General features: G+C 69.5%; 53 protein-coding genes (1 of these 53 only partly in view). 20 read left to right on the top strand and 33 right to left on the bottom strand.

Annotated features, from left to right (window positions below; all coding sequences use genetic code 11):
- Positions 1–1,240 precede the first annotated feature (1,240 nt).
- Positions 1,241–2,509: a J domain-containing protein gene (locus LZ199_RS46580; protein ID WP_253991647.1), complete on the top strand. Its 1,269-nt coding sequence runs from the start codon at positions 1,241–1,243 to the stop codon at positions 2,507–2,509.
- Between the two features lie 27 nt (positions 2,510–2,536).
- On the top strand, positions 2,537–3,304 hold the full coding sequence (locus LZ199_RS00505) for a CvpA family protein (RefSeq protein WP_253991646.1): 768 nt from the start codon (positions 2,537–2,539) through the stop codon (positions 3,302–3,304).
- Here the strand turns inward: LZ199_RS00505 and clpX are convergent.
- A complete protein-coding gene (clpX, locus tag LZ199_RS00500) occupies positions 3,294–4,367 on the bottom strand; it encodes an ATP-dependent Clp protease ATP-binding subunit ClpX (protein WP_253991645.1) in 1,074 nt (357 codons plus the stop codon). The genes LZ199_RS00505 and clpX overlap by 11 nt on opposite strands.
- 226 nt (positions 4,368–4,593) lie before the next feature.
- Between clpX and speA the strand changes: the two genes are divergently transcribed.
- Entirely contained in the window at positions 4,594–6,600 is a 2,007-nt protein-coding gene (gene speA, locus LZ199_RS00495) for a biosynthetic arginine decarboxylase (RefSeq protein WP_253991644.1), read from the top strand.
- Between the two features lie 75 nt (positions 6,601–6,675).
- Here the strand turns inward: speA and LZ199_RS00490 are convergent, their stop codons facing one another.
- From LZ199_RS00490 to LZ199_RS00470, 5 genes are all read right to left on the bottom strand, one after another.
- Complete coding sequence (locus tag LZ199_RS00490) at positions 6,676–7,203, bottom strand: hypothetical protein (protein WP_253991643.1); 528 nt, start codon at positions 7,201–7,203, stop codon at positions 6,676–6,678.
- A 122-nt stretch (positions 7,204–7,325) separates the two neighbouring features.
- Positions 7,326–7,760 carry an OsmC family protein gene (locus LZ199_RS00485; protein WP_253991642.1) on the bottom strand — a complete coding sequence of 145 codons (435 nt, stop codon included), beginning with the start codon at positions 7,758–7,760 and terminating at the stop codon, positions 7,326–7,328.
- A 37-nt stretch (positions 7,761–7,797) separates the two neighbouring features.
- Entirely contained in the window at positions 7,798–9,021 is a 1,224-nt protein-coding gene (locus LZ199_RS00480) for a deoxyhypusine synthase family protein (protein WP_253991641.1), read from the bottom strand.
- A 58-nt stretch (positions 9,022–9,079) separates the two neighbouring features.
- Positions 9,080–9,358: a hypothetical protein gene (locus LZ199_RS00475; protein ID WP_253991640.1), complete on the bottom strand. Its 279-nt coding sequence runs from the start codon at positions 9,356–9,358 to the stop codon at positions 9,080–9,082.
- Positions 9,359–9,370: 12 nt separating this feature from the next.
- Positions 9,371–9,841, bottom strand: coding sequence for an RrF2 family transcriptional regulator (locus tag LZ199_RS00470; protein ID WP_253991639.1), 471 nt, complete (start codon positions 9,839–9,841; stop codon positions 9,371–9,373).
- A gap of 81 nt (positions 9,842–9,922) precedes the next feature.
- Here LZ199_RS00470 and LZ199_RS00465 point away from each other — a divergent pair, with 81 nt between their 5' ends.
- Positions 9,923–10,741: a PHP domain-containing protein gene (locus LZ199_RS00465; protein ID WP_253991638.1), complete on the top strand. Its 819-nt coding sequence runs from the start codon at positions 9,923–9,925 to the stop codon at positions 10,739–10,741.
- 21 nt (positions 10,742–10,762) lie between these two features.
- On the opposite strand, the gene LZ199_RS00460 is transcribed toward LZ199_RS00465, so the two are convergent.
- Positions 10,763–12,238, bottom strand: coding sequence for a D-arabinono-1,4-lactone oxidase (locus LZ199_RS00460; RefSeq protein ID WP_253991637.1), 1,476 nt, complete (start codon positions 12,236–12,238; stop codon positions 10,763–10,765).
- A gap of 211 nt (positions 12,239–12,449) precedes the next feature.
- Here LZ199_RS00460 and LZ199_RS00455 point away from each other — a divergent pair, with 211 nt between their 5' ends.
- Positions 12,450–14,117, top strand: a complete 1,668-nt coding sequence (locus LZ199_RS00455) for an arylsulfatase (protein ID WP_253991636.1) — start codon at positions 12,450–12,452, stop codon at positions 14,115–14,117.
- 31 nt (positions 14,118–14,148) lie between these two features.
- Here the strand turns inward: LZ199_RS00455 and LZ199_RS00450 are convergent, their stop codons facing one another.
- Positions 14,149–15,555, bottom strand: a complete 1,407-nt coding sequence (locus tag LZ199_RS00450; RefSeq protein WP_253991635.1) for a pyridoxal phosphate-dependent decarboxylase family protein — start codon at positions 15,553–15,555, stop codon at positions 14,149–14,151.
- Between the two features lie 56 nt (positions 15,556–15,611).
- Here LZ199_RS00450 and LZ199_RS00445 point away from each other — a divergent pair, with 56 nt between their 5' ends.
- Positions 15,612–15,836, top strand: coding sequence for an amphi-Trp domain-containing protein (locus LZ199_RS00445; RefSeq protein WP_253991634.1), 225 nt, complete (start codon positions 15,612–15,614; stop codon positions 15,834–15,836).
- A gap of 96 nt (positions 15,837–15,932) precedes the next feature.
- Here the strand turns inward: LZ199_RS00445 and LZ199_RS00440 are convergent, their stop codons facing one another.
- Positions 15,933–17,501: a methyl-accepting chemotaxis protein gene (locus tag LZ199_RS00440; protein ID WP_253991633.1), complete on the bottom strand. Its 1,569-nt coding sequence runs from the start codon at positions 17,499–17,501 to the stop codon at positions 15,933–15,935.
- A gap of 248 nt (positions 17,502–17,749) precedes the next feature.
- Here LZ199_RS00440 and LZ199_RS00435 point away from each other — a divergent pair, with 248 nt between their 5' ends.
- On the top strand, positions 17,750–18,121 hold the full coding sequence (locus tag LZ199_RS00435) for an NADH-quinone oxidoreductase subunit A (RefSeq protein WP_253991632.1): 372 nt from the start codon (positions 17,750–17,752) through the stop codon (positions 18,119–18,121).
- A gap of 6 nt (positions 18,122–18,127) precedes the next feature.
- A complete protein-coding gene (locus LZ199_RS00430; RefSeq protein ID WP_253991631.1) occupies positions 18,128–18,691 on the top strand; it encodes an NADH-quinone oxidoreductase subunit B in 564 nt (187 codons plus the stop codon).
- Between the two features lie 83 nt (positions 18,692–18,774).
- Here LZ199_RS00430 and LZ199_RS00425 read toward each other — a convergent pair whose 3' ends face one another.
- Positions 18,775–19,251: a PaaI family thioesterase gene (locus LZ199_RS00425; protein ID WP_253991630.1), complete on the bottom strand. Its 477-nt coding sequence runs from the start codon at positions 19,249–19,251 to the stop codon at positions 18,775–18,777.
- Complete coding sequence (locus LZ199_RS00420; RefSeq protein ID WP_253991629.1) at positions 19,133–21,274, bottom strand: sulfatase-like hydrolase/transferase; 2,142 nt, start codon at positions 21,272–21,274, stop codon at positions 19,133–19,135. The genes LZ199_RS00425 and LZ199_RS00420 overlap by 119 nt, the downstream gene beginning before the upstream one ends.
- Positions 21,275–21,364: 90 nt before the next feature.
- On the opposite strand from LZ199_RS00420, the gene LZ199_RS00415 reads away from it, so the two are divergent.
- The 7 genes from LZ199_RS00415 (at position 21,365) to LZ199_RS00385 (ending at position 29,380) form a co-directional block, all read left to right on the top strand.
- The gene (locus tag LZ199_RS00415) at positions 21,365–22,672 is read left to right on the top strand and encodes an adenylate/guanylate cyclase domain-containing protein (RefSeq protein WP_253991628.1); all 1,308 of its coding nucleotides are present in this window, start codon (positions 21,365–21,367) and stop codon (positions 22,670–22,672) included.
- A 179-nt stretch (positions 22,673–22,851) separates the two neighbouring features.
- The gene (locus LZ199_RS00410; protein WP_253992052.1) at positions 22,852–23,370 is read left to right on the top strand and encodes an NADH-quinone oxidoreductase subunit C; all 519 of its coding nucleotides are present in this window, start codon (positions 22,852–22,854) and stop codon (positions 23,368–23,370) included.
- Between the two features lie 14 nt (positions 23,371–23,384).
- The gene (nuoD, locus tag LZ199_RS00405) at positions 23,385–24,644 is read left to right on the top strand and encodes an NADH dehydrogenase (quinone) subunit D (protein WP_253991627.1); all 1,260 of its coding nucleotides are present in this window, start codon (positions 23,385–23,387) and stop codon (positions 24,642–24,644) included.
- Entirely contained in the window at positions 24,641–26,527 is a 1,887-nt protein-coding gene (locus tag LZ199_RS00400; RefSeq protein ID WP_253991626.1) for a 2Fe-2S iron-sulfur cluster-binding protein, read from the top strand. Before nuoD ends, LZ199_RS00400 begins: the two co-directional genes overlap by 4 nt.
- Before the next feature lie 2 nt (positions 26,528–26,529).
- The gene (locus LZ199_RS00395) at positions 26,530–27,954 is read left to right on the top strand and encodes a complex I subunit 1/NuoH family protein (RefSeq protein WP_253991625.1); all 1,425 of its coding nucleotides are present in this window, start codon (positions 26,530–26,532) and stop codon (positions 27,952–27,954) included.
- A 31-nt stretch (positions 27,955–27,985) separates the two neighbouring features.
- Positions 27,986–28,762, top strand: coding sequence for a NuoI/complex I 23 kDa subunit family protein (locus tag LZ199_RS00390; RefSeq protein WP_253991624.1), 777 nt, complete (start codon positions 27,986–27,988; stop codon positions 28,760–28,762).
- Between the two features lie 249 nt (positions 28,763–29,011).
- On the top strand, positions 29,012–29,380 hold the full coding sequence (locus LZ199_RS00385) for a (2Fe-2S) ferredoxin domain-containing protein (protein WP_253991623.1): 369 nt from the start codon (positions 29,012–29,014) through the stop codon (positions 29,378–29,380).
- An 18-nt stretch (positions 29,381–29,398) separates the two neighbouring features.
- Here LZ199_RS00385 and LZ199_RS00380 read toward each other — a convergent pair whose 3' ends face one another.
- Positions 29,399–31,936: an adenylate/guanylate cyclase domain-containing protein gene (locus LZ199_RS00380; RefSeq protein ID WP_253992051.1), complete on the bottom strand. Its 2,538-nt coding sequence runs from the start codon at positions 31,934–31,936 to the stop codon at positions 29,399–29,401.
- A gap of 163 nt (positions 31,937–32,099) precedes the next feature.
- Here LZ199_RS00380 and LZ199_RS00375 point away from each other — a divergent pair, with 163 nt between their 5' ends.
- Positions 32,100–32,969, top strand: coding sequence for a hypothetical protein (locus LZ199_RS00375; protein ID WP_253991622.1), 870 nt, complete (start codon positions 32,100–32,102; stop codon positions 32,967–32,969).
- 18 nt (positions 32,970–32,987) lie between these two features.
- On the opposite strand, the gene LZ199_RS00370 is transcribed toward LZ199_RS00375, so the two are convergent.
- The 9 genes from LZ199_RS00370 to LZ199_RS00330 all read right to left on the bottom strand — a co-directional run bounded on the left by LZ199_RS00370 (position 32,988) and on the right by LZ199_RS00330 (position 38,890).
- Complete coding sequence (locus tag LZ199_RS00370) at positions 32,988–34,490, bottom strand: glycosyltransferase family 39 protein (protein ID WP_253991621.1); 1,503 nt, start codon at positions 34,488–34,490, stop codon at positions 32,988–32,990.
- Between the two features lie 67 nt (positions 34,491–34,557).
- Positions 34,558–35,475 carry a hypothetical protein gene (locus tag LZ199_RS00365; RefSeq protein WP_253991620.1) on the bottom strand — a complete coding sequence of 306 codons (918 nt, stop codon included), beginning with the start codon at positions 35,473–35,475 and terminating at the stop codon, positions 34,558–34,560.
- 233 nt (positions 35,476–35,708) lie between these two features.
- Positions 35,709–36,002, bottom strand: coding sequence for a YtxH domain-containing protein (locus LZ199_RS00360; protein ID WP_253991619.1), 294 nt, complete (start codon positions 36,000–36,002; stop codon positions 35,709–35,711).
- Between the two features lie 49 nt (positions 36,003–36,051).
- Entirely contained in the window at positions 36,052–36,498 is a 447-nt protein-coding gene (locus LZ199_RS00355) for a hypothetical protein (RefSeq protein ID WP_253991618.1), read from the bottom strand.
- Between the two features lie 13 nt (positions 36,499–36,511).
- Positions 36,512–36,712, bottom strand: coding sequence for a hypothetical protein (locus LZ199_RS00350; RefSeq protein WP_253991617.1), 201 nt, complete (start codon positions 36,710–36,712; stop codon positions 36,512–36,514).
- A 57-nt stretch (positions 36,713–36,769) separates the two neighbouring features.
- On the bottom strand, positions 36,770–36,991 hold the full coding sequence (locus LZ199_RS00345) for a DUF3618 domain-containing protein (protein ID WP_163868463.1): 222 nt from the start codon (positions 36,989–36,991) through the stop codon (positions 36,770–36,772).
- Positions 36,981–37,400, bottom strand: coding sequence for a phage holin family protein (locus LZ199_RS00340; protein WP_253991616.1), 420 nt, complete (start codon positions 37,398–37,400; stop codon positions 36,981–36,983). Before LZ199_RS00340 ends, LZ199_RS00345 begins: the two co-directional genes overlap by 11 nt.
- A 140-nt stretch (positions 37,401–37,540) precedes the next feature.
- Positions 37,541–38,308: an endonuclease/exonuclease/phosphatase family protein gene (locus LZ199_RS00335; protein ID WP_253991615.1), complete on the bottom strand. Its 768-nt coding sequence runs from the start codon at positions 38,306–38,308 to the stop codon at positions 37,541–37,543.
- A 9-nt stretch (positions 38,309–38,317) separates the two neighbouring features.
- Positions 38,318–38,890: a hypothetical protein gene (locus tag LZ199_RS00330; protein ID WP_253991614.1), complete on the bottom strand. Its 573-nt coding sequence runs from the start codon at positions 38,888–38,890 to the stop codon at positions 38,318–38,320.
- Between the two features lie 306 nt (positions 38,891–39,196).
- Between LZ199_RS00330 and LZ199_RS00325 the strand changes: the two genes are divergently transcribed.
- Positions 39,197–40,195 (top strand): M23 family metallopeptidase, encoded by a 999-nt coding sequence (locus LZ199_RS00325; RefSeq protein ID WP_253991613.1) that lies wholly within the window; start codon positions 39,197–39,199, stop codon positions 40,193–40,195.
- A gap of 42 nt (positions 40,196–40,237) precedes the next feature.
- On the opposite strand, the gene LZ199_RS00320 is transcribed toward LZ199_RS00325, so the two are convergent.
- The 11 genes from LZ199_RS00320 to LZ199_RS00270 all read right to left on the bottom strand — a co-directional run bounded on the left by LZ199_RS00320 (position 40,238) and on the right by LZ199_RS00270 (position 53,184).
- Positions 40,238–41,035, bottom strand: coding sequence for an enoyl-CoA hydratase/isomerase family protein (locus tag LZ199_RS00320; protein ID WP_253991612.1), 798 nt, complete (start codon positions 41,033–41,035; stop codon positions 40,238–40,240).
- Positions 40,969–41,685, bottom strand: coding sequence for a TetR/AcrR family transcriptional regulator (locus tag LZ199_RS00315; protein WP_253991611.1), 717 nt, complete (start codon positions 41,683–41,685; stop codon positions 40,969–40,971). The genes LZ199_RS00320 and LZ199_RS00315 overlap by 67 nt, the downstream gene beginning before the upstream one ends.
- A 110-nt stretch (positions 41,686–41,795) precedes the next feature.
- Complete coding sequence (locus LZ199_RS00310) at positions 41,796–43,334, bottom strand: hypothetical protein (RefSeq protein WP_253991610.1); 1,539 nt, start codon at positions 43,332–43,334, stop codon at positions 41,796–41,798.
- 154 nt (positions 43,335–43,488) lie between these two features.
- Complete coding sequence (locus LZ199_RS00305) at positions 43,489–43,887, bottom strand: helix-turn-helix domain-containing protein (RefSeq protein WP_253991609.1); 399 nt, start codon at positions 43,885–43,887, stop codon at positions 43,489–43,491.
- A 10-nt stretch (positions 43,888–43,897) separates the two neighbouring features.
- A complete protein-coding gene (locus LZ199_RS00300; RefSeq protein WP_253991608.1) occupies positions 43,898–46,561 on the bottom strand; it encodes an LPS-assembly protein LptD in 2,664 nt (887 codons plus the stop codon).
- Positions 46,562–46,607: 46 nt separating this feature from the next.
- Complete coding sequence (locus LZ199_RS00295; protein ID WP_253991607.1) at positions 46,608–47,996, bottom strand: AMIN domain-containing protein; 1,389 nt, start codon at positions 47,994–47,996, stop codon at positions 46,608–46,610.
- An 82-nt stretch (positions 47,997–48,078) separates the two neighbouring features.
- A complete protein-coding gene (locus LZ199_RS00290; protein ID WP_253991606.1) occupies positions 48,079–49,353 on the bottom strand; it encodes an alpha/beta fold hydrolase in 1,275 nt (424 codons plus the stop codon).
- 174 nt (positions 49,354–49,527) lie between these two features.
- Positions 49,528–50,820 (bottom strand): bifunctional folylpolyglutamate synthase/dihydrofolate synthase, encoded by a 1,293-nt coding sequence (locus LZ199_RS00285; protein WP_253991605.1) that lies wholly within the window; start codon positions 50,818–50,820, stop codon positions 49,528–49,530.
- Between the two features lie 24 nt (positions 50,821–50,844).
- Positions 50,845–51,696, bottom strand: a complete 852-nt coding sequence (gene accD, locus LZ199_RS00280) for an acetyl-CoA carboxylase, carboxyltransferase subunit beta (protein ID WP_253991604.1) — start codon at positions 51,694–51,696, stop codon at positions 50,845–50,847.
- 81 nt (positions 51,697–51,777) lie between these two features.
- Complete coding sequence (locus LZ199_RS00275; protein ID WP_176437455.1) at positions 51,778–52,533, bottom strand: MBL fold metallo-hydrolase; 756 nt, start codon at positions 52,531–52,533, stop codon at positions 51,778–51,780.
- Positions 52,534–53,184, bottom strand: coding sequence for a Crp/Fnr family transcriptional regulator (locus LZ199_RS00270; protein WP_253991603.1), 651 nt, complete (start codon positions 53,182–53,184; stop codon positions 52,534–52,536). It lies immediately after the preceding gene.
- Positions 53,185–53,340: 156 nt separating this feature from the next.
- Between LZ199_RS00270 and purM the strand changes: the two genes are divergently transcribed.
- Genes purM through LZ199_RS00255 form a run of 3 tightly spaced genes read left to right on the top strand, consistent with a single transcriptional unit; the run spans position 53,341 to position 55,693 of the window.
- Positions 53,341–54,378, top strand: a complete 1,038-nt coding sequence (purM, locus tag LZ199_RS00265; RefSeq protein WP_253991602.1) for a phosphoribosylformylglycinamidine cyclo-ligase — start codon at positions 53,341–53,343, stop codon at positions 54,376–54,378.
- On the top strand, positions 54,375–55,040 hold the full coding sequence (purN, locus tag LZ199_RS00260; RefSeq protein ID WP_253991601.1) for a phosphoribosylglycinamide formyltransferase: 666 nt from the start codon (positions 54,375–54,377) through the stop codon (positions 55,038–55,040). The genes purM and purN overlap by 4 nt, the downstream gene beginning before the upstream one ends.
- 38 nt (positions 55,041–55,078) lie before the next feature.
- Positions 55,079–55,693 carry a DUF523 domain-containing protein gene (locus LZ199_RS00255; RefSeq protein ID WP_253991600.1) on the top strand — a complete coding sequence of 205 codons (615 nt, stop codon included), beginning with the start codon at positions 55,079–55,081 and terminating at the stop codon, positions 55,691–55,693.
- 36 nt (positions 55,694–55,729) lie between these two features.
- Here LZ199_RS00255 and LZ199_RS00250 read toward each other — a convergent pair whose 3' ends face one another.
- Positions 55,730–55,961, bottom strand: partial view of a MarR family winged helix-turn-helix transcriptional regulator gene (locus LZ199_RS00250; RefSeq protein WP_253991599.1) — the final stretch only. The gene runs 242 nt beyond the window's last position; only the last 232 of its 474 coding nucleotides appear in the window; its start codon lies off the right edge, out of view; its stop codon occupies positions 55,730–55,732.

Below are 55,961 nucleotides of genomic sequence, written 5' to 3'. Positions count from 1 at the left end.
CGCGCAGCGGCCCACGGTGTCCGTGCCCGCCATCACCGCGCCCGGGTCGCAGCGCCAGAGCGCCACGGGGCTGCCGTCCGTGGGCCCCGCCTCCACGCCCACGGGCGCGAGGCCCACGGTGGCCGCCATGCCCGCCGTCGGTGCGCCGGTGCCGCAGCGCCAGAGCGCCACGGGGCTGCCGTCCGTGAGTCCCGCTTCCACGCCCACGGGCGCGAGGCCCACGGTGGCCGCCATGCCCGCGGTCGGTGCGCCCCCGAGCTCGGGAGCGGGCACGCCGGCACGTCCCGCTGGACCGCCGCCTCCGCCGACGGGTGAGGCCGATTCAGATTCAGAGGTGACACCTCCCGGAGGCACGCAGCTGACGCCTCCACCTGGCGCGGGCATGGGGCCTCGTGCGACAGCCGCGGGCACGGCGCCGACTGCTTCGGGCCCCGCTGCTCGCGCGACTCCAGCGGGCATCTCGCCGATGACGCCTGCGCCCCTCGCGGGGGCCACGCCGTCTGCTTCAGGCCCTGCGCCGCGTGCGACCGCAGCCGGCATCCCGCCGATGACGCCTGCGCCCCTCGCGGGTGCCACGCCGTCTGCTTCAGGTCCTGCTCCTCGCGCGACTCCGGCAGGCATCTCGCCGATGACGCCCGCGCCCATCGCGGGAGCGGTGCCGTCTGCCTCGGGCCCTGCTCCTCGTGCGACTCCAGCGGGCATCCCGCCGATGACGCCTGCGCCCGTCGCGGGCTCGACACCCTCTGCTTCGGGCCCCGCTCCTCGCCCCACTCCAGCGGGCATCCCGCCGATGACGCCTGCGCCCGTCGCGGGCGCGACACCCTCTGCTTCGGGCCCCGCTCCTCGCCCCACTCCGGCGGGCATCCCGCCGATGACGCCTGCGCCCGTCGCTGGGGCCACGCCTCGCACGGCCGCCGCTGGCACGGTACCCCCGCCTCCGGGATCGGGCCCCGCTCCTCGCCCCACTCCGGCGGGCATCCCGCCGATGACGCCTGCGCCCGTCGCGGGAGCCGCGACTCGCGCGGCGTCCGTGAGCACGGTCCCTCCGCCTCCAGGGTCGGGCCCCACTCCCGCCGGCATCGCGCCGCTGACTCCCCCGCCCGTCGCCAGCGCGGCAACGCGTGCGACGGGAGCCGCGTCCCCCACGGGCACGACCCCTCCTGGCTCGGGCCCGGCACCTCGCGAAGCTCCGCCCGGTATCGCCCCGATGACACCCGCTGTCACCGGAGCCGCGCCCCGCGTGGCACCCATCGCAGGCACGCCACCTCGCGCGGCCCCCGCCATCACCTCGCCCCTGACGCCGCCTCCCGTCGCGGGCGCCATCATCCCGCCACCGCCTCCCGTCGCGGGCGCCATCATCCCGCCACCGCCTCCCGTAGCGGGCGCCATCATCCCGCCGCCGCCCAACACAGGCGCCACGGCGCGCGGAGCCGCGCCCATCTCGGGGTCCGTGCCGAGCGTTCCCTCCATCGCGCCAGCAGTTCCAGGCGTCGCCCCAGCGGCCCCCGCCACGCGTCCACCGACGGTGCCGCCGCCTCCCGGATTGGCCCGCCCCACCGTGCCAGGCATCGCCCCTGTCGCGGCGCCGCCCACGAGCGCGCCACGCGGTCCGGCCCTGACGCCCCGACCGCCTCCGACGCTCGCCGTCGGGCAGGTCGCCGCTCCCCCTTCCCCGGCCTCGCCGCCACAGCCGCGTCCGGGACCACGGCCCACCATGTCGTTGCCGGCGATCGTCACCGCGGACGCGCCGCCCCGGCCGCCCACCGCGGCCACCGTCCCGGGCATCCCTCCGATGACGGCGCCTCGCGTGCCCGCCATCAACCCGTTGGTGCCGCCCATCGCGCCGGCAGTGCCCTCCGTCGCGCCCATGGCGCCGCCCCCGCCGCCCGTGGGAGCCCTGTCACCGCCTCCGCCACCGAGCGCGGCCAAGGGCCCCGGCCTGGACGCGAACCAGCTCGCGGACCTCGCGTCGCGCTGCGCGAAGCTGGACCAGAGCGACTACTTCGAGGTGCTCCTCCTGGAGCGCACGGCCACTCCCGCCGACATCAAGAAGGCGTTCTACCGGGAGAGCCGCACCTACCATCCGGACCGCTTCTTCCACATCGACGACAAGCAGCTCAAGGAGCAGGTGCACGAGCTCTACAAGCGCGTCACCGAGGCCTACTACGTCCTGCGCGACGACACGAAGCGCAAGAAGTACCTCGCTGACGTAGCGGGCTCGGAGCGCGCGCAGAAGCTGCGCTTCACCGAGGCGTCCGAGTCCGAGACGAAGGCCGCCGCGAAGAAGGAGCAGGAAGAGCAGATCGGCACCCACCCCAAGGGGCGCCAGTTCTACCAGCAGTCCCAGAAGGACATCGACGCCGGCAACTGGTCCGCCGCCGAGCGCAACCTCAAGATGGCCCTCACCTACGAGCCCTCCAATCCCCGCTACAAGGAGAGCCTGGCCGAAGCGCAGAAGCGCCTGTCGGACGAGGCCAAATCCAAGGGCGACTCCTTCAAGATTCGCTGACGTCGTCCGGAGGCGCGGCAAAGCCCCATGGTCATCGACCTCATCATCCTGGGAATGGTGCTGTTCTTCGGCATCATCGGCGCCTTCACCGGCGCCTCCCGACAGGTGGCCAACTGGGTGGGCCTGGCGCTGGGGTTCTTCGCCTCGCGCCGGCTGGGCCCCTTCGTCGCCCCCCGGCTCGCGGAGGCGCTCGACGGCCCGCTGCTCCTGGGCCTCCTCCTGGGCACGGTGCTCCTCTTCATCGGCGTGTGGCTCACTGTGCGCTACGCCCTGGGCGCCCTGCTCCAGCGCTTCCTCTCCACGGGCAAGCAGAACGAGAACCAGGGCATCGACCGCTTCCTGGGCTTCGTGCTCGGCGCGGGGAAGACGGCCGCCTTCGCGTGGATGGCCCTCAGCGCGATGACCTTCTTCGAGCAGCACGTCATCGTCGCCGGCAAGCGCATCGGCGTGTCCCCCAAGGACTCCCTGGCCGCGCAGGCCGCGCGCCGCTTCAACCTCTTCGAGATGACCCAGTTCGCCCCCATGGACGACATGGTCCAGGTGGCCAGGGCGGCGGGAGACCCGGAGCGCGCGGCCTCGCTGAGGAACGACCCCGCCTTCAAGGCCCTGCGAAAGGACCCGCGCTTCCAGCGGCTCCTCCAGGACGACAAGGTGAAGCAGGCGCTCGCCCGGGGAGACACCGCCGCGCTCCTGCGCAACGACCTGGTCCTCCAGCTCATCCAGGACCCGGACGTCGCCGCCCGACTGGGCGCGGCGGCCCGGGCCTCGGAAGGTGACGGGGACGTCACACGTTGAGCTGCACGGCGTCCAGCCCCACCAGCCGCGGACGCACGTAGTCCGCGTCCACCTTCACCTGTCGACGTCGCCGCTCGGGCGCCTCGAACATGATGTCCGCCATGACGTGCTCCAGGATGGAGCGCAGCCCGCGAGCCCCCAGCCCCCGCGTCGCCGAGTAGTGCACCACCTCGCGCAGCGCCGCGTCGTCGAACTCCAGCTCCAGCTCGTCCATGGCCAACAGCTCCCGGAACTCGCGGATGATGGAGTCCGGCGGCTCCGTGAGCACGCGGATGAGGTCCGCCTCGCCCAGCAAGTCCAGCTGCACCACCACGGGCAGGCGTCCGAGGAATTCCGCCAGCATCCCGAACTCCACCAGCTGCTTGGTGCTGATGCGCTTGCGAGGCCCCTTCGACGCTCCGTCCGCGCCGAAGCCCAGGGGCCGGCTCGAGGCCTCGTCGCCGGCTTCGTGCAAGTCACTGAAGGTGCCCGCGCAGATGAAGAGGATGTCGCGGGTGTCCACCTGGACGAAGTCGCTCTTGTTCCAGGCCTGGGTGACGTTGAGCGGGACGTACACCTCCCGGCCCTCCAGGAGCTTCAGCAGGGACTGCTGCACGCCCTCGCCGCCGATGTCCCGGCTGCCCGCGCCGTTGCGGGCGCCCTGCGAGCGGCGGGCAATCTTGTCCACCTCGTCCACGAAGATGATGCCCCGCTGCGTGTCCTCGACGGAGTGGTTCGCCTTGAGGAGCAAATCGGAGATCATCACCTCCACGTCTTTGCCGTAGTAGCCCGCCTCCGTGTACTCGGTGGCGTCCACGGTGGTGAAGGGCACCTGGAGGATGTCCGCCAGGTTGCGGGCGATGTGCGTCTTGCCACTGCCGGTGGGGCCGATGAGCAGGATGTTGGACTTCTTGATGAGGGACTGCCTCCGCAGCCTCCGGGCCTGCACACGCTTGAGGTGGTTGTGGGCGGCGATGGCCACCGCCCGCTTGGCGGCGTCCTGGCCAATGACGTAGCGGTCCAGCCGTTCGAAGATTTCCCGAGGGGTCAGCGGCGCTTCTTCCCTGCGTGCGGACGACTCCATGTACCCTTCCCTTCTATCCACGCGTCCTCCCGACACTCCGTCCAAAGGGTAGGAATCAGATGGAAGGTCCGCCCGCCAGGACAGGGGCCCCGGGAGGTCGCCTGCCTGCCAGCTCGCTGTCCATTCAGCCGGCTGTTGTATGCGGGGGGGCTTTCCTATAGTTCCCGCGCCTCTCCAGTGTTGACTGGAGTCCACCCTCCGTTTCCCTGGGAGCCTCGAACCGCCGATGCCCGCAAACGCCCCTCCGCACCGCTGGACCCTCGCTGACGCGCACGAGCTCTATGGAATCCGGAACTGGGGCTCGCCCTACTTCGGCATCAACGACAAGGGCCACGTCTGCGTCCATCCGGACGGCCCCCAGGCCCCCAGCATGGACTTGAAGGACCTGGTGGACGAAGTCCGTCGCCGGGGCATTGGACTGCCGCTGCTGCTGCGCTTCACGGACGTGCTGCGCCACCGCGTCGTCCACCTCAACGAGGCCTTCCGCAAGGCCATGGCCGACCAGGGCTTCAAGGGCGGCTACCGGGGCGTCTACCCCATCAAGGTGAACCAGCACCGCTACGTGGTGGAGACCATCATCGAGGCGGGCAAGGGCTACAACTACGGCCTCGAAGCCGGCAGCAAGCCGGAGCTGATGGCGGTGATGGCGCTCCTCGAGAACGAGGAAGCGCTGGTCATCTGCAACGGCTACAAGGACGAGGAGTACATCGAGACGGCCCTCTTCTATTCGCGCCTGGGCCGCAACGTCATCCTCGTCGTCGAGAAGCCCAGCGAGCTGCCCCTCATCGCAGAAGTCTCGCGCCGCACGGGCATCACCCCGCGGCTGGGCATGCGCGTGAAGCTGTCCACCCGCGGCGCCGGCAAGTGGGAGGCCAGCGGTGGAGATCGCTCCAAGTTCGGCCTGTCCTCGTCGGAGTTGATGAGCTGCATCAGCTTCATGAAGGACACGGGCCTGTTGCCCGCCTTCGAGCTGCTGCACTTCCACCTGGGCAGCCAGATCTCCAACATCCGCAACGTGAAGAACGCGCTGCGCGAGGTGGGCTGCTTCTACGTGGAGGTGGCGCGTCAGGGCGCGCCCTTGAAGTACCTGGACGTGGGCGGCGGCCTGGGCGTGGACTACGACGGCTCCCAGACGAACTTCGCCTCCTCCATGAACTACACGACGGAGGAGTACGCCAACGACGTCGTCTTCGGCGTGATGGAGGCGTGTGACCGCGCGGGCGTGCCGCACCCGACGCTCGTCTCCGAGTCGGGCCGCGCCGTCGTCGCGCACCACGCGGTGCTGGTGGTGGACGTGCTGGGCACCAGCGAGTTCGACCCGGCGCACGTGCCGGACAAGGTGGACGACAAGGCGCCCTCCGTGGTGCGCAACCTCCTGGCCACCTTCCGCGAGGTGACGAACAAGAACCTGCTGGAGGCGTGGCACGACGCGCAGGACGCCAAGGAGGAGAGCCTCACCCTCTTCTCGCTGGGCCACCTGTCGCTGGAGCAGCGCGTGGCGGCCGAGAACATCTACTGGGCCACCTGCCACAAGATCATGCGCATCGCGAAGGAGGCCGGCGAGATTCCCGAGGAGCTGGACTCGCTCGAGAAGGCGCTCAGCGACACGTACTTCTGCAACTTCTCCGTGTTCCAGTCGCTGCCAGACTCGTGGGCGATTGATCAGCTCTTCCCGATGATGCCCATCCACCGGCTGTCGGAGAAGCCGACGCGCCGGGCGACGCTGGCGGACATCACCTGCGACTCGGACGGGAAGATCGAGCACTTCATCGACAAGCGCGAGGTGAAGGACGCGCTGGAGCTGCACGCGCTCAATGATGACGACTACTACCTGGGCATCTTCCTGGTCGGCGCGTACCAGGAGATTCTCGGCGACCTGCACAACCTCTTCGGGGACACGCACACGGTGCAGGTGTCGCTGGCGCCCAACGGCGGCTACCTCATCGACCACGTGGTGGCCGGTGACACGGTGACGGAAGTGCTGAACTACGTCAGCTACAGCAGGGACGACCTCGTCGCCCGGCTGCGCAAGTTCACCGAGATGGCGCTGCGCCAGGGCCGCATCTCCCTGGACGAGTCGCGCACCCTGCTGCGCATGTACGAGGACGGCCTGTCCGGCTACACGTACCTGGAGCGCGGCGTGGACGCGAGCTTCGCCGGCAGCGCCAGCCAGCTGCGTCTGGTGCCGGTGCCGGACGCCACCCGGCCGCCGGTGTCTCCGTCGGGCACGTAGTCACTCCGACTTCAGTGGTTCCCACCCCGCCCTCCGCCGCGCCCCTCACGGGAAGCGTCGGGGGGCGGGGTGTTTTCAGTAGCTGGCGATGACGGGCTCTCCGGCGCCGAAGGGCGTGGGCTCGTCCGCGAAGGCGACGTCCGCCGCGCGGGCTCGCAGCCGCTGGAGCCCCGCTTGTTGAAGCTCACCCCGCGCGAGGAGCGACTCGAAGTCGAAGCTCGCCAGCCGCAAGTCATGGAGCTGGAGCCGCGCCAGCGTGCTCCACAGGGACAGGCGGCCCTCGGTGGCCGCGCACAGGCCCTCCAGCTCGACGAGGCGACTCAGGGGCGAGTAGCGCACCCAGTGGCCGTTGAGCTTCAGGCGGCCCGCCTTCTCCATCACCCACGCGACGCGGGACTTGAGCGGGTCCTTGCGCACGTCCAGGGCCCGCATCACCGCTTCCAGGGTCCGCTGGTCCTGCCGCAGCTCGGGGATGAGCGCGGCCAGGAAATGGCCCACCGGGTTGCTGTGATTCTCCGCCTCGGTGCGCCGCGCCAGCTCGATGCCCGCCACCGAGCCCGCGTGGTGATCGCTCAGATAGATGCCCAGCCGCTTCGCATCCATGCCGTCCCTCCTCGCCGCGCGGCCACGCTGCCCGCTGGGGAAGGATTCACACGAAGGAGCCGCCAGGCAGCGGGCGCCTGGAGGCTCCAACGGAGGGTGGCCGGACGGACAGGCGCCCGGTTTCAGTCCGGGTAGCTGAACGTCAGGGGCAGCTTCACCTCGGGGTGGAGGCTGCGGGCGACAGGACACTCACGGCCCACCTGCTCCAGGCGGGCGCGGTGCTCGGCGGAGAGACCCGCGGGCATCTGGATGTCCAGCACCAGCTCGCCAATGCGGCGCGGCGGCGGCGTCATCCGCTTCTCCACCCGGGCGCGAATCTCGCCCAGGGAGATGCCCTCGCGCGAGGCGAACAGGTGCATCGTCGTCACCGCGCAGGACATCAGCGCCGCGCCCACCAGGTCCGTGGGCGAGAAGCTGCCGCCGGTGCCGCCGTTGTCCCGGGGCGCCTCCGTCTGGAGGCCCGCGCTGGACGGGCCGTGGGTGAGCTGCGTCTTGAACTGGGCGTGGCTGACCAGGGTCATCACCACGCCGGTGGCAGGGGGCTGTTGCGTGCTCATGGGTTGGCGCTCCTTCGAGCCGGGGGCCTGGGGTGCTTCAGCGGACGTAGGCTTCGTGCTTCTTCGCGTCCTTCTTGGTGGAAGGCTCCGCGTCCTCGACGCTCCAGTCCAGCGTCTTCATCAGCGCCTTGCTGCGCTTCTTCACGTCCGCGTCCAGGAAGGCCACCGCCTCCGGCAACCGGTCCATCAGCCGCATGGGCTTGCGCTTGTTCTTCGGCTCGTTGAGCAGCGCGTGCGTCAGCCAGGGGAACACCGCCGTCACGTCGCAGTGCACATAGACGGAGCCCGTCTCCACCGCCTCCACGGAGACCTTGCCCCAGGTGTGGCCTTCACCCGCGGGGCAGCTGGACAAGGCGCCGTTGTCCACCGGGTCCACGCAGAACTGCACGTCGATGTCGAAGCCCGACGTGGGGACGTTGAGGATCTGATCCAACAGCGGCTCACCCTGCAGCGTGTAGTTCTTCGGCACGCCGCCGCCCAGAATCCAGATGGCCAGCCGCTTGCTGCCGTTGTGCCGGCAGAAGTGCTGCATCGCCGCCATGGAGTAGACGTCGTCGTTGATGTCGAGCTCGAACTTGAACTCGGGCCCGAGCAGGCGCTTGAGCTTGACGATGTTCAGGAAGATGGAGCCGTCCTGCACCGCGCCCACCCAGATGGGGACCGCGTGCTTGTAGCAGGTGGACAACAGCGACGGCTGCTTCACGCCCAGCTGCTTCTCGATTCCGTGGATGGCCTTGCCGAGCAGGAAGTGGAACTCAGGCGTGGTCATCTTCTTCTGGAACTCGGGCTGCCGGATGATGGCGGAGAAGAGGCGGTCGGTGTCGAGCAGCGCCTCCTCCCAGAACCCCAAGTCATAGATGCGGATGATGCGCGCCAGCCGGTACTGGAGGTCGCCCGCGTTGGGGTTCACCTCGCGGATGGCGTGGCCGATGATGCGGTGGGCGTCGTGGTAGAGATTCGCGCCCGTCGTGGTGATGGCGGAGATGACGCCCTTCTCGATGAGGGGAATCAGACAGCTCTGGTGTAGGCCCGCCGGCGTCATCGCGCCCGACAGCGTGAGGAAGATGGACGCGTCGTCCTCCATCGACTTGGACATCAGCTCGAACGCCGTGCGCTCCTGGCGGCCCACGTAGGCGCTGAAGGCGTGGGCGAGCAGCTCCGCCGGCCGCTCCTTGCCGGTGATGGGACGCGGGTCCGCCTTGCGGGCGCCGGAGTACGCGGAGCGGAGGGACTTCTTCGGGTTCGAGGAGGTCTTGGCCATGGCGCGGCGATCTACCACCGCCCGCCCGCCAAGGGGAGCACCGCCAGCGCCCCCGCCCCTACTTGTCCCGCTTGCGACGGCTCCCGCGCTTGCCGGGGGCGGCGTCGGCCGGAGGCGCGCTCAGCACCCGCTCCCGGACCTGCTCGGGTGTCAGGTCCTCGGTGTCCGCCACCACACAGGAGACGAAGGCCAGCTCCGCCAGCACCCGGCGGGCCCGCTCGCGCTCCGCGGAGTCCTTGGAGCCCAGCGCCTCCGAGGCCGCCGCCACGTAGCTGCTGGCGAGCGACTCGAAGAGGTACACGCGGTTCTCGATGCTCGAATCGGCTTTCTTGGCCATGGGGCGGGCAGTCTAGGCCCCCGCCGTCACGGCCGGGGAGCCGGACTCCGGTGCGCCCCTGAGTTCTGTCATCGCCAGACGGTCCAGCGTGGTGGAGCGGTACACGTCCAGCATCCGCTGCTGGCCCAGCTTCCAGACGCCGTACATGGTGCAGCTCCCGGTGGCCTTGCAGCCATCGTGCTGCGTGTCCTGGCAGACATTGACGTGGACGGGCCCCTCCACCGCCTCGATGACGTCCAGGAACGTCACCTCTCGCGCGGGCCGGGACAGGGCATAGCCCCCGTGCGCGCCCCGGGTGGACCGGACGAGCTTCCGGGAGACGAGGACCTTGAGGATTTTCGCGAGGAAGTCCTCGGGCACATCCATCCGGCGCGCGATTTCCCGGAAGGGAACCATGCGCTCCAGGGGTTGTGAGGCCAGGAAGGTCATGGCCCGCAGCCCGTACTCAATCTTTCGTGAGATTTGGAGGGGGTGCTGCGGCATCGCCCTTGACGTCGTCCGTGGTTTGAAGAAGAGCCTAGGTCGCGACAGTGCGGCTTTCAACCGCTCGCCCCGGAGCCCGAGATGATCGACCTGCACTCCCACACCACCGCCAGCGACGGCCAGTACTCGCCCACGGAGCTGCTGGCGCGCGCGGCGGCGGCGGGAGTGACGGTGCTGTCGGTGACGGACCACGACACGGTGGCGGGGCTGGCGGAGGCCCATGAAGCCGCGCGCGCGCATGGCGTGGAGCTGGTGCCGGGCATCGAGGTCTCCGCCTTCGTCCTGGGCCGCGAAGTCCACATCCTCGGGCACTTCGTGAGGCCGGACGACGAGGACCTCGCGCGCTTCGCCCAGCGGCTGCGGGGTGAGCGCGAGCAGCGCATGGAGGCCATGGTGGCCAGGATGCAGCAGCTGGGCTTCCCGGTGCGCATGGAGCACGTGCTGACCGTCGCGGGGGATGCGCAGTTGGGCAGGCCGCACCTGGCGCGAGTGCTGGTGGACCAGGGCTGGGCGGTGGACATGAAGGCCGCGTTCGACCGCTTCCTGGGGACGCGGGGCATGGCCTGGGTGGAGCGCTTCAAGCTGGACGGCGCGGACGCCATCCGCCTCATCCGCAACGCGGGCGGCACGGCGACGCTGGCGCACCCGGGCTCGTCCAAGGCGGAGCGGATGGAGATTCGCGAGCTGACCAAGGCGGGGCTCTCCGGCCTGGAGGTGCTGCACGCGGACCACAACCCGGGGCTGCGGCAGAAGTACCTGGCGCTGGCGAAGGAGCACGACCTGGTGCCCACCGCCGGCAGCGACTTCCATGGCGAGGCCGTATCCGCCGAGCACCGCCTGGGCACCGCCGCGATGCCGCCGGAGCTGTTCGCGAAGCTGAAGTCCCGCGCCACGGCGTGAGGCCTCCGAGGGGGCGACGCTTCAGCCCCAGGAGACCGCGGGCTCGGGCGTCCCCTCGTCTTCGTCCCGCGACTCCTCCAAGCGGCGGGTGGGCCCGAAGACGCGGGCCACGAAGTCGTTGACGAACTTTCCATCCGGGTCCTGGGCGCGCTGAACGGTGCGCAGCGCATGCCAGCGCACGCCATACATCCGCTCCATGTCCTCCTCCCGGGCCCGCGTCGCCTTGCCCAGATGCACCTGGCCGCCGTACTTGAGGAAGATCTGCTCCGCCTCCTCGAACACGGCGCTGGAGTCGACGGAGAGGCTGGGCGCCAGCTCGATGAAACACGTGCGCCGTCCGACGCCCGGCCCCACCGTCGCCATGGACGTCGCGGGGGTGAAGCGCACCTCGACGATGCAGACGAAGCGCCTGCGCTCCAGCAGCTCCAACACCTCCTGGAGACACTGCTGGTGCCGTGCGAAGGGCACGCCGTACTCAATCTCGTCGTGGTGGTAGAAGAGCTGACGCGCAAAGGCGACGCACATGGGCAGTACCGTCCTGCGCCCCTGCTGCGTCAGCTTCATGAAGAACAGGCCGACCTTCGCGAAGGGCTCCGTCAGCATCAGCACCCGCGACAAGCCGAGCAGGTAGCCCGACAGCAGCATGTCCATCAACTCCAGCCCCATCTTCCGCACGTGACACAAGTGCGACGGCGGCTGCGTCGTGCGGTTCCACACGTTCATCCGGATGTGCTCCGCGTCGACACCGCCCACGTAATAGAAGCTGACGTGGTCATGCGTGTTCAGGACTTCCTCCAGGTGGTCCTCGGCCCACCGACGCGGGACGACCTCCAGGCGCTTCTCCAGGTTGAACGCGGGGACACACTGCATCTCCAGCTCGGTGACGACGCCGCAGGTGCCAATCGAGCCAGCCACCGCGTGGAACTCGGGCGTGCCGCGCACCAACGTCCGGGCCTCGCCCGCCGCGTTCATCACCCGCAGCGACAGCACCTGCTCGGAGAGGAAGCCATGCGACTTGCCGGTGCCGTGCAGGTCCGTGCCAATCAACGCCCCCAGGCTCTGCGCGTTCGTGGACCCGAGCACCGGTAATGAGAGGCCGTGCTCCAGAATCTGTCGGGTGAAGTCGCGCAGCCGGATGCCGGCCTGCACGCGCACCACGCGCCGCTCCACGTCGACGTCCAGGATGCGGGCCTGCGCGTCGAGCGAAATCAGGGTCCCCTGCGTCAGTGGGCAGCGGTTGAACGAGTGTCCTCCGCCCACGACGCGGACCTTCTCCGATTCCCGGACGATGCGCCCCAGCTCCTCTTCCGTCCCCGGCCGCTCGAAACGCGCGGGCTGACATTCGTAGGTGCGGCTCCAGTTGCGCCACGTTCCGCACCAGCGGGCGAAGCGACCTTCATGCAGCGTCGTCTTGCCCCCCGACGCGACATAGACAGCGGTGTTGAGCGTGTTGATGCGCCACGTGCGAGCGATTCGCCGGATGCGGTCCAGAGTCATGGTCCCCCCTCTTGTCTCGAAGGAGGGAGGCGCAACGGACGAAGGTGTGAGCCGTCAAGCCAGTGCGCCGCTCGCCTGGACGCACGGGTTGGGGAATGGAGGCGTCGTCATGCACCGCCCCTCAGGGCAACTCGCCTCTCGCACCACCCCACCCCACCTTGCCAATCGGCCGGACGGAGTTCACCGCCGGCGGGGCAACGGGGGCGGGCGAATGGCGTTTCTCGGAAAATCCAAGAGCAACGGCAACGGCAATGGCCACGGCAAGCAGCCGGGGAAGAAGCCGAACATCCTGGTCATCTGGGGTGACGACATCGGCCTGTGGAACGTCAGCGCCTACAACCAGGGGATGATGGGCTACCGGACGCCCAACATCGACCGCATCGCCCGCGAGGGCGCGCTGATGACGGACTGCTACGGGCAGCAGAGCTGCACCGCGGGCCGCGCCGCCTTCATCACGGGCATGAACCCGCTGCGCACCGGCCTCACCACCATCGGCATGCCGGGCGCCCCCTACGGCCTGCAGGACTCCGACCCCACCATCGCGGAGCTGCTCAAGCCCCAGGGCTACGTGTGCGGCCAGTTCGGGAAGAATCACCTGGGAGACTCGAACCGCTACCTGCCCACGGTGCACGGCTTCGACGAGTTCCACGGCAACCTCTACCACCTCAACGCGGAGAACGAGCCCGAGTGCCCCGACTACCCGAAGGACCCCGCGTTCAAGGAGCGCTTCGGTCCGCGCGGGGTGCTCCACTGCTGGGCGACGGACCGCGACGACCCGACGGAGGAGCCGCGTTGGGGCCGCGTGGGCCGGCAGAAGATTGTCGACACCGGGCCGCTCACCAAGAAGCGCATGGAGACGGTGGACGAGGAGTTCCTCAAGTCCTCCCTGTCGTTCATGGAGCGCGCGGCGAAGGACGACAAGCCGTTCTTCATCTGGCACAACACCACGCGCACCCACGTGTGGACGTTCCTGCAGGAGAAGTACCGCAACAAGACGGGCAAGGGCCTGTACGCGGACGCGATGACGGAGCTGGATGACCACGTGGGCGTCCTGCTCAAGAAGCTGGATGACCTGGGCATCGCGGACAACACCATCGTCGTGTTCTCCACCGACAACGGCGTGGAGAAGATGGGCTGGCCCGACGGCGGCAACGCGCCGTTCCGCGGGGAGAAGGGCTCGACGTGGGAGGGCGGCGTGCGAGTGCCCTGCGTCGTGCGGTGGCCCGGCGTCATCGAGGCGGGCACCGTCATCAACGACATCTTCGCCCACGAGGACTGGATGCCGACCTTCGTGGCGGCGTCGGGCGGTCCCGAGGACATCGTGGACAAGTGCAAGCAGGGGCACACCGTGGGGAAGAAGAAGTTCCGCGTGCACCTGGACGGGTATGACCAGCGCGGGCTGCTCGCGGGCAAGGAGCCGGGACAGCGGCACGAGTTCATCTACGTGCTCGACAGCGGCAACATCGCGGCGGTGCGCTACGACGACTGGAAGATCATCTTCAGCTACCAGGATGGCCGCGGCCCGGACATGTGGTTCAGCGGCAAGCGCTTCAACCCCTCCTGGCCCTACATCATCAACCTGCGCTCGGACCCGTTCGAGGAGGGACTCTTCTCCGGCCTCTACACGAGCTGGTACGGCGAGCGCATGTTCCTCTTCGTCCCGGCCCAGGGGTTGGTGAAGAAGTTCGCGGAGAGCCTCATCGACTACGTGCCCAGCCAGGCCCCGGGCAGCCTGAGCATCGGCCCCCTCAAGGACAAGGTGAAGGAGAAGATGAAGGAGTCCCAGCGCGAGGGGAAGTCGGAGGTCGGCGACCAGGTGATGTCGCTCGCCAACGAGGTGGAGGAGGCCATCCACCGCTTCCAGCAGAGCCACGCCTGAGCCAATGGACGCATGGGGCCTCGTGACGTGACTACGAGGCCCTGAGCTCCTCCGCCGCCGCGAGCACCTCGTGAACCACCGTCTCCACGTCGTCGGGTGTGGTGCGGTGGTTCACGAAGCAGGCGCGCAGGCAGAAGCGTCCCTCCAGCGTCGCATTGGAGAGATAGACACGGCCGCGCCGGTTGATTCGCGCCAGCAGCCGCGTGTTGAAGTCATCGAGCCCCGCGTCCGGAAGTCCGCCCGTGTAGCGGAAGCACACCGCGCTCAGCGTCGCGGGCGAGCGCAGCTCCAGTGCGGCTGTCTCGCGGACGAGCGCCTCCAAGTGCTTCGCGTTCTCCACGTCGTTGCGGATGGCCTCGCGGAACGCGGCGAGCCCGTGGAAGCGGACGGAGAGCCACACCTTCAGCGCTCGAGCGCGACGTGACAGCTCCATCGACTCGTCGAAGAAGGCGAAGCCTTCCACCGGGTCCGAGTTCAAGGCGCGCGCGTAGTCCCCCGTGAAGGAGAAGGCGCGACGCGCGGCCTGCGCATCGCGGAACAGCAGCACGCCGCAGTCCGCCGGCTGGTAGAGCCACTTGTGTGCGTCCATGGACAGCGAGTCCGCCAGGCCCAGTCCCTCGAAGCGCTCCGGGAAGGCCATGGCCGCGAGCGCGCCATAGGCACCATCCACATGCATCCACAGGCCGTGCTCACGCGCGAGCGCCGCCACCGCCGTCAGCGGGTCCACCGCGCCGGTGTTCACCGTGCCCGCCGTCGCCACCACGGCCAGGGGACGCAGGCCGGCCGCTTTGTCCTCGGTGATTGCACGAGCCAGGGCGTCCGTGCGCATCCGCCACTGCGCGTCGGTGGGAATCAGCCGCAGGTGCTTGCGCCCCAGACCCAGGAGGGCGACGGCCTTGGGAATGGACATGTGGACTTCAGCCGACGCGTACACCACGCCGGAGGGCGCGCCGTCCTCGTTGGCGGGGACGAGCGACTCGCGCGCCATGGCCAGGGCCATGAGGTTCGCGGAGGAGCCGCCGCCCGTGAAGCTCCCGGTGAAGCCCTCGCAGCCCACCGCGCTCGCGAGGCTGCGAATCACGGAGCGCTCCAGGCTCACCACCGTGGGCGCCGAGCGCCACGCGGTGACGTTCTGGTTCACCACGCTGGCCACGTAGTCGCCCAGCACGCCCACCGGCTCGCCCGAGCCGAACACATACGCGAGGAACCGCGCGTTGCCCGCGCGCGAGCCCTCCATGAAGGGCTTCAACGCCTCCAGCGCGGCGTCTCCGAGGCCCTGCTCGGGGAGCCCCTCGGAGAACATCGCCTCCGACGCGGCGCCATTGATGGAGGGCGCGATGGGGCGCGAGTCGAGCCCCTCCAGCCACTCCTCGGCCAGGGTGGAGACACGGTCAGCCAGACGCCGGAAGTGCGCGGGGGACAGTTCGAGCGAGCCCATGGGCGCGCACAGTAATGAAGTTCGACGGGTTTGCACGCCGCTGGCAGGATGACGCGATGGCCAAGCGACCCAAGCGAGACATCGAGAAGGTCTACCCCCGCGCGCAGTTCGTCGCGAAGCTGCGACGCCTGGCGGACGCGGTGGAGAGCGGCAAGGCGTTCAGCATCCAGGTGGCCGGAGAGCGGCTGCACGTCCCCGCCCACGCGCACTTCAGCATCGAGCACGAGCGCGAAGGCGACGTGGACGAGTTGGAGCTCCAGGTCCGCTGGACGCGCGAGTAGCCGACAGGTCAGTCGCCAGAAGTTCCTGAACGAATCAGGGACAGAGCGGACGCAGGCAAGGCGCCTGCATTCGTCTCGGAACTCTTGGCTCCCTGCTCAGCTCCGCGTCGTCCTGAAGCGGCTGGTGACGGCGGTGAGTCCCTCGGCCACCGCCTGGAGGTCCTGGGCGATGCGCGTGGTGCGGCCCGTGGCATCCACGCCCTGCTTCACCAGCTCCGCCACGTTGCGCGCGCCCTGCACGGCCTGCTCGCTGGACTGGCGCTGCTGCCGCGTGGCGATGGTGATTTGCCGCGCGGCCTCGCTGGTGCCGCGCGCCAGCTCCACGATTCGCTGGAACACCGAGGACGCCTGCTCCGCCACCTCGACGCCCCGGTCGCTGGTGGCCATGCCCACGCGCGCCTTGGACGCGGCCTCCTCGCCGGAGTCCTGCACCTTCTCGACGATGCGACCGATGTCCCGCGCGGACGCCGACACGTTCTCCGCCAGCTTGCGCATCTCCGCCGCCACCAGCGAGAAGCCCCGGCCCACCTCGCCCGCCTTGGTGCCCTCCAGCGCCGCGTTCAGCGCCAGCAGGTCCGAGCGCTCCGCCACCTGGTTGATGACGTGGGCAATCTTCGACACCTGCTGCAGGTCCTGGTTGAGGCCGACAATCGCGTCCGCCACGCCCTTGGACTCGGTGCGGATGTCGTTGATGCCCGCCACCACCTGCGCCACCACCGCCATCGCCTCGGCCACCGCCTCGTGCGTGCGCCGGGCGCTCGACTCCACCACTTCGGTGGAGCTCGAAATCTGTTCCGCCGTGCGGCTCAGCTCCTCGAACGTCGCGGCGATCTGCTGCGCATAGGCCGCCTGCTGGCTGATGACGTGCTCCTGGTCCGCGGAGGCGCCCAGCAATCCGCGCGATGCACCGGAGAGCTGCTCCGTGCGCGACACCAGCTCCAGCACCGTGATTCGCAGCGTGCCGAGCATCTGGTTGAAGGACTGCGCCATCAGTCGCACCTCGCCCGTGGCCGGCACGTCCAGCTCCACGCGCGACACGTCTCCGCGAGCCACGTCCCGCACCACGTCCGTCACCTGCGCCACGGGCTCGACGATGGTCCGCCCGATGAGCGCCGCGAGCAGCAGCCCCAGCACCAGCGCGCCCACCAGCCCCGCGACCACGGCGCCCTTCAACTCGGTGACGGACTCCGCCGCTTCGTCCAGGCCCAGGCCCACGACATACGTCCGCTCGCCGCTCGCGCACCGCACCGACACCTCGCGCAGCGCCAGGAGCGACGTCACACAGCCTGCTCGAGTCACCGCCGCCCGGCCCTTCGCATGGTCGGGCAGCCGCGTCAGGGGGGGCTCGTACACGGGGCGGCCGTCTGGCCCGAGCAGCCCCTGGTAGTTCACCGTGAAGCCTCCGCCACCATCGACGTCATGGGCCTCCAGCTGGGAGAGCACGGTGTCCAGGCGCTCCTTGGAGGACTCCGTGCCGTCCCAATCCCGCGTCGCGGGGTGGTTGGCCACCAACGAGCCCAGGACCCGGGCGCGCTTCTGCAGCAGCTCCAGGGAGACCTCGCGCTGCCGGGCGGAGAAGTTCCAGATGCACAGGCCGATGACCGTGAGACAGGGCACGAGCACCGCGATGGCCACCTGCATGCGCAAGCCGAGCCGCCCCCACATACCGTCATCTCCCAGGTGATGCGCTGATCGCCGGCCACCGGCGCCGCCCGACGGTAGGCGTGCGTCCCAGGAAGCGTCAAACGAGCCCGCCGCTCTCGGGACGTGCGGGGAGGCAGCCAAAGGCCCCCTGCTCGCCGCCTGCTTCGACACGCCCTGCTTTTCATCGTCATCTCAAGGGGTTGCGACACCGAGCAGGGGGGAGTTTCCCTTTGACATGGCAAGGCCGGTGTCATTAGGTTCCGCGCGCGATGACTCCCTCTCCCCTCTCGCCCTACCTGCCCCTGGCGGTGGTGCTGCTGTTGGCCGGCATCATGGGCGTCGCGATTCCTTTCATCACCTCGCTGCTCGGGCCCAGTCGCCCGAGCGCCATCAAGTCGACCGCCTTCGAGGCCGGCTCCGAGTCGAGCGGCCCGGCGCGCCAGCGCTTCGCCGTGAAGTTCTACGTCGTCGCGTTGTTGTTCATCGTGTTCGACGTGGAAGCCGTGTTCATGTACCCGTGGGCGGTGAACTTCCAGGCGCTCGGTTGGTTCGGGTACGTGGAGATGCTCGTCTTCGCGGTGACCCTCGTGGTGGGCCTCATCTACGTCTGGAAAAAGGGCGCCCTGGATTGGGAGAGCTGAGACATCATGGCTGATGCAGACATCGCTCCAGTGCTGACGACCCGCCGCGACGAGGCCATGGGCTTCTTCCAGCGGATGGTCTCCAAGGGCCTGGGTTGGGCCCGCAAGTACTCGCTGTTCACCTACCCGTACGCCACCGCCTGCTGCGGCATGGAGTACATGTCCGTGGCGGCCAGCCGTCACGACATCGCGCGCTTCGGCGCCGAGTTCCCCCGCTTCTCGCCGCGTCAGGCGGACTTGCTGATGGTGGTGGGCACCATCAACCTGAAGCAGGCCCCCATCCTCAAGCGCGTGTACGAGCAGATGACCGAGCCCAAGTGGGTCGTGTCCTTCGGCGTGTGCGCGTCCTCGGGCGGCTTCTACGACAACTACGCGGTGCTCCAGGGCATCGACCGCATCCTCCCGGTGGACGTCTACATCCCCGGCTGCCCTCCGCGTCCGGAGCAGGTGCTGGACGGCCTCATGCTCCTCCAGGACAAGATCGCCAACCAGGTCCACCGCATCGCGGACCGCGACCAGCCCAACCAGACGGCCGCCCGGCACGACCTGCTCATCTCCATGGGCAAGTAGTCCTCAAGCCTCCGCCGTGCTCCCGGGGTCCCGCGTGCCTCCCCTTCCCAGGGGTGGCGTCGGGGCCCCTGGTGTTTCCACCGTCACCAGCGGTGGTACGCGGGGTGGCCTTCCTTCACCGCGACGAAGGTGCCCCGGCACAGCGCCGTCACCTTGCCGCCGGCGGTGAGCGTGCCCTCGATGATGGCGCGGTCGCCTTTGATTTCCACCGGCTTCGCCTCCAGCCGCACCGGCCCCGTCATCGGCGTGGGGCGCTTGAGGGTGATGGAGTAGTCGGCCGTCACGGTGCACGGCGGCGAGGACGCGCCCTGCGCCTTCATCAGGTGCCAGGCCGCCGTCCAGTTGCAGTGACAGTCCAGCAGCGCGCCGATGATGCCGCCGTTGAGCACGCCGGGAAACGCCTGGTGGTGCTCGGAGGGCGTCCACTCGGCGACGACGAGGTCACCCTCCGCGCGGCTGCGGATGCGCAGGCCCTGGGTGTTGGCCGGGCCGCAGCCGAAGCAGCTGTTGTGGGGGGCGTACTGTTCCTGGAGAGACGGGGCGTCTGGAGTCGTCGACATGGCCGGCGACTTTACGCGAGTCACCTTCCGGCGTCCGTCCTCGCACCGTGTCCAGCCACGACTCCAGCGACAGCGCGTCCAGCCCTTCACAGTCGCCCGTGCACACCCGCAGCAAGGTGCCGTCCGCCTGGGGGCGGTCCACCCACCAGCGCGCTCCGTCGAACGCGCCCCGGTCCTTCTCCAGCACCACGGCGTCGTGCGCCGCGTCACCCAGCTCCACCACGCCGTCCGGGCGAATGCGGTACGCGTCGAACGCACGCGGCGCGCCGGGCCAGTGCCCCGAGTCGAACACCTCCGGCGAGACATGCGTGAAGCCCGTCTCCGCGTACAGGTTCAGCGGCGGCGGCGACTCCCCGCGCAGGAGCGGCGCCAGCGACACGCCGGCGACCCCCGTCAGCGCGGGCAGGCTCGACAGCTCCAGCAACGTGGGCCCCACGTCCACCAGGCGCACCAGCGCGTCCGACGTCGCGGGCGCGGCGAAGCGCCCCTTGGGAGGCTTCACCGCGAACAGGATGCGGTTCTCCAAGTCGGTCAGCCGCGCGCCATGCACGGGGGTGGCGCCCGCGAGGTCCGGCCTGTCCTCGTGGAAGCTCTCGCCGTGGTCCGAGATGAGGACGATGAGCGCGTCGTCGTAGCGCCCCGAGCGTCGCAGCGCGTCCAGCAGCATCCCCACCTGCGCGTCCGCCTGGGCAATCAGCTCGTCGTAGAGCGCCTCCGCGCCGTCGCGACTCCACCCGCCCTTCGCGCCTGGAGACACCGGGGCGAAGTGCATGCGCAGCCGTCGCTCCAGGGGCTCGGACGGCGATACGAAGCGCCGGTAGAAGGGATGGACGGGGTCGCCCGGAAAGTGCGCGGCGGTGGCGTGGAAGGCGAACAGCGTGGGGCCCTGGCTCGCCTCGTCCAGCAGCGTGGACGTCAATCGCTCCGCATAGCCCATGGGGTCATGGATGCCGGCCAGCGCGCGGTTGTCGATGAACTCCGGCACCCACGCGGCACCGACGGAATGGTCCGCGAAGACGCCGAGCGCGCGGTAGCGCAGCTTCTCCAGGAGGAAGTTCACCGCGCCCCGAGGCGGCTGCAACCGGGTGGCGAAACCCGAGGACGGCCCCTCCGCGTGGAAGCGCGAGCAATCCGTGGCGAACACCGTGCGCCACCCCGCCCGCGCGAAGGACTCCGGGAAGGTGGGCTGCAGCTTCATGCGCGACTCGGACGTCAGCGCGTAGCGCACGCCCGTCTCGTGCGGCCAGCGCGCGGTGAGCAGCGAGCGCCACGCGGGCTCCGTCTGCGCCACCGGCGTGTACGCGCGGGTGAAGAGCGTGGAGTCCGCGACGAAGCGGTCCACGTGAGGCGCCACCTCACCGGTGCCGCCCAGCGTCCGCAGCCGGTCCGGTCGGAAGGCATCGATGCCGATGAGCACCACCAGCGGAGGCTTCGCGTCATGCGCCCCGCCCCCCTCCATCCGCCCCGCGACGAACAGCACCGCCACCCCGGCCAGGAGCCCCGCGCCCGCCTGGAGGCGCCGCTTCCACGTCGGCAGCCGAGCCAGGAGCGCCGCGATGTGCACCACCGCCAGCACCACCGCCGCCGCGCGCGGATGCCACGGCGCGCCATGGTCCACCAGCCACGCCAGCACCGGACGCACCACGGGCAGGTCGTCGAAGAGGGCCGGACGGGCGATGGCCCGGTCCCACGCCAGCAACAGGACGAGCACGCACCAGCCCAGCACCGTCGCCCCCACGCCACTGCGTCCCCAGATGCGCGCCAGGCCCCAGGCCACGCCCGCGAGCACGCCTCCCGCCGCCATGTAGACGGCCGCGACGCGCAGCAGCAGGCCGGGCAGAATCGGCCGCACCGCCGCCGACAGCGCCGCGTAGGGCCCGTCCACGTTGATGTCCACGCCGACCAGCCCCGAGCGCAAGAGCAGCCAGGACTCCACGGCGAACAACACCAGGCCCAGGCCCGCGCCCAACACGAGGCGCCAACCGAGCGAACGGAGCGGATGAGGGGGAACGGGCTCAGCCATGCGTCCCCGTGTATACCGCAACGCGACACGCTCGCGAGGACCGGAGCCTTTCCGGCCCGGAAGGTGCGAGCGACGTCGAGACGGGGCAAGATGCGCGGGCAGCAGAAGGGTGGAGTTGGGGGTGAGGCCCTGAGGTCCAACGCGCCAGAAGGCATCCAGGACTCGGTGAACCGGGCGCTCGACGACGAGCGGCGACGCAACGCGCGCCAGCTCTCGCGAATCCGCTTCGTCGCCGTCTCCGTCATGCTCGTGATGTCAGCCATCCTCGGCCTGGTCGCGGGCAAGCCGGACTGGGTCGAGTACCTCCGCCCCCTCTCCATCTACTGGCTCTGCACCGCGGCGGTGTGGGTGGCGGTGGCCCGCTCGCCGCGCGCGGTGCGCTGGGCCGGCATGTCCGTGGCCTTCATCGACGTGCCGGCGGTGTACTGGCTCCAGAGCCAGGCGATTCCGGTGTCCCCCTCCCCCGGAGGCGTCGCCGGCTTCACGCTCGGCATCTTCGCGGTGCTGGTCATCCTCGCCGCGCTGTCCTTGCGCAACACGGTGACGCTCGTCGTCACCGCCTTCGCCGCCGTGGCGGAGATGGCCCTCCAGCACCAGGCCGGCATTGGCATCGGCGCCCAGCTGGCCTCCGTCGTCATGCTCTCCGTGGCCGCCGCCGGCGCTCGCCACCTGCTCAACCGCATCCGCGCCCTCTCCGCCGCCGTCTCGGAGGAGGAGCTCAAGCGCGCTCGCCTGGGTCGCTACTTCGCCCCCGCCGTCGCCGAGCGCCTCCAGCGCCTGGCCTCCCCCGAGCCCGAGCTGCGCGAAGTCACCGTCCTCTTCGCCGACATCCGCGACTTCACCTCCATGAGCGAGCGCCTCCCCCCGGGCGAAGTCGTCAAGCTCCTCAACGCCTACTATGGCCGGATGGTGGAGGTGGTATTCCGCCACGGAGGAACGCTCGACAAGTTCATCGGGGACGCACTCATGGTGTACTTCGGCGCTCCGCTGGCGGACGCCGGGCACGCCGCCCGCGCGGTGAACTGCGCCCTGGACCTGGTGAAGGAGCTGGAGGGGTTCAACGCGGAGCGGGCCCTCCAGGGGGCTCCCGCCATCCGGATGGGGGTCGGCGTGCACACCGGCCCCGTCATCCTCGGCAACGTCGGCTCCACGACCCGGCGCCTGGACTACACGGCCATCGGCGACACGGTGAACCTGGCCAGCCGGATTGAGGGGCTGACCAAGCGGGTGGGCGTCCCGGTGCTCGTCTCGGAGGCCACCCGGGAGCAGGTGGGCCCCCTCTTCCACTGGGAGGCCATCACCCAGTCCCTGGTGCCCGGCAAGAGCCGGCCGGTGGCCACCTTCGTCCCCCTGCCGCTGGCCCCCTCGCTCGTCAGCACCCCGGGCTCGGCGGCCTGAATTCCTCCGGGACAGCGATCCACGTGCCCGCTCGGACGCCGCGTGCGCAACGCGGGCTTCTGGGCTTCCTAAGTGGCCTACATGGTTGAGGGTTTACGTTGACGCCCCCCTTCTGGGCTCCTTATAAAGCCGCGGATTCTTCTCCCTCAGTCATTGGGTCCCCCTTGAGCACTTTCGCGTTGGACAGGGTCTCCGCCCACTTTCCCGAGGCGGTGGTGGAGCGTTATGTGGACCGGGCCGGTGGCGCCTGGGCCGTGATCCATCCCGACTCGCTCCCGAAGGTCGCCGCGTTCCTCAAGAACGACGCGGAGCTGGAGTTCAAGCTCTTCGGCTCCATCGACGGCGTGGACCGGCTGCACCTGGCGGAGAACGACCCTCGCTTCGAGGTCGTCTACTTCCTGTACTCGTTCAAGCGCCATGAGCACGTTCGGCTCAAGGTGCGCGTGAGCGAGCACCAGCCGGTCATCCCCTCGCTGGTGCCGCTGTACCGGGGCGCCAACTGGTGGGAGCGGCTGACCTTCGACTTCTACGGCATCCGCTTCGAGGGCCACCCGGACCTGCGCCGCATCCTCCTGTACGACGAGTTCCAGGGCCACCCGCTGCGCAAGGACTACGCGCTGCGAGACCGGCAGCCGCTCATCCCTGAGCGCCCCATCAAGGACATCTTCCGCGGTCCCGGCACCAGCGGGCACTCCTGAGGACGACAGACACCATGGCCGACAGCCACACGTTTGATGCGAAGGGCCACAATCCGGACACCGACGGCTCGCTGCCGCCGGAGGGCTCGGAGCTGGAGGCCCACCTCCAAAGCAAGCACATGGTCATCAACATGGGCCCGTCCCACCCGGCCACGCACGGCACCGTGCGGCTGAAGGTGGAGCTGGACGGCGAGACCATCGTCAAGATCGACCCTGAAATCGGCTTCCTGCACCGCGGCTTCCAGAAGAGCTGCGAGAACGTCACCTGGACGCAGTGCCTGCCGTACACGGACCGGCTCAACTACCTGTCCGCGATGATGAACAACTTCGGTTTCCTCAACGCCGTGGAGAAGCTCATCGGCCTGGAGATTCCGGAGCGCGCCCAGTACATCCGCGTCATCGGCAGCGAGCTGCACCGGCTGACGGACCACCTGACGTGCGTGGGCGCCACCGGCCTGGAGATGGGCGGCTTCGCGCCGTTCCTCTACGGCATGGAGGCCCGCGAGCTCCTCCAGGACCGCGTCACGGAGCTGACCGGCGCGCGCCTCACCACCAGCTTCGGCCGCGTGGGTGGCATCAACCGCGACCTGCCCGAGGGCTGGGCGGACAAGGTCCACAAGACGCTCACTCGCACCGAGGAGCTCCTGGTGGAGATGGACGGGTTGCTCACGCGCAACCGCATCTTCGTGGACCGCACCAAGAACACCGGCGTCATCTCCGCCGAGGACGCCATCGACTACGGCTGGACGGGCCCGGCGCTGCGCGCGTGCGGCATCGACCATGACCTGCGCAAGGCGCACCCCTACTGGGTCTACGAGCGCTTCAACTTCAGCGTCGCGGTGGGCGAGCACGGCGACAACTACGACCGCTACCTCGTCCGCATGGAGGAGATGCGTCAGTCCATCAGCATCATCCGCCAGGCCTTGGAGACCATCCCCGCAGGCCCCATCATCGTGGACGACTGGCGCATCGCGCTGCCGCCCAAGCCGGAGGTCTACGGCACCATCGAGGGCGTGATGGCGCACTTCAAGCTCGTCATGGAGGGCATCCAGGTGCCGCCCGGCGAGTGCTACGACGCGACCGAGGCCTCGAACGGCGAGCTGGGCTGGTACCTGGTGAGCGACGGGCGCGGTCGTCCGTACAAGGTCCATGTGCGCGCCCCGGGCTTCCCGGTGCTCGCGGCGGTGCCCCATATCATCGAGGGGAAGATGCTGGCGGACCTCATCCCCACGTTTGACACCATCAACATGATTGGCGGCGAGGTCGAGCAGTGAGCAACGACGACACGAAGAAGCCGACCGGTGACGCGCAGCCGCCCCCCAAGGGCGCGCCCACGGACACCCCCGCGGCGAAGATCGGTCCCGAGCCCTCCAACCCTCCGGCCGGTCCGAAGATGGACACGCCTCCCGCGGCGGCGAGCAGCGTCACGCCTCCGCCCAAGGCCGCCGCCCCTCCGGGCCCGCCGCCCAAGCCCGCGCCCAAGAACCCGGGCTTCGTCACCTGCACCATCGACGGCAAGGAAGTCGTCGTGAAGCCGGGGACGAACATGATCGAGGCGGCCAAGTCGGTCGGCTCGGAGATTCCGTACTACTGCTACCACCCGCGCCTCTCCATCGCGGCCAACTGCCGCATCTGCCTCATCGAGGCGTCCAACGCGCCCAAGATGGTGCCCGCGTGCCAGACGCCGCTCGCCGAGGGCGTGGTCGTGAAGACGACGACCCCCAAGGTGAAGGAGCAGCAGCGCGCGGTGATGGAGTTCCTGCTGCTCAACCACCCGGTCGACTGCTCCATCTGCGACCAGGCCGGTGAGTGCAAGCTGCAGGACTACTACATGAAGTACGACTACCGCCCCTCGCGCCTGGAGGGCGGCAAGGCCCTGAAGAACAAGCGCAAGGTGCTGGGGCCGCGCGTCGTGTTGGACCAGGAGCGCTGCATCATGTGCACCCGCTGCGTGCGCGTGATGAACGAAGTGGCCAAGGAGCCGCAGCTGGGCGTGTTCGGCCGCGGCAGCCACGAGCGCATCGACGTGTTCCCGGGCAACGAGCTGGACAGCGACTACTCGATGAACACCGTGGACGTCTGCCCGGTGGGCGCGCTGCTCAGCCGCGACTTCCGCTTCAAGGCGCGCGCGTGGTTCCTCTCCGCCACCCCGTCCATCTGCACGGGCTGCGCGAAGGGCTGCAACACGTACGCGGACTGGATGTCGCAGGACACCTACCGCATCCGTCCTCGTGAGAACGAGGAGATCAACAAGAGCTGGATGTGTGACCAGGGCCGGCTCATGTACAAGTCCTTCAACCTGGGCCGCGTGCTCCAGGCGAGGATTGGCCGCGCCACGGGTCAGGCCGCCTCCGAGGCGGTGCCGGTGGTGACGCGCAAGGAGGCCGCGCAGGCCGCCGCCAAGGCGCTCAAGCCGCTGGTGGGCAGCAGCAAGCTCGCGGTGCTCGCCTCGCCGGTGTCCTCCAACGAGGATCTCCTGGCGGGCCTCACCTTCGCCAAGGCCACGCTGGGCATCTCCACCGTCTACGTGGGCGGTCGTCCGGCGGGCAAGTCGGACCACTTCCTGAAGACGGCGGACAAGAACCCCAACCGCAAGGGCCTGGAGTGGATCGCCAAGGGCCTGGGCCTGAAGGTGGAGACCTTCGAGGCGCTGACGGCCGCCCTGGACAAGGGCCAGGTCAAGGCGCTCTACGCCATCGGCACCGAGGTGCCGGGGGACGTGGCGGCCTTCGCCCAGGCGGCCTCCAAGCTGGAGGTCTTCGTGGTGCAGGAGAAGAACGAGTCGCCGGTGACGGCGCAGGCGACGGTGCTCCTGCCCGCCTCGATTCACATCGAGGACGAGGGCTCCTTCACGCAGATGGACGGCATCACCCAGCGCTTCCGCAAGGCGTACCCGCCCAAGGGCGACGTGATTCCGGGCTGGAAGTGGGTCGCGGAGCTGACGCGCGAGGTGGGCGGCGAGGCGCCGGCCTGGACCTCCGCGCGGGACGTGTGGCGCGAGCTGTCCGGCAAGGTCGCCGAGTTCGCCGAGTTCAACTGGGACAAGGCCTCTCCGCCGGACCGGGAGAAGCCGGGTATCAATCCGCTGCCCACGGGCGCTGACGGGCGTCCTCCGGGCTACCGTGAGTTCGGTTCTCCCCGGGTGAGGGGTATCTAGCGATGAAGCGCGTACTGACTGTCCTCTTCGCGATGGGCTTCATCGTCGCGACGCTCGCGGGTGTGTCCGCGGCGGCGTATGCGGTGGCCGGCCTGGCCGAGAAGCACCTCTTCCCGGGTGCGAGCCGGCTGTCGAACATCCTGTTCCTGATGCTCGTCTTCGTGATGATCATCGCCACGCTGTTGACCATCGCCGAGCGCAAGTGGAGCGCGCTGATGCAGGACCGCGTGGGTCCCAACCGCGCGCGCATCAACCTGCCCGGCATCCGCAACCGCTCCCTGGCCGGCCTTCCGCACATCCTCACGGACGTGCTGAAGATGCTGACCAAGGAAGACTTCATCCCCGGCACGGCGAACCGGTTCCTGTTCAAGCTGGGCCCCATCCTCGCCTTCGCCCCGGTCTTCGCGCTGTTCGCGGTGGTGCCCGCGGGCCCGTCGGTGACGGTGTTCGGCCACCACGTGGACATGGTCGTCGCCACGCCCGACTTCGGCGTGCTGTACCTGCTCGCGATTGCCTCCCTGGCCGTCTACGGCACGGCGCTCGCGGGCTGGTCCTCCAACAACAAGTTCGCGCTGCTGGGCGGCGTGCGCGCGTCCTCGCAGATGATTTCGTACGAGGTGGCGCTGGGCCTGTCGCTGGTGGGCCTGTTCATGGCGTTCTCCTCGCTGCAGCTTCCGCCGCTCGTCGGTGAGCTGGGCCTGGATGGCGCGCAGGCCACCGGTCAGGCGCAGTACCTGTGGCGCACCGACGGCGCGTTCGACTTCGGCCTGCCGGCGTGGGGCTTCATCCTGCAGCCCATCGGGTTCATCGGCTTCTTCGTCGCGTCCTTCGCGGAGACCAAGCGCGCGCCCTTCGACGTGCCGGAAGGCGAGTCGGAGATCATCGGCTACTTCGTGGAGTACTCCGGCATGAAGTTCGGCATGTTCATGATCTCCGAGTTCGTGGAGGTCGTGGTGCTGGCCGGCGTGACGACGGCGCTGTTCTTTGGCGGCCACCACCTGCCCTTCGGCGGCGAGTGGCTGGCGAGCCAGCCGCTGATGCAGGAGCACGGGTGGCTGTACGGCACCCTCCTGGCCACGGTGTTCTGGGTGAAGGTGGTCTTCCTCATCTGGGTGCAGCTGGTGATTCGTTGGACGTTCCCCCGCTTCCGCTACGACCAGATCCAGTCGCTCGGCTGGAAGATCCTCCTGCCGCTGGGCCTGGCGAACGTGTTCGTCACCGGCGCGCTCGTGCTGTGGGACCCTTCCCTGCGGGCGCTGGCGGTGGTGGGCATGCTGGAGATTGGCGTGCTGGTGGTTCTGACGATGACGAAGAAGGAAGAAGCGGCGGAGGGCGGTGCGCACGGCGCACATGGAGCCCATGGCCATGACCACGGGCACGACGCGCATGGGCTGCCGGCCCACGCGAGCGCGACGTCTTCGCACTAGGCCCTAGGGCACCGGGAATCGAGACACCATCATGGCCATCAAGGTTACCAAGGTCACCCAGGACCCCCGCACGGACATCCGGGAGCGGATGTACATCCCGGGGCTGCTGCACGGTCTGGCCATCACGACCAGGCACTTCTTCCGCAACCTCTTCGGCACGCGTGACACGAACACGCAGGTGCAGGACCGCACGGGCACCAGCCTGATGACGACGGTCGAGTACCCCGAGGAGAAGCCCATCTACCCGGAGGGCTACCGCGGGCTGCACCGGCTGGTTCCGCGCGAGGACGGCAAGCCGCGCTGCGTGGCCTGCTACATGTGCGCGACCATCTGCCCGGCGCAGTGCATCTACATCGAGGCGGGTGAGTACGAGGAGACGGACGCTGACGGCGAGTCGCGCGTCATCGAGAAGTACCCCACGCAGTTCGTCATCGACGAGCTGCGCTGCATCGTGTGTGGCCTGTGCGTGGACGCCTGCCCCAAGGACGCCATCCGCATGGACACGTACATGCACACCCCGTCCGAGTACACGCGGCAGAACTTCGTCTACGACATCCCGAAGCTCCTGAAGGGGCCGGCCGTCTCGCACCCCTCGGACCCGTGGAACAAGCGCGAGGGCTCCGAGGAGCCGCACCACACGCACAAGGAAGCCCACACGCGCATTGGCGAGGGCCTGGTGCAGCTCAAGACGCCGCAGCTGGGCGCGGGGCATGACCACCAGGGCGGGCACGGCAAGGCTGTCGTCGCGCACGGGCAGACGGTGGTGACGCAGCAGGGCCCCATCCAGGTGACGAAGTTCCTCAAGTAGATCCATCCCCGCGCCCCGCGCGTACGGATGTGCAGCAGCCCGGCCCGCCTCCCCGCTCCTTCGAGCGGCAGGCGGGCCGGTCTCATTTCGGGGTGCGGGTGATGACGTTGCAGCTCTTCAATGGCCCTGGCGTCTGGCGTCCGGGCTTCCGTCCCCGGGACGGTGTGGAGTGCGGCCTGGCACACGCTGTTGGAGGTCGGCTGCTTTCGCTCGGGGTGTGGACTCCGTAGGGTGGGTGGTGTCTTGGCGATGAAGCGCTACCGCTTGTCCGTGTGCAAAGGGTCGACCTGCAAGGCCGGCGGTGCGGATGCGGTGTATGCCGCCGCTCGGGACGCGCTCTCCGAGCAGCGCCTGGTGCCGCGCTGCGAGCTGTACCGGGGCGGCTGCTACGGCTTCTGCCACATGGGGCCCAACGTGGTCGTCCGCGAGGACACGGGCCGCAAGAGGGACCCGCTGTCGCCCGAGGACTTCCAGCTCATGGGCTGGGACGGCGAGGTGTACTACTCGGAGATGACGCCCGAGAAGATGCACCGCGTGGTCAACGAGCACATCGCGAAGGACTCGCCCGTGCGCGAGCTCTTCGGCCAGCCGGATACGCCGGACCCCGACGACGGCTGAAGCGCGCGGACGCGAGCGTCACGCCGCGACGGCGAGGTGCTCCCCCTCCTCCACGCCATGCACTCCGTCCCACTCCGCGGGCGGCGGCGTGACGATGAAGCGGGCGCAGCGCGCCGCGTACACGGCGGAGACGGTGTCCTTGAAGTCGGTGGCGGAGCGCTCGAAGAGGGCGTGCGCCTCCGCGAAGCGGCGCTGGTGGTACGCGGTGAGGGCCTTCTCGTGCAGGGCGAGCTGCTCCTGCTGCGGCCCGGTGATGTCACCCTTCCGGCCCACCAGTTCGTGCACGCGCAGCGGCTCCGCGCGCCCCTTGAGCCGCACCCGGTCCACCACGCGGAACACGTAGTTGTCCCCCGCGAGCGACACGGTGCCGTCCCCCACCAGCACGTAGGTGCCGTACACCTTGTTCAGCGACTCCAGCCGGGCGGCAATGCCCACCGCGTCACCGAGCACGGTGTAGTTGGACTTCAGCTCACTGCCCATGTCGCCGACCACGACTTCGCCCGTGTCCACGCCGGCGCGGAAGCTCAAGCGACGGCCGAACTTCTTCTCCCAGGCGTCCTGCTTCTCCGTCAGCACCGCGCGCATCTTCAGCGCGGCCTCACAGGCCAGGTGCGCATGGCGCTCCGTGCGAACGGGCGCGCCCCAGAACGCCATCACCGAGTCGCCGATGTACTTGTCCACCTGCCCCGCCGTGGAGCGCACCACCGCCGCCATCTCCAGGAGGTACTCGTTGAACAGGCCCACGAGCTGCTCGGGCGTCATGCCCTCCGACAGGCGCGTGAAGCCTTCGATATCGCAGATGTACACGGACATCCGCCGACGCTCGGGGCGCATCAGGCTCAAGTCCCGCGTCACCAGCCGGGCGACCTCGGGGCTGACGTAGCGGCCCAGCGCCGTCTGCACGAAGTCGCGAATCTGCTGCTCGTTGCGGAAGGCGTAGACGGTGGTGACGGCGAAGGCCCCCACCATGGCCAAGAGCGGCCCCGCCATCGCCACCCAGAGCCGCTGCTCGATGAACACGTAGAAGACGGCCACCGTGTAGCCCGCACCCGCGAGCGCCAGGCCACTCAGGTAGAACAGCGCGCCCCGCAGCGAGCGCAGGAGGAAGCTCAGCGACAGCGCGAGGAACGCCCCCAGGAACGCGAGGCCCACCGTCAGCCCCAGGTCGTAGTCCGCGGGGGCCCGGGTGATGCCCTCGGAGCGCAGGATGTTGGCCAGCGCCTGCCCCAGAATCGCGCCCCCTGGAGTCTCCAGGCCAATGGGCGTGTGCCGCAGGTGACCGGACTCGCCCGCGGTGCGCGTGAGGACGACGGTGCGGCCCTCCAAGTCGTTGTCGAAGCGCGCGGGGCGCTCGTCCGCCACGTCGAAGACGTTGAGCAGCACGTTCCACGCGCGAATCGAACGCGCCAGCGAGCCGCGAGAGCCCCGCCCCGCCGTCGGCGCGTCCCAGCGCATCAGGCTGTAGCCCGACGCATCCATGGGCACCGAGTACGCATCCCCCACTTGCAGCCGGCCGTCCACGTAGCGGAGCGTGCGCGTGTTGGCCAGCCGCATGGCCGCCGCGAGCGGGAGCGAGGGCAGCACGTGGCGCCCATCCCGTGCCGGATACGCCACCAGATGGGGGATGCCGCGCACCACGCCGTCGGGGTCCGCCGTCAGGGTGACGGCCCCGTAGCCCGAGCCACCGCCCATGAGCGGCGCCACCGGATGCTGGAGCTGGCGCACCTCCACCAGCTTCGCGGGGTCAATCCCCTCCACCTGCACCTCGGCCAGCGAGATGAACAGGTCCGTGGGGCCGATGCGGTACGTGTCGTCCGTGGCGCGGCGCTCGGCGATGGCGGCCCCGGGCGAGCCCAGCCGCGTCCCCAGCTCCTTCCCATCCGCCTCGTCCGAGGCACCGCCCCAGACCTCCACCTGGCTTCCCGCGGGGATGACGAAGGCGGGGCGCTGCACGGCGAGCACTGCCTGCGCCCTCCCGCGCGCCTCGACGGAGTTGGCGAACGTGCCCACCTTCACCCGATAGGGCCAGAGGCGACTCGCCGGCGGCAGCACCCGTGAGCCCTGCGACTCCCAGGAGAAGGACAGGAGCGCCTTGCCCGAGTCCCGCTCCAGGAACTCGCGGAACGAGGCGTCGTCGCTGGAGATGGCGCCGGGTGACAGCTTCGGGTTGACGCAGGCGTTGGGGCTCAGCTCGGGGAACGGTAAGTCCAACAGCACCAGCAGCGCGCCCTCTTCCACCAGCCGGTGCGCCATGGCGCCCACGAGCTGCCGGGGCCAGGGCTGGGTGGCGATGCCGGGCCGGTCATCCTGACGTGCCTCGGCGAGCGTCTCCTCGTCGATGGCCACGACAACGGCCTCGTCCGGCCGCTCCGAGCGGGCCCCGAGCTCCAGCACGCGCCAGTCGTAGGTGCGCCGCTCCAGCCCCTCCAGCCAGGCCTGCGCCATCTCCACGACGCCCGAGGGCACCCACGTGGGCGAGTCCCCTCTCGGGGCCGCCGGCTGGGGTGCTCGCAGATACACGAGGATCCCCAGCACACAGCCGAAGAAGGCGGCCATGGCCAGGGAGAAGCCGAGCCGCTTGAAGAAGCGCCGGCTCGCGGAGTGAACGCGGTGTCCTTGCACGAGTGCCCGCAGGATACCCCGAGAAGCCCCGGTGCGCGGGGGCTTGTCGCGCGTGCCTGCTATGCTCGGCGGACTCGCCACACCCTGGGTCCACCCGATGAAACGCCTTCTCCTGTCCGCCTCCGTGACTGCTCTCTTCCTTGCTCCCCTGGCGTGCGACCTGGAGAAGACAGGGGCGCAGCTCACCGCCGACCACGTCATGGTGGGCACGCTCCTGGCCACGCCCGAGGTGGAGATCTCCGCTTCGGCGCTCGCGGGCTTCGACGCCGGGACGTTCAGCCCGGATGGCGGCGACGTCATCTCGCTGCCCGCGCAGACGGCGGCCCTGGTGTTCTTCGGCACGAAGTCCGGCGAGAACTCGCAGCCCTCGGGAGTGTCCGGCGCCACGGCGACGCTGCAGCCCACGGGTGGCCAGGCCACGGCGCTGACGGAGGATGGCTCGGGCAGCTACAGCCGCACCAACGTGGGCGGGAGCGACCCGGCCCTGGTGTACCAGTCCGGCGCCACCTACCAGTTCATCGCCTCGCGCAACGGTACGCGCTACGTGGGCCAGGTCGAGGACGCGCCCATCCAGGAGGCCATCGGGAAGTTCCACCCCGCTGAGGGCTTCCTGCGCCACGCTTCCGGGGCGTCGCTGACGTTCGACCGGGCCGCGGCCTCGGGCGGCAAGGAGCGCACGCTGGGCTTCGTCACCGTGGTGCCGCTCAGCTCCGACGGCGAGAAGGGCCAGCCGACGTACTCGAACATGCCCACCACGCCGTTGGAGTTCCTCCAACTCGTCGCGGTGCCGGGCTCGTACCGCGAGGCACAGGTGACGATTCCGGGCACGGCCTTCCCTCGGCCCAATCGGACGTACCTGGTCATCTTCCAGGCCGTGCGGCTGGGCGGCGCGGAGTCCGACAACCTGTTCCTCGGCAGCGCACTGCTCGCGGGCACCGCCGACGTGGGCGTCATCCGGACGAACTGAGCCTCGTGAAGTCGCGCGCTAGGGACGGCGCCTCCACAGAGGCCCTTCCCGCGCGAAGTGTTCCTGAACCCACTGCTCACTGGCCGCCGACAGTTGCCACTCGCCCCGGCCATTGAGGACCAGGACACCGCAGCGCGCGAGCAGTGAGCGCATCGTTCGCTGCGAACGCTCATCCTCGAAGGCCGCCGCCGCGGAGGCGTAGCGCTCGGGGCCGCCCAGTGCATCGCGCAACATCAGTCCATAGGGGTCGACCAGGGCGGGTGCGCCCTGGGGAATCCCTGGCAGCCGTCCCGCGACGATGCCCCATGCGGGCTCGAAGACGCAGAGCGCCTCGTCAGCAGAAACAGCGGCGCGGATATCGTGCCCCAGCGCGAGCAGTCCACGGTCTCTCTGATTGGCGTCACCGAGGGAAGCAGGCAGCGGAGAGAGTGCCGCGAGCCCCACCACGCCTGTCATGACCACCGCGAATCGTCGCGAGCGCGCCTCCGCCCAATCGAGCAGCCACGAAGCGCCAAGCCCGGCGAGCAAGGCCGTGGCCGGTGCGAGGCTCGCGTTGTACTGGCCCCAGTAGCTCTTGGAGGACAGGAACGTCACGCAGGTGAGGAGCCAGGCTCCCGCGAAGAGCCGCTCGGCGACCGCCTCCTTCCTGCGAGCACGCACCAGCACCACGAGCAGCCCCACTCCGGTCAATGCGGAGACACCCAGGTGGCGCTCGCCCAGCATCGTCAGGAGCCGACGCCAGGTGTCCAGCTCACCATCCGGGGGACGCAGCAACTGGAAGCGCAGCAGGCCCTCGAACATCGGCCCGGGCGCGAGCGCGAAGAAGGGCCCCACCCAGACGAGCCCCACCACCAAGGCGACGCCCACGAGTCTCAAGACGCGCTGCCACTCTCCCGCAGCGCCACGAGCCCACACCGCGGCGAGCACCCAGACGCCCGCGGTCAGCTTGATGGCGCACGCGGTGGCCAGCAGGACGCCTGCCCACACGTCCTGTCGCCGCGCCCCATCCTTCCCTTCCGGGCGAAGCCACACCCACGCCATACCGAGACATGTGAGGTTGAGCAGCGGCTCCAGAAACGGGCCTCGCTCAGTCGACGCGGCCTCGGGGTAGACGGCATACACGAGCGCCGCGACGAGACCTGCCCGCATGCCCCAACGCTGCTGGGCAATGCGTCCACTCAGCACCGTGCTCACGGCGCCGAGGACGGGGATGAACCAGCGAACCACGGTGAAGGCCGTCGCGGCATCGAAGACGCGGGAGAGCGCGGCCAGCGGCGACAGCAACACCGCCAGCCCAGGAGGGTGCACGAAGAAGTAGTCGCGATAGGGCAACACCCCATGCGACAGGAGCGCGGCGGCGCTGAAGTAGACACCCTCGTCGTAGTCCACGGGATGACCGAAGGCACCGCCCCGGTGGAAGAAGCCCGCAACTCGAAGCAGCCAGGCGCCGGCCCCCACCAGCAGCAGGGGCCACCATGGATGGCGCGAGGGACTGGGGCTCGAGGGGCTGGCGTCGGACACGGAGCGTCGCGTCTACCAGAGGTCGCCGCCAGATTCGAAGGCGGGGTCTCCCCACGCCTCCATCGACTCAGCCCGCTTCGATATCCAGGTCGATGCGCCCCGCCAGCTTGAGGCGCAACAGGTGCCCCGCGAAGCGCTCGGACTCCTCGCGCCCGAGGACATTGCGGAACGTCGAGCCCTCCGCCACCTCCACCTCGAGCACGGCTCCACGCTGGAGGAGTCGGAAGAAGTCCTCCCCTCCTCCCGGGCGCGGCACGGCCAAGGGCAACATGCCCTTCACCGGAAGCACCTCTCCCGCGTCGCGCACCCGCGCCACCAACGCGGCGGCATCCGGCCTCACGTCCGAGGGCGCCACTCCCTCGTCGGGATAGAGCGGCGCGGGCGGCAGGGCCACGTCCTCCGTGGAGTCATCCAGGAGGAAGCCGTACCGCGACGGAATCCTCCCCGAGAAGAGCAGGCACAGCAGCACGGGCGTGTCACCCGACACTCGCTCGACATGGAGGATGGAGCGCTCCGTGCCCACGCGGCGCAAAAGCAACGTCAACCGCGGACGCTGCACCGCCAGGTGACGCTGCACCCGGTCCTTCAAGGTGGCGCGAATCTCCGCGAAGGCCGCCGAATAGCCCGCCTCGGACTCCGCCTCGCGCGCCGCGAGCGCCTCGCGCGTCTTCGTCAGCTTCTCCTCGGCATCGCGCAGGAAGTCCCCCGCCGACGCCGACGTGGGCACCAACCCCGGCTCCGAGGACGCCGTCGGCTCCAGGCCCGCCGCGCGCACGGCGCCCAACAGGAAGGAGCCCTGTTGATCCAACCGCTCTCGCTCCTCGCGGAACCGCGCGACGGAGGCCGCGTGCTCCACCTTCAGCTCCAGCCACGCCTCATAACCCGACTCGAGCGTCTCCAACGCCCGCAGCCGCGCCAGCGCCGCCTCCGGCCCCGACGCCGCGCTCACGGGCCCCAACGCCCCACCCTTCGTCGTCTCACTCACGGCGGCCGAGTCTACACCCTGCCCGCGAAGGGGCCGTTCTCATCCGTGGCAGGCCCGGCGACCGCGGACCCTCAGGGCCACGCGCCCCCAGCCACCGTGCGGCACGACACCGCCGACTCGCGCACCTCGACTCCCTCGCCAGAAACACGAAGGCCCCCACCCGACGCCGACTCGCGGCACACGGATGGAGGCCCTCTACGTCACGACGAGGTCCGCGCGGTGCGCACGGACAACTACGCCGTGCGGGACACGGATGACGGCGCGCCCTGGGACGGGGCCGTCTCGCCCTTGCCCAGCGTGTTCGTCAGGTACTCCTGGCCGCTCTGCAGCCGCTGCTTGAGGTCGTCCCGGAGCTGGTTGCCCGGCTTCGGAGCCAGCAGAAGGCCCAGGCCCGCGCCGACCAGGATGCCCGCCGCGAAGGCGCCCAGCACCGGCAACACGTCCTCCGCCGCGCTGCGACGGCTCTCCAGGCCGATGAGGTTGAGCAGGTCGTCCTTGTCCATCTTCTTCAGGGCGTTCAGGTTCATTCGTGACTCCAACAGGCTGTTACGTCGTGGGGGGATGAGACAGCAAACGCTAGTAGGACGGAGGGCGCGGAGTCCCAGCCGCGGACGCATCCGCCGACGCGGAGCCTTCCCGCGCGGGCGAGCCCATCACGCTCCGCCCCGTCTGATAACCCTGGAAGGCCGTCTCGGCCATGCCCAGCAGCTCGTCCTTCACCAGGGGCAGCGCCGCCAGCCGCACGCCCAGCTTGAGGATGCGCGCGGTCAGCGGCGTGAAGAGCCCACCGCCCAGCACGTAGCCCACGCCAATCGCCGCGGCGATCATCCCGTACGGGTTGCGCTCCACGCGGCCGCGCAAATCCAACGTCTGTCCCAGGTCACCCACCGCGCCCCTCGCATCGCTCCAGAGCTGCTGCGCCTCCGAGCCAATCTGGTCCACCCGCTGGCCGAATCCCGCGTCCGAGCCGTGCTCACGGGACGAAGGGTTGCCGTTGCCTGAAGCCCCTGGATAGTTCGTCATGAGTGCCCTCTCTTCAGCGACGCGAGGCGATACGCCCGACAAGGAAGCCCACGGCCACCGCGCCCAACAGGCACGTACCCGGGTTGGCGCGGATGAAGCTCACCACGCGGTTGTTCATGTCCACCAGGTTCTGCCGCGCCTCATCAATCTGCGGCACCACGCGGTCCTGGAGCTGACGGGCCCGGTCGGCCACCTGCTGCGGATTCAAGTCCATGAAGGTCTTCTCCTCGGTTCAGTCAAAAGGTGAAACCACGAAGTCATCGGCCCGCGCTCAGCGGCGCGAGCCCAACAGGAATCCCACGGCGAAGGCCGCGGCCACGCACTCATGCGGATGGCGGCGCACCCACTCGCGCCAGTCGGCGGCGACCGCCACCTCCTCGCGCAGCGCGCTCACCGACGTGGCCAGCTCCTCACGCGTCCGCTCGATATCCTGACGCAGGGTCGCGCTGGTGCGAGGCCCCGCCGTCTTCGGATGTCCATTGCTAGCGCCCATTCGAAAGTTCCTTCACAGGGGCCGGTGCCGCCAGGGCCGCCATGCTCCGCGTCAGCTCATCCGTCGTGTCGTCCATCATCTTCCGCGTCTTCAACCGCTGCATCGCCCAGGCGATACCACCCCCACCCGCCACCAGGTTGAGCAGTGACACCATCCCGAGCGCCCCGGCCCACCCCAGGTACGGGGACAGCACCGCCGCGAGCGCACCGCACGCGAAGGCGTACCCCACCAGGATGAAGGGCACGAAGGCGGCGATCATCGCCACGTTCATGCCCGTGGCCTTCAGGTCCTCCGTGAGCTCCAGCCGCGCCAGCTGGAGATGCTGCGTCACCAGCCGGCTGAAGCTGTCCGCCATGCGGCCGACGAGCGCGGCCAGGCCACGCTCCGTCTGTTCGCTCCCCACGTGCATTCACTCTCCGGCCGGCGCTCACGTCCTTACAGAAGTGGCGCCAACCTAGGCACCCCTGCCCTCCGGGACAACCTCCTCCCGGCGTTTCTGTCCGGCGTTCGCAAGCGTCAGCCAGTCAACGCGCCCGCCGGTCCCCCAGGCTACCCGATGAGCTCCACCGGTGGAGAGAGGTTGGACGCCGTCTGGGCGACGGGCGCCGCGAAGCGCAGGACGAGCGGCAGGTGGTCGGATGCAATGCGACTGCGCTCCGTCCGGTGAGGGTGGATGGCGAGCGGCTTCACGCCCGAATCCACGTAGATGCGGTCCAACCGCAGCACGGGCCACCGCGTGGGGTAGGTCCGAGCCGGCGTCCCCAGCTCCAGCGCCGCGTCGTGGATGGCCTGGCGCACCAGCGAGGGCACCGCGCCGTTTCCCCAGTAGTTGAAGTCCCCGCACACCACGGCCGGGTCCTTGCGCACGGCGTCTCGGAGGATGTCCGAGCCCAGCAGCAACGCCTCCTGACGCCTGCGCTCCGACACCCGCAGGCCCAGGTGGAGCGAGAAGACATGGAGCTGCTGTCCCCCGCCCAGGTCCAGGTCGCAGCGCAGCGCGCCCCGAGGCTCGCGCCGCCCCACGCTCAGGTCATAGTTCTTCGAGTGGAGGATGGGCAGCCGCGTGAGGACGGCGTTGCCGTAGCGCCGGCCGTTGCGCACCACGTTGGGGCCAAAGGCCATGTGCATCCCGAGCATGTCCGCCAGGTGCTCGGGCTGGTCCTCACGAGAGGTGCGCGCACGGAAGTCGCCCACCTCCTGGAGTGCGACAATGTCCGCTCCGACTTCCCGGAGCACCTCACCCACGCGGCCCAGGTCGAACCGGCCGTCCGTCCCGATGCCGCTGTGGATGTTGTAACTGACGAGCGTCAGCTCCACGGAGCGCGGCTATCCGTGGAGGGGGTTGAGGCGCCGCGCCGCCAGGCGAACCACCTCGAAGGGCAGCGCCGCCAGCCGCGCCACCGCCTTGGCCGCGTCCCCCAGTCCGCCGCGCAGCGTCTGCAGCTGACGCCCCGCCTCGTCGATGAGGTCCGGCAGCCGGCCGCGAGGAGGCTGCTCGCTCGTGGGAGGCAGCGCGCCAATGGGCGTGGTGTTCCGGATGACGGGCTCCTGCTTCGGCGCGTCCTTCGACGCCATCTTCTTGTTCTTGTCCTCCCTCACCTTGTCCTCGCGCGCGGCGCGCTTCGACGCCGCGCGAGCGGGCATCGACGTGCCGTGGGAGAACTTGCCGTCGGGTTCCTGGCGCGCCAGCTCCTCCAGCTGCGCCTCCATCTGTCGCGCGTGGAAGATCTCCTCCGTCTCGGAGAAGGACTTGCCGTAGTGGACTCCTTCGCGCGCCGCCAGCTCTTCGGTCTGCGAACGGGATTGAGCGAGGTGCTCCTTGTCCCGCCGACGCATGCTGCGGCTCTGCGGCAGAGTCTTCGGCGCCTGGAAATGGTCGAAGCTATAGGGACGAGGCATCCGCGAGTCTCCAAGAGTAATTGGGTCCAAGCAGAAGCTAGGAAGCCTGACGGCGCGCCGGTACGGCTTGACGCGGTGGCTGACAGTCGGCTGCCTGCTCTCCAGCCCGCCGGCCCGCGATTCCAAGCCCCTGCGACGTCCAAGTGCCGACAATGTCAGGCGTGCGCCGCCCGCTCGGAGACCGAGCAGCGGTGCGGGGACGAGCAGGCACCCCAGCGGGCGCTCGTGGGCAAAGGAGCAGCCGTCCGACACCTCGATTTCCCACCCTGGGAAGAGTCCGGGATTTCGTGGTGTAAAGAACGGCTCATGGCTCCGCACCCCGCTCGCTGGTTGTATTCCGCGCCCTCCCACGCGCTGCTCGCACTGCTCGCCCTCGGTGCGAAGGCCCAGGCCGCCGAGCCGAAGCCCGCGCCCGTCGTCCTCCCCGCCCCCTCGGTGGAGGCCTCCGTCGCGTCCCAGGCGCGCCCCCTGCTCTCGCTCCAGCCCGGCACGGCCAAGCCCGGCGACCCGGTGGTGGTCGCGGTGCGGGGCATGGCGGGGATGCCCACGGGCACGCTCGCGGGGCGTCCGCTGCGCTTCTTCGCGTGGGGGGATGGCTTCCTCGCGGTGACGGGGCTCCCGGTGGAGCTGGCGCCGGGCAGCGCGCTGGCGCAGGTGGTGGGCCCGTCCTCGCTGGGAGGCGCGCCGTTGGAGCTGACCGGGAGCCTGGACGTGGTGGAGCCGGGCTATCCGTCGCGCGAGCTGCGCGTGTCCGGCAAGTACGTGGCGCCTCCGGCGTCGGTGAAGGCGCGCATCGTCGCGGACCGGAAGGCCTTCGCGGTGGCCTTCTCCCAGCCCTTCAGCGCGCCGCACTTCGCGCAGAACTTCGTCTGGCCCCGGCAGGACCGCATCACCGCGCCCTTCGGAGACCGGCGCACCTTCAACGGCAAGCTGTCCAGCCAGCACTTCGGCGTGGACATCGACGGGGACCCGGGCGCGCCGGTGACGGCCAGCAACGAGGGCACCGTCGTCATGGCGCGCGACAACTACTCCTCCGGCAAGACGGTGCTCGTGCACCACGGCGGAGACCTCTTCACCGCGTACTTCCACCTGTCGAAAATCCAGGTGAAGAAGGGCGACAAGGTGCAGCAGGGCCAGCCGCTGGGGCTCGTGGGCAGCACCGGCCGCGTCACCGGCCCGCACCTGCACTGGGGCGTGAAGGTGGATGGCATCTGGGTGGACGGCGAGTCGCTGCTGCGCCTGGACTTCTTCCCGCCCACCGCGCCCGCCGTGGCCAGCGGGGACACCGCGCTCAACAACCCCTGAGCGCGGCCCCCCTGAGCTCGGCTCGACGACGCTCGCGCCAGCTCAGCGGTCGTTCCACTTCGGCGGGCGCTTCTCCATGAACGCGGAGACGCCCTCGCCGGCATCGTCGGCCAGCACGTTGAGCGACAGCTGCGAGGCGAGGAACTCCAGCGCCGCGGGCAGCGGCAGGTCCTCCGCCGTGAAGAAGGCGCGCCGGCCCAGGGCGAGCACCGCCTGGCTCTTGCCAGCCAGCTTCCCCGCCAGCGCCGCCACGGTGGCATCCAGCTCCGCCGCCGGCACCACGCGGTTGAGCAGGCCCAGCGCCAGCGCGTCGCGCGCGGGGAGCCGGTCCCCCGTCAGCACCAGCTCCAGCGCCCGCTTGCGGCCCACGTGACGCTGCAGGAGCGCCATCATCATCATCGGGAACAGGCCCACGTCGATTTCGGGCGTGCCCAGGTCCGCGCCCTCCACCGCGACGGCCAGGTCACACGCGAGCACCAGTCCCAGGCCGCCCGCCAGCGCGTGCCCGTTGACGCGCGCCACCGTGGGCTTGCGCGCCTCCTGGAACCGGGTCAGCAGCTTGCCGTAGGAGCGGCGCCCGTCGTGGGTGGCGAGGAAGCCCCCGTCGCCCACCATCTGCCCCAGGTCTCCGCCCGCGCAGAAGACCTTCTCTCCGGCGCCGGTGAGCACCACCACGCGCACGGCGGGGTCCGCCTCCGCGCGCTCCAGCCCGTCCGTCAGCGCCTTCACCACCGTGGGCGACAAGGCGTTGCGCGCCTTGGGCCGGTTGATGGTCAGGTTCGCTTGGGGGCCTTGGACTTCGTAGAGGACTTCTCCGACGACGGCTTCTCCGGCTTCCATGCGGCGGTCTCCGCGCCTGGCGACGCGTCCGCCAGCACGCCATGAAGGAAGGTATCGGCGATCTGCGCCTTCGCCCGCTCCAGCGCCTGCGCGTCCCGCGAGTCCGCGAGCCCCGTCACGAAGGCCGTCAGTCCCATCTCAATCGCGCCGAACAGCAGGGCGGAGGACAGGAGCGGGTCCGTGTCCGCGCGCAGCTCCCCCGCCTCCTTCGCCCGGATGAACAGCTCCGAGCTCAGGCGGATGGCGTCCACGAAGGCCGTCTGCCGGTTGATGCGCGAGCCCGCGGGACTCCGGGCAATCTCCAGGATGAGGACCTTCACCGCGCGCGGGTCCACCCGGTACGCCTCGAAGGCCACGTCCACCACGCCGTGCACCTTGGCCGAAAGCGGCCCCTCGCCCTCCACCACCGCGCGCACGCGCGTGACGAAGCCGCTCCAGCCCGTGTCGAACACGGTCTCGAGCAGCTCATCCTTGTTCTTGAAGTAGTGGTAGACGAGGCCGTAGGCGACTCCCGCCTCCTTCGCCACGTCCGCGATGCGGCAGCCGTGATAGCCCTTCCGGGCGAACACATCGATGGCCGCTCGAAGGATGGTCCGGCGGCGCTCGCTCTCGCGATTCCCGTTGTCCGCCGCCGACTTGCTCTGGGCCACGACGTCCTCCACCGACTGGTTGATTCTTCAATCAGCCGGCGTGGACCCTACGAACGCGGGCCCCCGGGGTCAATGGGTACTTCTCCGGGGGGCCCGCGCGAGACGGGGAACTAGAGCACGTCGCCAGAAACGGTGGGCGCGGTGAGGAACACCTTGTGGCCCTCAAGCTGCGCGGCGGTGTACGTGCAGGTGGCGGCCGTCTTCCAGTTGACCGGCGCCGGGAACGGCCCGGGCTGCGGCTCCTGGGTAACGTCGTGCTTGTCGCTGATGAGGTAGCGCTCCACGCTGTACGACGGGTACGTGAGCGGAATCATCCCGCTGATGAAGGGGTCGACCTTCACCGGCCCCTCGGCGCCGCCGGTGCAACCATCCGCCCCCGAGTTCTGGGCGATGTGGTTGTACCAGGGGTCGGACACCAGGAAGGTGGCGCTGGCCGAGCCGAAGTGGTCGATGTGGACATTGGTCGCCGGAGGCGCCGGGGAGATCTGCCGATACGTGTCCGGCCGGTCCAACTCGTGGGGCACGCCCGTCCAGAGGATGCGCTCCTGGACCCAGATGTTCGTGGACGCGTCATAGGCGCCGTTCTTGCCGTTCCACCGGCCATCGCCGTTGGTGTCGACGAAGCGCTCGCCCGGGTCCCACGTGCCGTTGTCGTTGTTGTCGACGAAGGGCTCGGTCAGGTCCACGAAGGCCTCGCCCGTATCCCACTGGCCGTTGTTGTTGTCGTCGTCGAAGGCCTCCTCGCCCGTGGTGACGGCGATGATGGCGACCAGGTTGTCGCGCGGGTTGTTGATGATGCCCGGGCGGATGGGGTCGGCGCGCTGGGGCTCCGGACGGTTGATGAACGGATTGGGCGGGGTGCTGTAGGCCGCCAGGGGGTTCTGATCCCACAGGAAGGGCTGCATCCACAGCGGGGCCAGGTACTCACCGGTGTGGGTGGCGTCGTTGGTGGGCGTCCAGGAGAACTCGCCCGGCGCCACGTCCTCGGGCAGCGGCAGCGAGCTCTTGTAGAGGGCCTCCGCGTTGCCCACCACCTCCTCGGCCGACGGCGTCGTCGGTTCAATCGTGCCGGCCTCGGTGAGGAAGGACACCTGCGCCCCCACGATGCCGTCGCCGTTGCGATCACCCACGTGGGCGATGCAGCGCACCTTCACGCCGGCGATGAGGTTGCGCGCCTCATCCCAGGCGCCAATGGCGTGGTGCAGACCGGACCCGTCACCGGACCACGAGCCGCACTGGAACGTGAGCTGACGGGAGCTGGAGTCGGTGCCCGCGAAGCTGATGACCGGGGAGATGACCGACTTGGCCTCCGCACCCGTGCCCGCCGACGCGACGACGACCACCGAGGCGACGCGGCCTCCTCGGGCGACCACCTGCATGGAGACGATACCGTCACCGGGGTTGGTCGTCCCCACGGTGGGAGAAAGCTCGACACCCGGTACCGGTGACTGGAGGGTGAAGGTCACCTGCGTGCCGGCTTGCGCCATGCCTCGCGAGTCCACCGCGCGGAAGCGCAGGGTGGTGATTTCTCCCAGTCGCGGCCTAGCCGGAGACTGATCCACGAACTCAAGCGTGGCAGGAGCTGGCGAAGAGCACGCCAACAACACCATGCTCGTAACGGCCACGAACGAGGCCAGACCCGGACGCATCAGCGACGACTCCTTGACGAAGAAGGAAGCGCGCTGTGCGCGAGCAGCGCACAGCGCATCTCCATCATCTTCCAGGTCAACCTACCGTCCAGTCAAGGACAGGACAGGAAGACCTCGGGGCCCTTGCGTCCAATCAGGGCCCCGAAGGTGCGATTCAGGCGATGGTGCCGCTGAACATCACCCGGGCGACCCCCAGCAGGCGGTCCACGTCCCGTGCGGTGAGGCCCCGGGCGCGCGCGAAATCAGAAAGAGGACGCAGCAGGTCCTCCGTCTGGGCAAGGGACTGCTCCGTTCCCGTGAAAAGCTCTCCAAGGCTGACGCCGAGGGCGTTGGCCAGGGCGGCGAGCGTTTCAACGTGGGGAACACGCTCTCCACGCTCGATCATGGAAAGGAAAGAGACGCTGATCTGAGCCCGCTCCGCGAGCTCCTCCTGCGTCCACCGCTCCGGCCTCTGCGTACGAAGCTCGCGGATGCGCTGGCCGATTCGTTTTCCGAGATCCGACACGAAGTACTTCTCCTGGCTGCTTGGGGTTTGTGGAACCACCATGCACATGGGGTGATTCCTAGCCGCCCGAACCGAACGACCCGACACCGGCGACGCTGACATTGACATCGGAAAATTCCAACCGATTATCACGCCGCAAAGTCACAACCCCCTCGATTCGCCAGCAGTCACACGCTGGTCCATACGACACGCCCAGTGTCTGCTGGGCGAAGGGCTTGGACTCTTGGGTTGTTGGATCTTGGTAAAGGGGCTGCACTAGAGCTTCGTACCGCACCCCGAGGCCAAATCCGAGCCTCAAACGCGTACCCGCGATGAGAGCTTGGGCCCGCTCGGCCGGGGGGAAGCCGGGCGTTTCCCGGGATACGCCGCCTACCAGGGCGTCCAGAGGGCGGCGGATGGCATCTGGCCCCTGGGCGAAGGGGGACTCGCCGCGATCAATGGCGAGCTGACTGGTGGTGAGGATGTCGTCGTAGCGGGCATACAGCGCGTGGCCCTTGCCATCGTCGATGCTGAAGTCCGCGCTGAGCTGGGTGATGCGGCCGGACCGCGGGTCCATCCTGACCAGGCCTCCGGCGTTGAGCACCCCGGCGCTCACGCTGAGCCGCGCGAAGGTGTCCCGGAGGACGGGTTCAGGGTCCCCGAGTTTGTTGGCGGCCGGAACATACCGCGTCAGGTCGAAGCCCTGGCCCAGGCGCAGCCGGATGGGCTCGCGGACCAGGGTGCCCGTCTTGACGCGCAGGGACTGGTCCACGGCGAGCACGCCCTGGAGGAAGCCCCGGGTGGAGCCGTCGAGCGCGAGCGGCACGGCGCGGTCAATCTCGTCATACGGCTGGGCGAGACTGTCGTCCTCGGCGCCCGCGGAAGGCACCCTGCCCCACCCGCCCGGCACGTAGCGCAGCTCCAGCGAGGGCGAGAAGGTGTGGCGGTAGCTGGACTTCGCGCCCGTCCAGGTGCGGCTCCACTGCGTGTCCAGCAGGAGCCCGCCAATGGGATAGCCGCGCTGCCAGGTCCTTGCGGAGTACTCGCCGGCCCACACGTCCTGGCGCAGCGACAGGGACGGCGTCACGCGCGCGACGTCCCCCAGCGCCACGGAGGTGGACAGGCGCGACGTGAAGTCGATGCGGTCTCTCGCCTCGCGATCACGCGTGTCGAAGAGGCCGTTGGCCTGGCCGGGGTCCACCATGCCAGGGGGGAGGACGCCCAGAGGGAGGTAGTTGCCATCGCGGCGGAAGACCCCGTCGACGCCTTCGTCCCCGAAGCCTCCATGGATGGGGGCTTGGCGGGTGAACTCCGCGCGCAGCGCTCCGGAGATGCCACCCAGCAGCGGGCGCTCGGGCAGAGACCAGAGGAGTCCGGGCAGCCGCTGGAAGGTGCGCGGTGAAGGCAGGTCCGGCCGCAGCGGGTCGACCGCCGCGGGGACGCGGTTGTCCTGGAAGAAGCGATAGGGCCAGCGGATGTCCTGGCGCAACACCACGTCCAGGCCCGCGTAGGAGTCTTCCTGGCGCCGGAAGACGGTGGCGGTGCTGCGCAGGTACTCCAACCCCTGGATGATGATGTCGGCGGTGAGGTCGCGCGTGTAGTTGCCATCGGAGACGAACGACGCGTCCACCCGGTCGTACCAACCGGAGCCCAGGTCCTGGAAGTGCTGCCAGGAGGCCTCGCCGCGCAATCCTCGAGGGGTGTCGATGATTTTCGCGATTCCGTTCGAATCCAACGGATAGCGGAAGAAGTCCGGCCACAGGCCCGCCGGGTTCACCCGGGGCCGTGAGTCGTACAGGAACCCGAGTGTGGCGCGCCCCCGCGTCCGCTCGCTGGGTACGTAGCGGAACTCCGTGAGCAGCCGGGGGCCCTTCACGCCGTTGAGGCGGGGCTCCTTGTAGGTGATCGTGTTCTTCGTCTCGGGATCGTTATCGGGGTCGCGCTGCAGTTCCAGGAGCGCGCCGCCGTTGTAGTAGCCCGGCGTGAAGGTCATGTCGTAGCTGCGCCCTAGCGTGACGAAGAAGGGCTGCTCCAGGCCCAGGCCGTTGATGCTGGAGAACCGGGGGCTGGGGATGAGGAAGCCCGTGCGGCGCTCGGCCAGGGGCAGGTACACCCAGGGCAGCGCGAAGATGGGGACGGACTGGATGTAGACGACGGGCCAGGTGAGCGTGGCGCGCTCGCCGAGGATGACGTTGGCGGAGCTGGCCTCCATGCGCCAGGTCGGTGTGCCGGGGCCGCACTCGCACGGGGTGAAGGCCAGGTCATCCACCACGAAGGCGTTGGGGCCGGTGCGGCGGATGCGCGAGCCACTCAAGATGATGGGCGTCTCCCCCATGGCGCGCAGCTCCTGGGGCGTCTTCGCCGTGAGCAGCGCCTCCTGGGTGACGCCCTTCTTCTGCATGAAGAGGCCACCCTTGAGCGTGGCCACGAAGGAGCGGATGTCCACGCGCACGTCGTCCGCCACCGCGACCATGCCGTCCGGGCCCACGAACATGACGTTGCCGGTGGCCGTGGCCACCTGGTTCGTCTCGTCGTACGTCACCTCGTCCGAGCGCAGCAGCATCTCCCCGGTGCGCAGCTCGCAGTGGCCGCGCGCGGTGAGAAGCTGCTTGTCGGACTCGTAGGTGAGGAAGTCGGCGGCCAGCTCCACCGTCTCGCCGGAGGGAAGCTGGACCTGGGTGGCGAGCGGAATCTGCGCTGACGAGACGAGCAGCGCTGCGGCGAGCGGAACGAGGAGGCCCATTCAGGGATGCAGGGTATGCCGCGCCACGGCCGCGCGGTCGCCCTTATCACCGAGCCGGGCGCTGAAAATCCAACGAAATGACGTTGCCGTCCTGCTTCGCCTGCACCGGGGCCTGCTGCCGGAGCTGGATGGTGACTCGCACATCGCGGCCGGACGCATCGGCCTCCACCCGGGTGACGGGGGAGTTGAAGTACGACGTGTCCAGCGGCCGGGTGTTGTTGCTCAGGTCGATGCGGCTGTTCTCCAGCTCCAGCACCACCGCGTTGCCCTGCTCGCTCACGGTGTAGCGCGCCGGCTCGTTGGTGCGGATGAAGACGCGGGAGACTCCGGCCTGCTGCTGGAAGCCCACCAGCGTCATCGTCTTGCGGCGCGACGACACCTCGGACGAATCCGAGCCGCTGGCCACCTCGCGACGCGGGCGGGGCGTGGCGGCGGCCACCCGCTCCTGCTGGCGACGCTCGCGCTCGGCGCGGGCCTCCTCCTCACGCTGGCGGCGGGCCTCGGCGGCCTCCTCCGCGGCGGCCTGGGCGGCGGCGCGCTTCTCCTCGGCGGCCGTCTTCGCGGCGGCGAGCGCCTCCGCCTTCTGGCGCTTCTTCTCGTCGGCGGCGGACTCGGAGGACGCACGACGCTCGTCGGCGGCGGCCTGCGCGGAGGCACGGGCCTCCTCTTCCTGACGCTTGCGCTCGTCCGCGGCGGCCTGCGCGGAGGCACGGGCCTCCTCTTCCTGACGCTTGCGCTCGTCCGCGGCGGCCTGCGCGGCGCGCTGCTCGTCCTCGCGCTGGGACGCGGCGCGGGCCTCGGCCTCCTGCTGGCGCTGGCGCTCGGCGTCCGCATCCTGCCTGGCGCGGGCGCTCGCCTCGGCGGCGGCCTTCTCCTGCGCCTGACGTTCGGCCTCGGCGCGGGCGGTGGCCTCGGCGGCGGCCTTCTCCTGCGCCTGACGTTCGGCCTCGGCGGCGGCGGCGGCCTGCGCGGCGGTGCCGTCCGTCGTGGGCCGCGCGGCGGGCTCCGGCTGCGTGGTGGGAGCCTGGGGAGCCTGGGCCACGGCCTGCCCGCCTCCGCCGGCGACCTTCACGACGAGCTGGGTGTCGGTGGCCTGGATGTCCGTCTCCACCTCGCGCTCGTAGCCGATGAGCACGCGGGCGATGGCGGAGTCATCCGAGCCGTAGCTGGCGGTGCGGATGCCCGTCACCGTGCCATTGCCCACCTGCGTCTCCTCGGGGACACCGGAGAAGACGGCCTCGGCGATGTCGATGACGAGCCGGGGCGGGTCCGTCATGGTGAAGGTGGTGAAGTTCGCCTTCTTCGAGCCGGTGATGGTCACCGTCCCGCCATTCACCTGCACGCCGGTGATGGTGTTCAGGTTCGCCGGAGCCTGCGCGAGCGCCCAGAAGGGCACGAGCACCACACCGAGCAGCCACACCGCTGAGGCCTTCATCGAACCACTCCCCTTCACGTTGACAGTGGGCGCGGATGCTACCACGCGCGCCTCACCCTCCAACTTTCCAGCCACACGGCCCTCAGCGCAGCCGCGGCAGTGCGGGCGTTCGGTAACGGTGCGTCCGGGCGTACTCGATGAGGTTCTTGATGTCGTAGCAGATCTGCCGGATGTCGTGCCCCATCGTCAGCTCGATGTGGCTGTTGCCCTTCACCGGACGCCAGAGGAGGTACTCGCTCTTGGCCGCGCGGTACACGCTCCGGGTGGACTCCACCGACGCCAGCGGGTCCATGTCCCCGAAGATGATGGCCATGGGGATTTGAATCTTCCCGAAGCCGCGCTTGAAGTCGTAGCCGGTGCGGTAGCAGACCATCTCCCCGCGTCGAATCCAGCGGGCGAACTGCTCCAGCACCTTGCGCGGCTCGCGCTCCCCTCCCTCGCGCAGCAGCCAGCGGATGTCGTCCGAGCCCACGCGCTCCGGGTTGATGAGCCGGTTCATCCGCGTGGTGAGCTGTTGATACAGCGGCGAGTCCTCCGCCTTGCCAATCTGCCGCTCGACGAACTTGAGGATGAGGTCCACCGGCATCGCGTTGAAGCGGAGCTTGCGGCGCGCCTCCGGCTCCAGCTTCTTGCCCAGCTTCGCGCTCACCGCGCCCACGCCTCGCGCGAGCAGCTTGCGGCCCAGCCCCTCCACCTCGCCGCCCAGGTTCAACCCCGCGAGCGTCATGTCCACCATGCCGCCGAGCATCGGCGCGCCGTGCGCCACCATGCGCAGCAGCATGAAGCCCCGGCCCAGGTCCGCCGGAGAGCCGATGGTGATGAGGCCCTCGAAGTCGTCGTGGATGCCGGTGTAGCCGTAGCCCAGCATCCCGCCCATGGAGTGGCCGCAGTAGAAGATGCGCTCGCGGCGGGTGATGCGCTTCACGCCGGAGACGGCGGCGGGCAGGTCGTAGAGGAAGTAGCTGTCGATGTCCCAGTCGTAGTCCAGGTCCGGAGGCAGGGGGCGCTTGAAGCGCTCGGCCCGCTCCTTCTGGAAGGCGATGGAGCTCTTGCCGTGCCCTCGCAGCTCCAGGATGTGGATGTCCACGCCGAAGAACAGGAGGTTCTTGACGAACTGGCCGCTCGTCCACGTGTGCCGGTTCTGGGAGAAGCCATGCACCAGCAGCAGCGGCTCGCCGAACAGCGGCTGGGCGAAGGGTTGCTTCACCGGACGGTAGCGGGTGATGACCAGCGACCAGCCATCCGCCGTCTCCACCACGTACTTCGTCTTGGAGTAGAGCGCCCGGAAGTCGACTTCGTCGATGGAGGGGATGGCGGGTCCCGTCGTGGTCGCGGCTCTCCAGTCCGGCAGGCGCATATCTTGAATCTACGGCGGCTGATGCAGCGCGCCAAGGATTCAGTCTGGTTGCTCACACGTCTTGCCCGGGCGGAACGGAAGACCCATCCTAAGAGGTCGCCCCGCTGAACTCCGCCGGTGACGGCTGGCACTTCGGGACGGGACAGCGTCGTCCAGCCGTCGCGCGGTGGCCCTTCAGGGCCCGCGGGCCTGCTCATGCCGGGCGCGCACCATGCCGACCAGGAAGAGCGAGCCGGTGCAGAGCACGACGCCATCCGCGCCCGCACGCCGCCGAGCCTCCGCCAGCGCCGCGTCCACATCGGGCCAGGCGGCCACGTCGGGAGTCAGGGCGCGCGCCTCGTCCAGATAGGCCGCGGGCGAAAGCGAGCGCGGCGTGTCCAGCGGCGTGAGCTGCACGGAGGCACACGCGGGAAAGAGGGCTCGCATCATCGGCCCCCGGTCCTTGTCCGCCACCACGCCGAAGACGCAGTGGACGGGGCGGCCCGCGTAGAGCGCCCGCAGGGACGCCAGCAGCACCGCCACACCCGCCGGGTTGTGGGCGCCGTCCAAAAGCACGGTGGGCCCCTGCCCTGCTTCCTCCAGTCGCCCCGGCCAGCGCGCCGAGCCCAGCCCCGCTCGCGCCGCTTCGTGAGTGACGGCGATGCCTTTCGCATCGAGGGCTTCCAGGCAGGCCAGCGCCACCGCGGCGTTCTGGAGTTGATGAGGGCCCCGCAGAGAGATTCGCAAGCCCTCCAGCCGCCAACCCGGTCCCCTGTAGACGATGCCGCCGTCCGCCTGCGTGTCGAGGGAGAAGTCCCGCCCCTCCACCCAGAGCGGCACGCCCAGGGCGCGCGCGCGAGCTTCGATGGCCTCCAGGGCCTCGGGTTCCTGCCGGGCGACGACACACGGCACGCCGGGCTTGAGGATGCCGGCCTTCTCGCCCGCGATGGAGGCCAGGGTGTTGCCCAGGTACTCCATGTGGTCGAAGGAGACGGGGGTGATGGCGGTGACGAGCGACGGCGCGGCGGTGGTGGCATCCAGCCGTCCACCCAGGCCCGTCTCCAGCACCACCACGTCCACGCCCACCCGCGCGAAGTGCCACAGGGCGACGACGGTGCCGAACTCGAAGTACGTCATCGGCTCCGCGACGGCGGAGGGGTAGCGCTCCAGCACGTCGAGGATGGCGCGGCCGAAGTCCGCGTCGGAGATGTCCTCGCCGCCCACGCGGATGCGCTCGTTGACGCGCACCAGATGCGGGGACGTGTAGAGGCCCACGCGGTGGCCGGCGGCCTGGAGCGCGGTGGCGGCGAAGGCGCAGGTGCTGCCCTTGCCGTTGGTGCCCGCGACGTGGAGCACCGGGAAGCGGCGCTCAGGGTGGCCCAGCGCGGAGAGCGCCTCGCGCACCCGCTCGAGCCCCAGCTTGATTCCGGAGGGGTTGAGGCGGGAGAGGAAGCCCAGGGCCTCCTCCGGTGTGCGGGGCGCGCTCATGCCAGGGACGCGAGCCGCGCGGGCTCAGCCCAGCAGGCCGAGAATCTGCCCGAGCTTCGCGCGCAGGTCCTTGCGGTTGACGATGCTGTCGATCATCCCGTGCTCCAGCAGGAACTCCGAGCGCTGGAAGCCCTCCGGCAGCTTCTGGCGGATGGTCTGCTCGATGACGCGCGGACCGGCGAAGCCGATGAGCGCCTTGGGCTCCGCGATGATGACGTCGCCCAGCCAGGAGAAGGACGCCGCCACGCCGCCCGTCGTCGGGTGCAGCAGCACGGAGATGTAGGGCTTGGTGCCAGTGCGGAAGCGGGCGATGGCCGCGGACGTCTTCGCCATCTGCATCAGCGAGAAGATGCCCTCCTGCATGCGCGCGCCGCCGGAGGCCGAGAAGATGAGCGCCGAGCACTTCAGGTCATGCGCGCGCTCGAAGGTCCTCGCGACCTTCTCGCCCACCACCGAGCCCATGGAGCCGCCCATGAACTCGAAGATGAACGCGCCCACGGAGACCTGGTGGCCGGCGATGCGGCCCACGCCGGAGACGAAGGCGTCGTTCTCCTCCAGGTTCTTCCGCGTGGACTTCAGCCGGTCCTTGTACTTCTTGGTGTCACTGAACCCGAGCGGATCCTGCGGCTCCAGCTCCTTGTCGAACTCCTCGAAACTGTCCGGGTCCAGCAGCGTCGCCAGCCGCGCGCGCGCGTTCCACGGGTGATGGTGGTCGCAGTGCGGACACACCATCCAGTGCTTCTCCAGCTCCTGCCGGTAGATGATCTCGTCGCAGTTCTCGCACTTGGCCCACAAGCCCTCCATGCGAGACGGACCGGGCTCGGGTTGCTGCTGGGTGTCGACGGCGATGCGGGGCTTCTTCGAAAACCAGGCCATGAGGGGCCGGGGGTTAATCCGACCGTCTCCGCCCGTCAACCGTTCCGTGTGGCGCGCCGCGTCGTCCCTCTTCGAGCAGGGCTAGAACTCGAAGGTGTCGTTGAGCTCCAGGACCTCCACCGGCATGCTCGCCAGCTCCTTCTTGAGCTGCGCCACGAAGGCCGGCTTGAGGTGGTAGAGCATCACCGAAGTCCCATTGCGCTCGAACTTCTGGAGCTCCAGGCCCAGGGTGTGGGGCGTCAGGTGGCCGGAGATGTCGGCCAGGGACTGGAGCGCGTTGGGGAAGGACGTCTCCAACAGGAGCGCCTTGAGGTCGCGCGTCTGGTTGAGGGCCTTCCAGAGCTTGTCGGTGGGCCCGGTGTCTCCGCTCATGGCGAGCGACGACTTCCCGTTGGAGATGATGAAGCCGCAGGACTCCACCGGGTGGCTCACCGGCACGCTGCGCACGGTGTAGGGCCCCACCTCGAAGGTGCCGCCGGCGCGGAACGTCTTGATGCGCAGGACGGGGTTGGCCTTCGTGGGGATGCGGGTGAAGTCCGGCCAGAGCGCGTTGTTGAACATGTTGTCGCGCAGGGCCTTGGCGCACTCGCGCGACGCATGGATGGTGACGGGCTTGTCGCGGCGACCGATGACCAGGTCCGCCATCAGCGGCAGGTCCTTCACGTGGTCGAAGTGACTGTGGCCCACGAGCACGTGGTCCACCCGACACAGCTCCTCCAACGAGAGCGTCCCCGTCAGTGCGCCCGCATCGAGCGCCAGCACGTCATCGACGAGAAAACACGTGCTCTTGCACGTGGGTAGCTCGCCACCGTGGCAGCCGAGGACTCGGAGCTTCACCTAGAGGTCTCCGAACTTCCACTTCATCTCCAGGTATTGGAGGAAGTCGTGGAGTTTGGCCGTGTCATACACGGTCACTCTGTCACCGCTGCGTGAGATGAGGCCGGCCCGGATCATCCGGTCCAGCACGTTGCGCACCGCGGGCTCGCCCACGCCAAGCTGGCGGGGCATCTCGCGGACCACGAAGTCGATCTCGGTGCCCTCTTCGGACGGACGGCTCCGGGTCTGGGACATCAGGATGATTTGATGGACGACCCGGCTGGCCGGATCATTGTGGAGCAGGTTCTCGATTTGGGCGTCCGCCTCGGAGAGCCGCCCGGCCAGCGTCTTGATCATCCGGACGGCGATCTCCGCATTGCCGCGGATCATCGCCTCGAACGTCTTGGGGTCGATGACCAGCAGGCGAGCGTCCTCGTTGACGACCGCGGACGCGTTACGGGGCTTGTTGGAGATGATCGCCATCTCGCCGAAGAATTCTCCGGCCCCCAGCACAGCAAGCGTCTTCTCCACGTCGCGCACGCGCTTCGTGATGGATACCTTGCCCGCCTGGATGACAAACATCTCCCGGCCGGCCTCTCCCTCGCGGAAGAGCTCGGTGCCCTTTGAGAATTCCTTGCCGAAACGTTGAAAGAGGGTTTCCTCGGCGCCCATCCTGCGAGGAGTCAATCAGCCCCTCCCCCCCCGGTCAAATTCCGTGTTGTGCGGATCAGTGGGACAGCGAGTGTGTGCAGGCGTCCGCGCCTCAAACCCGACACCCTCTTTTCGCTGGCCGAGACAACGGGCGCGCCGGCCGATAGAAGGCCGCCCGTGGGAACGACCTACAAGCAGTCCGGAGTGGATATCGAGGCCGGCGACGCCTTCGTCGACCGAATCAAGCCCTTCGCCGCGCGGACGATGCGTCCGGAGGTGTTGGCGGGCGTCGGCGGTTTCGGCGGGCTGTTCGCCCTGCCGCCGGGCAAGTACCGCGAGCCGGTGCTGGTGGCGGGCACGGACGGGGTGGGCACCAAGCTGAAGGTGGCCTTCTCCGCGGGCCGGCACGGCACGGTGGGCATCGACCTGGTGGCCATGTCGGTGAACGACATCCTCACCTGTGGCGCGGAGCCGCTGTTCTTCCTGGACTACTTCGCCACCGGGCGCCTGGAGGTGGACGCGGCGGCCGAAGTCGTCAAGGGCATCGCCCTGGGCTGCGAGCAGGCGGGGTGCGCGCTCCTGGGCGGCGAGACGGCGGAGATGCCGGGCTTCTACGCGCGGGGCGAGTACGACCTGGCGGGCTTCTGCGTGGGCGTGGTGGAGCGGTCGGCCATCATCGACGGCAAGAGCGTGAAGCCGGGCGACGCGCTCATCGGGCTGACGTCCTCAGGGCTGCACAGCAACGGGTACTCACTGGCGCGCAAGGTGCTGCTGGAGGACTCGAAGCTCGCGCTGGACGCGACGCCCGAGGGCCTGGGGCGTCCGCTGGGTGACGCGCTGCTGGAGCCCACGCGCATCTATGTGAAGGACGCGCTGGCGCTCCTGGCGGAGGTGAAGGTGAAGGGCATGGCGCACATCACCGGCAGCGGGATTCCGGGCAACCTGCCCCGGTGCCTGCCGGATGGGACGCGCGCGGTGCTGAGCGAGAAGTCCTGGGTGAAGCCGCCCATCTTCGACCTGATTGCCAGGCTGGGCAGCGTGGCCCGGGACGAGATGTTCAACACGTTCAACATGGGCCTGGGCCTCATTGTCGTCGTGGCACAGGAGGACGTCGCCAAGGCGCTGGAGGTGCTGCGCGCTCGGGGCGTGGAGGCCAGCGAGGTGGGCCGCGTGGAGGCGGGCCAGGGCGAGGCCACGGCGGTCATCGAGCCATGAGCGGACGGCGGGTCCGGCTGGGCGTGCTCGTCAGCGGCAGCGGGAGCAATCTCCAGGCGCTGCTCGACGCGTGCGCGCGCGAGGACTTCCCGGCCGAGGTGGCCTGCGTGGTGTCGAACGTGCCCACCGCCTACGCGCTGGAGCGGGCTCGCGCGGCGGGAGTTCCAGCCGTCGTGGTGGACCACAAGGCCCACGCGTCGAAGGGGGAGTTCGAGGCGGCGCTGTTGGAGGCGCTGCGCGCGGCGGGGGTGGAGTGGGTGTGCCTGGCGGGGTTCATGCGGCTGCTCAGCGCGGACTTCCTGGGGCGCTTCGCGGGCAAGGTGCTCAACGTCCACCCTTCCCTGCTGCCGTCGTTCCCGGGGCTGCATGCGCAGCGGCAGGCCCTGGAGCGTGGCGTGAAGGTGGCTGGGTGCACGGTGCACTTCGTGGATGCGGGCACGGACACCGGGCCCATCATCGGACAGGCGGCCGTGCCGGTGCTGCCGGATGACGACGAGAAGAGCCTGAGCGCGCGCATCCTCGTCGAGGAGCATCGGCTCTATCCGTTGGCCGTTCGGCTCGCGGTGACGGGGCAGGTGGCGATGGACGGGATGCGTACTCGCGTGGCGGCGGTGGCGACCTCGGGAGAGCTGGCGCTGCGCAGTCCCGGGGCCGTGAAGTGACGGGCTCGCAAGGGCTCCCTGGCGCTCTCGGCGACGCAGTGGGCGGAAGCGACCCGGCTACGGAGTACGACGACGGCTCGGCGCGGATTCTCGACGTCGCGGACGGGAGCAACGCGGCGTCCGGGAATCACACCGGGGACACGCACGACGTGGCCGAGGACGCGAAAACGCCGCGGACGCAGGAAGCCCGTCGCTCGGCGTTGCGCGAGGCGCCCACGGTCCTCGTGAGCGCGTGCCTGCTCGGAGAAGCCTGCCGGTACGACGGTCGCTCCCAGCGCTCGGAGCGAGTCCTCGCGGCGCTGGAGGGCAAGGCTGTCGTTCCCGTCTGCCCCGAAGTGGGTTCGGGCCTGCCCATTCCGCGACCTCCCGTGGACCTCTGCGGTGGCTCGGGTGTCGACGTCTGGGCGGGACAGGCGCGAGCGCTGGAGCGCGAGGCCCGCGTCGACCGGACCGAGGACTTCAAGCGAGGCGCCACCCTGGCCCTGGAAGCCGCTCGCAACTTCGGTGCTTCTGTAGCGCTGTTGAAGGAGAAGAGTCCCTCCTGTGGCAGCCAGCGCATCTACGAGTCTGGAACCCTCCGGCCCGGCGAAGGCATCACCACCGCCCTGCTCCGCTCCGAGGGCCTCACCGTCGTCAGCGACGAGGACCTGTAGCCAGGCCACGTCCGGGACCGACGAGGGCCGTTCGCGTCAGTCCAGCGCCTTGAGCACTTCGAGCAGCCGGGTCATCAAGCCGTGCAGCTCCCGAGTCTCTTCCGCGCCCAGGCGCCTGGCCACGCGCCGGTCTATCTCCACCAGCTTCGTCGTCCCATGCCGCATGGCCGCGAGGCCCTTCTCCGTCAGGACCACCCTGCGAGCACGGGCATCATCGGGGTCCGGCTCAATCCGCACCGCGCCGAACTCCGCGAGCTCCGCGATGACC

This window comes from Myxococcus qinghaiensis, from assembly GCF_024198215.1.
GTDB lineage: Bacteria > Myxococcota > Myxococcia > Myxococcales > Myxococcaceae > Myxococcus > Myxococcus qinghaiensis.
Note: the sequence above shows the minus strand (reverse complement) of the source record. Positions and strands in the feature narration are given on the sequence as shown.

What these genes read in the sequence shown, in the direction of transcription:
- LZ199_RS00305 (WP_253991609.1), bottom strand. Translation starts at nt 43,887, where the DNA reads ATGTGCATGGTGGTTCCACAAACCCCAAGCAGCCAGGAGAAGTACTTC.
- LZ199_RS00270 (WP_253991603.1), bottom strand. Translation starts at nt 53,184, where the DNA reads ATGGGCGCCGAGGAAACCCTCTTTCAACGTTTCGGCAAGGAATTCTCA.
- LZ199_RS00460 (WP_253991637.1), bottom strand. Translation starts at nt 12,238, where the DNA reads ATGACTCTGGACCGCATCCGGCGAATCGCTCGCACGTGGCGCATCAAC.
- LZ199_RS00310 (WP_253991610.1), bottom strand. Translation starts at nt 43,334, where the DNA reads ATGCGTCCGGGTCTGGCCTCGTTCGTGGCCGTTACGAGCATGGTGTTG.
- LZ199_RS00385 (WP_253991623.1), top strand. Translation starts at nt 29,012, where the DNA reads ATGAAGCGCTACCGCTTGTCCGTGTGCAAAGGGTCGACCTGCAAGGCC.
- LZ199_RS00465 (WP_253991638.1), top strand. Translation starts at nt 9,923, where the DNA reads ATGATCGACCTGCACTCCCACACCACCGCCAGCGACGGCCAGTACTCG.
- LZ199_RS00290 (WP_253991606.1), bottom strand. Translation starts at nt 49,353, where the DNA reads ATGCGCCTGCCGGACTGGAGAGCCGCGACCACGACGGGACCCGCCATC.
- accD (WP_253991604.1), bottom strand. Translation starts at nt 51,696, where the DNA reads ATGGCCTGGTTTTCGAAGAAGCCCCGCATCGCCGTCGACACCCAGCAG.
- LZ199_RS00285 (WP_253991605.1), bottom strand. Translation starts at nt 50,820, where the DNA reads ATGAGCGCGCCCCGCACACCGGAGGAGGCCCTGGGCTTCCTCTCCCGC.
- LZ199_RS00420 (WP_253991629.1), bottom strand. Translation starts at nt 21,274, where the DNA reads ATGGCTGAGCCCGTTCCCCCTCATCCGCTCCGTTCGCTCGGTTGGCGC.
- LZ199_RS00300 (WP_253991608.1), bottom strand. Translation starts at nt 46,561, where the DNA reads ATGGGCCTCCTCGTTCCGCTCGCCGCAGCGCTGCTCGTCTCGTCAGCG.
- LZ199_RS00430 (WP_253991631.1), top strand. Translation starts at nt 18,128, where the DNA reads ATGGCTGATGCAGACATCGCTCCAGTGCTGACGACCCGCCGCGACGAG.
- LZ199_RS00330 (WP_253991614.1), bottom strand. Translation starts at nt 38,890, where the DNA reads ATGCCTCGTCCCTATAGCTTCGACCATTTCCAGGCGCCGAAGACTCTG.
- LZ199_RS00450 (WP_253991635.1), bottom strand. Translation starts at nt 15,555, where the DNA reads ATGGGCTCGCTCGAACTGTCCCCCGCGCACTTCCGGCGTCTGGCTGAC.
- LZ199_RS00350 (WP_253991617.1), bottom strand. Translation starts at nt 36,712, where the DNA reads ATGGACTTGAATCCGCAGCAGGTGGCCGACCGGGCCCGTCAGCTCCAG.
- LZ199_RS00455 (WP_253991636.1), top strand. Translation starts at nt 12,450, where the DNA reads ATGGCGTTTCTCGGAAAATCCAAGAGCAACGGCAACGGCAATGGCCAC.
- LZ199_RS00295 (WP_253991607.1), bottom strand. Translation starts at nt 47,996, where the DNA reads ATGAAGGCCTCAGCGGTGTGGCTGCTCGGTGTGGTGCTCGTGCCCTTC.
- LZ199_RS00355 (WP_253991618.1), bottom strand. Translation starts at nt 36,498, where the DNA reads ATGACGAACTATCCAGGGGCTTCAGGCAACGGCAACCCTTCGTCCCGT.
- LZ199_RS00390 (WP_253991624.1), top strand. Translation starts at nt 27,986, where the DNA reads ATGGCCATCAAGGTTACCAAGGTCACCCAGGACCCCCGCACGGACATC.
- LZ199_RS00485 (WP_253991642.1), bottom strand. Translation starts at nt 7,760, where the DNA reads ATGAGCACGCAACAGCCCCCTGCCACCGGCGTGGTGATGACCCTGGTC.
- LZ199_RS00325 (WP_253991613.1), top strand. Translation starts at nt 39,197, where the DNA reads ATGGCTCCGCACCCCGCTCGCTGGTTGTATTCCGCGCCCTCCCACGCG.
- LZ199_RS00440 (WP_253991633.1), bottom strand. Translation starts at nt 17,501, where the DNA reads ATGTGGGGGCGGCTCGGCTTGCGCATGCAGGTGGCCATCGCGGTGCTC.
- LZ199_RS00395 (WP_253991625.1), top strand. Translation starts at nt 26,530, where the DNA reads ATGAAGCGCGTACTGACTGTCCTCTTCGCGATGGGCTTCATCGTCGCG.
- LZ199_RS00490 (WP_253991643.1), bottom strand. Translation starts at nt 7,203, where the DNA reads ATGGATGCGAAGCGGCTGGGCATCTATCTGAGCGATCACCACGCGGGC.
- LZ199_RS00425 (WP_253991630.1), bottom strand. Translation starts at nt 19,251, where the DNA reads ATGTCGACGACTCCAGACGCCCCGTCTCTCCAGGAACAGTACGCCCCC.
- LZ199_RS00445 (WP_253991634.1), top strand. Translation starts at nt 15,612, where the DNA reads ATGGCCAAGCGACCCAAGCGAGACATCGAGAAGGTCTACCCCCGCGCG.
- LZ199_RS00480 (WP_253991641.1), bottom strand. Translation starts at nt 9,021, where the DNA reads ATGGCCAAGACCTCCTCGAACCCGAAGAAGTCCCTCCGCTCCGCGTAC.
- LZ199_RS00345 (WP_163868463.1), bottom strand. Translation starts at nt 36,991, where the DNA reads ATGGGCGCTAGCAATGGACATCCGAAGACGGCGGGGCCTCGCACCAGC.
- LZ199_RS00360 (WP_253991619.1), bottom strand. Translation starts at nt 36,002, where the DNA reads ATGAACCTGAACGCCCTGAAGAAGATGGACAAGGACGACCTGCTCAAC.
- LZ199_RS00340 (WP_253991616.1), bottom strand. Translation starts at nt 37,400, where the DNA reads ATGCACGTGGGGAGCGAACAGACGGAGCGTGGCCTGGCCGCGCTCGTC.
- LZ199_RS00415 (WP_253991628.1), top strand. Translation starts at nt 21,365, where the DNA reads ATGCGCGGGCAGCAGAAGGGTGGAGTTGGGGGTGAGGCCCTGAGGTCC.
- LZ199_RS00380 (WP_253992051.1), bottom strand. Translation starts at nt 31,936, where the DNA reads ATGGCCGCCTTCTTCGGCTGTGTGCTGGGGATCCTCGTGTATCTGCGA.
- LZ199_RS00435 (WP_253991632.1), top strand. Translation starts at nt 17,750, where the DNA reads ATGACTCCCTCTCCCCTCTCGCCCTACCTGCCCCTGGCGGTGGTGCTG.
- LZ199_RS00470 (WP_253991639.1), bottom strand. Translation starts at nt 9,841, where the DNA reads ATGCCGCAGCACCCCCTCCAAATCTCACGAAAGATTGAGTACGGGCTG.
- LZ199_RS00475 (WP_253991640.1), bottom strand. Translation starts at nt 9,358, where the DNA reads ATGGCCAAGAAAGCCGATTCGAGCATCGAGAACCGCGTGTACCTCTTC.
- LZ199_RS00505 (WP_253991646.1), top strand. Translation starts at nt 2,537, where the DNA reads ATGGTCATCGACCTCATCATCCTGGGAATGGTGCTGTTCTTCGGCATC.
- LZ199_RS00375 (WP_253991622.1), top strand. Translation starts at nt 32,100, where the DNA reads ATGAAACGCCTTCTCCTGTCCGCCTCCGTGACTGCTCTCTTCCTTGCT.
- nuoD (WP_253991627.1), top strand. Translation starts at nt 23,385, where the DNA reads ATGGCCGACAGCCACACGTTTGATGCGAAGGGCCACAATCCGGACACC.
- LZ199_RS00320 (WP_253991612.1), bottom strand. Translation starts at nt 41,035, where the DNA reads ATGGAAGCCGGAGAAGCCGTCGTCGGAGAAGTCCTCTACGAAGTCCAA.
- purN (WP_253991601.1), top strand. Translation starts at nt 54,375, where the DNA reads ATGAGCGGACGGCGGGTCCGGCTGGGCGTGCTCGTCAGCGGCAGCGGG.
- clpX (WP_253991645.1), bottom strand. Translation starts at nt 4,367, where the DNA reads ATGGAGTCGTCCGCACGCAGGGAAGAAGCGCCGCTGACCCCTCGGGAA.
- speA (WP_253991644.1), top strand. Translation starts at nt 4,594, where the DNA reads ATGCCCGCAAACGCCCCTCCGCACCGCTGGACCCTCGCTGACGCGCAC.